Origin of the sequence: Cryobacterium sinapicolor (assembly GCF_004403465.1) — a bacterium.
Lineage (GTDB): Bacteria > Actinomycetota > Actinomycetes > Actinomycetales > Microbacteriaceae > Cryobacterium > Cryobacterium sinapicolor.
This window is the reverse complement of record NZ_SOGQ01000011.1, coordinates 1-57006: the sequence shown is the minus strand read 5'-3', so window position 1 is coordinate 57006 and position 57006 is coordinate 1. Positions and strand designations below refer to the sequence as shown.

49 protein-coding genes (1 of these 49 only partly in view) are annotated in these 57006 nt (G+C 68.7%); 12 read left to right on the top strand and 37 right to left on the bottom strand.

What is annotated here, in order from left to right; genetic code table 11:
• The 6 genes from E3T28_RS01640 to E3T28_RS01615 all read right to left on the bottom strand — a co-directional run.
• Window positions 1–3667 carry the 5' portion of a nitrate reductase subunit alpha gene (locus E3T28_RS01640; protein WP_134427273.1) on the bottom strand. It extends 119 nt beyond the left edge of the window, so the window shows 3667 of its 3786 coding nt (coding positions 1–3667); the start codon lies at window positions 3665–3667; the stop codon falls past the left edge of the window.
• A gap of 79 nt (window positions 3668–3746) precedes the next feature.
• Entirely contained in the window at window positions 3747–4478 is a 732-nt protein-coding gene (locus E3T28_RS01635) for a helix-turn-helix transcriptional regulator (RefSeq protein ID WP_134427271.1), read from the bottom strand.
• Window positions 4475–6394: a heavy metal translocating P-type ATPase gene (locus E3T28_RS01630; protein WP_134427269.1), complete on the bottom strand. Its 1920-nt coding sequence runs from the start codon at window positions 6392–6394 to the stop codon at window positions 4475–4477. The genes E3T28_RS01635 and E3T28_RS01630 overlap by 4 nt, the downstream gene beginning before the upstream one ends.
• A gap of 22 nt (window positions 6395–6416) precedes the next feature.
• The gene (locus E3T28_RS01625) at window positions 6417–6674 is read right to left on the bottom strand and encodes a heavy-metal-associated domain-containing protein (RefSeq protein WP_134427267.1); all 258 of its coding nucleotides are present in this window, start codon (window positions 6672–6674) and stop codon (window positions 6417–6419) included.
• 45 nt (window positions 6675–6719) lie between these two features.
• On the bottom strand, window positions 6720–7466 hold the full coding sequence (locus E3T28_RS01620; RefSeq protein WP_198417133.1) for a Crp/Fnr family transcriptional regulator: 747 nt from the start codon (window positions 7464–7466) through the stop codon (window positions 6720–6722).
• Window positions 7463–8188 (bottom strand): helix-turn-helix transcriptional regulator, encoded by a 726-nt coding sequence (locus E3T28_RS01615; RefSeq protein ID WP_166786894.1) that lies wholly within the window; start codon window positions 8186–8188, stop codon window positions 7463–7465. The genes E3T28_RS01620 and E3T28_RS01615 overlap by 4 nt, the downstream gene beginning before the upstream one ends.
• A 74-nt stretch (window positions 8189–8262) precedes the next feature.
• On the opposite strand from E3T28_RS01615, the gene E3T28_RS01610 reads away from it, so the two are divergent.
• Entirely contained in the window at window positions 8263–9441 is a 1179-nt protein-coding gene (locus E3T28_RS01610) for a TIGR04053 family radical SAM/SPASM domain-containing protein (RefSeq protein WP_134427263.1), read from the top strand.
• 72 nt (window positions 9442–9513) lie between these two features.
• Here the strand turns inward: E3T28_RS01610 and E3T28_RS01605 are convergent, their stop codons facing one another.
• The 13 genes from E3T28_RS01605 to E3T28_RS01550 form a co-directional block, all read right to left on the bottom strand.
• Window positions 9514–9762 carry a hypothetical protein gene (locus tag E3T28_RS01605; RefSeq protein ID WP_134427261.1) on the bottom strand — a complete coding sequence of 83 codons (249 nt, stop codon included), beginning with the start codon at window positions 9760–9762 and terminating at the stop codon, window positions 9514–9516.
• The gene (locus E3T28_RS01600; RefSeq protein ID WP_134427318.1) at window positions 9762–10607 is read right to left on the bottom strand and encodes a slipin family protein; all 846 of its coding nucleotides are present in this window, start codon (window positions 10605–10607) and stop codon (window positions 9762–9764) included. The genes E3T28_RS01605 and E3T28_RS01600 overlap by 1 nt, the downstream gene beginning before the upstream one ends.
• Complete coding sequence (locus E3T28_RS01595) at window positions 10607–11437, bottom strand: hypothetical protein (RefSeq protein ID WP_174776789.1); 831 nt, start codon at window positions 11435–11437, stop codon at window positions 10607–10609. The genes E3T28_RS01600 and E3T28_RS01595 overlap by 1 nt, the downstream gene beginning before the upstream one ends.
• Window positions 11437–13818: a nitric-oxide reductase large subunit gene (locus E3T28_RS01590; RefSeq protein ID WP_134427260.1), complete on the bottom strand. Its 2382-nt coding sequence runs from the start codon at window positions 13816–13818 to the stop codon at window positions 11437–11439. The genes E3T28_RS01595 and E3T28_RS01590 overlap by 1 nt, the downstream gene beginning before the upstream one ends.
• A gap of 341 nt (window positions 13819–14159) precedes the next feature.
• Window positions 14160–16820: a multicopper oxidase domain-containing protein gene (locus E3T28_RS01585; RefSeq protein WP_134427258.1), complete on the bottom strand. Its 2661-nt coding sequence runs from the start codon at window positions 16818–16820 to the stop codon at window positions 14160–14162.
• Entirely contained in the window at window positions 16817–17938 is a 1122-nt protein-coding gene (locus tag E3T28_RS01580) for a hypothetical protein (RefSeq protein WP_134427257.1), read from the bottom strand. Before E3T28_RS01580 ends, E3T28_RS01585 begins: the two co-directional genes overlap by 4 nt.
• A 23-nt stretch (window positions 17939–17961) precedes the next feature.
• Entirely contained in the window at window positions 17962–18252 is a 291-nt protein-coding gene (locus E3T28_RS01575) for a DUF2249 domain-containing protein (protein ID WP_134427255.1), read from the bottom strand.
• Window positions 18253–18352: 100 nt separating this feature from the next.
• A complete protein-coding gene (locus tag E3T28_RS01570; protein ID WP_241979119.1) occupies window positions 18353–18805 on the bottom strand; it encodes a molybdenum cofactor biosynthesis protein MoaE in 453 nt (150 codons plus the stop codon).
• Window positions 18806–18854: 49 nt separating this feature from the next.
• Entirely contained in the window at window positions 18855–20132 is a 1278-nt protein-coding gene (locus E3T28_RS01565; RefSeq protein WP_134427251.1) for a serine hydrolase domain-containing protein, read from the bottom strand.
• Between the two features lie 62 nt (window positions 20133–20194).
• Window positions 20195–20341, bottom strand: coding sequence for a hypothetical protein (locus E3T28_RS16715; protein ID WP_166786890.1), 147 nt, complete (start codon window positions 20339–20341; stop codon window positions 20195–20197).
• Window positions 20338–21051 (bottom strand): CoA transferase subunit B, encoded by a 714-nt coding sequence (locus tag E3T28_RS01560; protein WP_134427249.1) that lies wholly within the window; start codon window positions 21049–21051, stop codon window positions 20338–20340. Before E3T28_RS01560 ends, E3T28_RS16715 begins: the two co-directional genes overlap by 4 nt.
• Window positions 21052–21053: 2 nt before the next feature.
• Window positions 21054–21854, bottom strand: a complete 801-nt coding sequence (locus E3T28_RS01555) for a CoA transferase subunit A (protein WP_134427247.1) — start codon at window positions 21852–21854, stop codon at window positions 21054–21056.
• Between the two features lie 61 nt (window positions 21855–21915).
• The gene (locus E3T28_RS01550) at window positions 21916–22236 is read right to left on the bottom strand and encodes a helix-turn-helix domain-containing protein (RefSeq protein WP_134427245.1); all 321 of its coding nucleotides are present in this window, start codon (window positions 22234–22236) and stop codon (window positions 21916–21918) included.
• A gap of 189 nt (window positions 22237–22425) precedes the next feature.
• Between E3T28_RS01550 and E3T28_RS01545 the strand changes: the two genes are divergently transcribed.
• Window positions 22426–23535 (top strand): enoyl-CoA hydratase/isomerase family protein, encoded by a 1110-nt coding sequence (locus tag E3T28_RS01545; protein ID WP_134427243.1) that lies wholly within the window; start codon window positions 22426–22428, stop codon window positions 23533–23535.
• Window positions 23536–23585: 50 nt separating this feature from the next.
• On the opposite strand, the gene E3T28_RS01540 is transcribed toward E3T28_RS01545, so the two are convergent.
• The gene (locus E3T28_RS01540) at window positions 23586–24725 is read right to left on the bottom strand and encodes an AI-2E family transporter (RefSeq protein WP_134427241.1); all 1140 of its coding nucleotides are present in this window, start codon (window positions 24723–24725) and stop codon (window positions 23586–23588) included.
• Between the two features lie 175 nt (window positions 24726–24900).
• On the opposite strand from E3T28_RS01540, the gene E3T28_RS01535 reads away from it, so the two are divergent.
• Both E3T28_RS01535 and E3T28_RS01530 read left to right on the top strand, forming a co-directional pair.
• Window positions 24901–28290 (top strand): DNA polymerase III subunit alpha, encoded by a 3390-nt coding sequence (locus E3T28_RS01535; protein WP_134427239.1) that lies wholly within the window; start codon window positions 24901–24903, stop codon window positions 28288–28290.
• A gap of 37 nt (window positions 28291–28327) precedes the next feature.
• On the top strand, window positions 28328–28852 hold the full coding sequence (locus tag E3T28_RS01530; protein ID WP_134427237.1) for an SOUL family heme-binding protein: 525 nt from the start codon (window positions 28328–28330) through the stop codon (window positions 28850–28852).
• A gap of 12 nt (window positions 28853–28864) precedes the next feature.
• Here E3T28_RS01530 and E3T28_RS01525 read toward each other — a convergent pair whose 3' ends face one another.
• From E3T28_RS01525 to pflB, 4 genes are all read right to left on the bottom strand, one after another.
• Window positions 28865–31093 (bottom strand): transglycosylase domain-containing protein, encoded by a 2229-nt coding sequence (locus E3T28_RS01525; RefSeq protein WP_166786893.1) that lies wholly within the window; start codon window positions 31091–31093, stop codon window positions 28865–28867.
• Window positions 31094–31242: 149 nt separating this feature from the next.
• Window positions 31243–31710 carry an aromatic ring-opening dioxygenase LigA gene (locus E3T28_RS01520; RefSeq protein ID WP_134427233.1) on the bottom strand — a complete coding sequence of 156 codons (468 nt, stop codon included), beginning with the start codon at window positions 31708–31710 and terminating at the stop codon, window positions 31243–31245.
• Window positions 31711–31889: 179 nt separating this feature from the next.
• Window positions 31890–32747, bottom strand: a complete 858-nt coding sequence (pflA, locus tag E3T28_RS01515; protein WP_104101408.1) for a pyruvate formate-lyase-activating protein — start codon at window positions 32745–32747, stop codon at window positions 31890–31892.
• A gap of 40 nt (window positions 32748–32787) precedes the next feature.
• Window positions 32788–35046, bottom strand: coding sequence for a formate C-acetyltransferase (gene pflB, locus E3T28_RS01510; protein WP_134427231.1), 2259 nt, complete (start codon window positions 35044–35046; stop codon window positions 32788–32790).
• A gap of 222 nt (window positions 35047–35268) precedes the next feature.
• Here pflB and E3T28_RS01505 point away from each other — a divergent pair, with 222 nt between their 5' ends.
• Genes E3T28_RS01505 through E3T28_RS01490 form a run of 4 tightly spaced genes read left to right on the top strand, consistent with a single transcriptional unit; the run spans window position 35269 to window position 39179 of the window.
• A complete protein-coding gene (locus E3T28_RS01505) occupies window positions 35269–35952 on the top strand; it encodes a GntR family transcriptional regulator (protein ID WP_134427229.1) in 684 nt (227 codons plus the stop codon).
• A 42-nt stretch (window positions 35953–35994) separates the two neighbouring features.
• Window positions 35995–37197, top strand: coding sequence for an MFS transporter (locus E3T28_RS01500; protein WP_134427228.1), 1203 nt, complete (start codon window positions 35995–35997; stop codon window positions 37195–37197).
• A gap of 25 nt (window positions 37198–37222) precedes the next feature.
• Window positions 37223–37759, top strand: a complete 537-nt coding sequence (locus E3T28_RS01495; RefSeq protein WP_134427226.1) for a GNAT family N-acetyltransferase — start codon at window positions 37223–37225, stop codon at window positions 37757–37759.
• Window positions 37752–39179: a maltokinase N-terminal cap-like domain-containing protein gene (locus E3T28_RS01490; protein WP_134427224.1), complete on the top strand. Its 1428-nt coding sequence runs from the start codon at window positions 37752–37754 to the stop codon at window positions 39177–39179. The genes E3T28_RS01495 and E3T28_RS01490 overlap by 8 nt, the downstream gene beginning before the upstream one ends.
• A 146-nt stretch (window positions 39180–39325) precedes the next feature.
• On the opposite strand, the gene E3T28_RS01485 is transcribed toward E3T28_RS01490, so the two are convergent.
• The 5 genes from E3T28_RS01485 to E3T28_RS01465 all read right to left on the bottom strand — a co-directional run bounded on the left by E3T28_RS01485 (window position 39326) and on the right by E3T28_RS01465 (window position 45512).
• The gene (locus E3T28_RS01485) at window positions 39326–41029 is read right to left on the bottom strand and encodes an AMP-binding protein (protein ID WP_134427222.1); all 1704 of its coding nucleotides are present in this window, start codon (window positions 41027–41029) and stop codon (window positions 39326–39328) included.
• Between the two features lie 92 nt (window positions 41030–41121).
• Entirely contained in the window at window positions 41122–43269 is a 2148-nt protein-coding gene (gene malQ / locus E3T28_RS01480) for a 4-alpha-glucanotransferase (RefSeq protein WP_134427220.1), read from the bottom strand.
• A 55-nt stretch (window positions 43270–43324) separates the two neighbouring features.
• Window positions 43325–44056 carry a glutamine amidotransferase gene (locus E3T28_RS01475; protein WP_134427218.1) on the bottom strand — a complete coding sequence of 244 codons (732 nt, stop codon included), beginning with the start codon at window positions 44054–44056 and terminating at the stop codon, window positions 43325–43327.
• 32 nt (window positions 44057–44088) lie between these two features.
• On the bottom strand, window positions 44089–45084 hold the full coding sequence (locus E3T28_RS01470) for a DUF389 domain-containing protein (RefSeq protein ID WP_174843985.1): 996 nt from the start codon (window positions 45082–45084) through the stop codon (window positions 44089–44091).
• Window positions 45085–45095: 11 nt separating this feature from the next.
• Window positions 45096–45512, bottom strand: coding sequence for a VOC family protein (locus tag E3T28_RS01465; protein WP_134427216.1), 417 nt, complete (start codon window positions 45510–45512; stop codon window positions 45096–45098).
• Between the two features lie 96 nt (window positions 45513–45608).
• Here E3T28_RS01465 and E3T28_RS01460 point away from each other — a divergent pair, with 96 nt between their 5' ends.
• The 3 genes from E3T28_RS01460 to E3T28_RS16710 all read left to right on the top strand — a co-directional run bounded on the left by E3T28_RS01460 (window position 45609) and on the right by E3T28_RS16710 (window position 47080).
• Complete coding sequence (locus E3T28_RS01460; protein ID WP_134427214.1) at window positions 45609–46568, top strand: 1-phosphofructokinase family hexose kinase; 960 nt, start codon at window positions 45609–45611, stop codon at window positions 46566–46568.
• Window positions 46565–46873, top strand: coding sequence for a hypothetical protein (locus E3T28_RS01455; RefSeq protein ID WP_134427212.1), 309 nt, complete (start codon window positions 46565–46567; stop codon window positions 46871–46873). Before E3T28_RS01460 ends, E3T28_RS01455 begins: the two co-directional genes overlap by 4 nt.
• Window positions 46874–46939: 66 nt before the next feature.
• Window positions 46940–47080 carry a DoxX family protein gene (locus E3T28_RS16710; RefSeq protein ID WP_166786892.1) on the top strand — a complete coding sequence of 47 codons (141 nt, stop codon included), beginning with the start codon at window positions 46940–46942 and terminating at the stop codon, window positions 47078–47080.
• Between the two features lie 274 nt (window positions 47081–47354).
• Here the strand turns inward: E3T28_RS16710 and E3T28_RS01450 are convergent, their stop codons facing one another.
• The 5 genes from E3T28_RS01450 to E3T28_RS01430 all read right to left on the bottom strand — a co-directional run bounded on the left by E3T28_RS01450 (window position 47355) and on the right by E3T28_RS01430 (window position 54156).
• The gene (locus tag E3T28_RS01450; protein WP_134427210.1) at window positions 47355–47912 is read right to left on the bottom strand and encodes a hypothetical protein; all 558 of its coding nucleotides are present in this window, start codon (window positions 47910–47912) and stop codon (window positions 47355–47357) included.
• Between the two features lie 74 nt (window positions 47913–47986).
• Window positions 47987–48436 carry a DUF4383 domain-containing protein gene (locus E3T28_RS01445; protein WP_134427208.1) on the bottom strand — a complete coding sequence of 150 codons (450 nt, stop codon included), beginning with the start codon at window positions 48434–48436 and terminating at the stop codon, window positions 47987–47989.
• 143 nt (window positions 48437–48579) lie between these two features.
• Entirely contained in the window at window positions 48580–51960 is a 3381-nt protein-coding gene (locus E3T28_RS01440; protein ID WP_134427206.1) for an ATP-binding protein, read from the bottom strand.
• Window positions 51957–52661, bottom strand: coding sequence for a DUF4194 domain-containing protein (locus E3T28_RS01435; protein WP_134427204.1), 705 nt, complete (start codon window positions 52659–52661; stop codon window positions 51957–51959). Before E3T28_RS01435 ends, E3T28_RS01440 begins: the two co-directional genes overlap by 4 nt.
• Complete coding sequence (locus tag E3T28_RS01430; RefSeq protein ID WP_134427202.1) at window positions 52654–54156, bottom strand: DUF3375 domain-containing protein; 1503 nt, start codon at window positions 54154–54156, stop codon at window positions 52654–52656. Before E3T28_RS01430 ends, E3T28_RS01435 begins: the two co-directional genes overlap by 8 nt.
• Window positions 54157–54273: 117 nt before the next feature.
• Here E3T28_RS01430 and E3T28_RS01425 point away from each other — a divergent pair, with 117 nt between their 5' ends.
• Window positions 54274–54579: a hypothetical protein gene (locus E3T28_RS01425; protein ID WP_134427200.1), complete on the top strand. Its 306-nt coding sequence runs from the start codon at window positions 54274–54276 to the stop codon at window positions 54577–54579.
• 178 nt (window positions 54580–54757) lie between these two features.
• Here the strand turns inward: E3T28_RS01425 and E3T28_RS01420 are convergent, their stop codons facing one another.
• The 3 genes from E3T28_RS01420 to E3T28_RS01410 form a co-directional block, all read right to left on the bottom strand.
• Complete coding sequence (locus E3T28_RS01420) at window positions 54758–55021, bottom strand: hypothetical protein (RefSeq protein ID WP_134427198.1); 264 nt, start codon at window positions 55019–55021, stop codon at window positions 54758–54760.
• 47 nt (window positions 55022–55068) lie between these two features.
• Entirely contained in the window at window positions 55069–56523 is a 1455-nt protein-coding gene (locus tag E3T28_RS01415) for an HNH endonuclease signature motif containing protein (protein WP_134427196.1), read from the bottom strand.
• A 78-nt stretch (window positions 56524–56601) separates the two neighbouring features.
• Window positions 56602–57006, bottom strand: a 405-nt coding sequence (locus E3T28_RS01410) for an aggregation-promoting factor C-terminal-like domain-containing protein (protein WP_166786891.1), incomplete at its 5' end; no start/stop codon positions are given.

The window sequence follows — 57006 nt, the reverse complement described above, 5'->3', positions numbered from 1 at the left end:
TCGGCTTCAGCAGGATCCGGGTGAGCGAGTTGTTCGTACCGCCGCGCATGCCGCTGGTCTCGGCGATCGGCACGTTGATGGTGCGGTCCTTCGCGTGGTACATGTACACGGTGCCCTCGGGCATCCGGTGCGAGACGACCGCACGGGCCACGACGACGCCGTTGCGGTTGTAGGACTCGATCCACTCGTTGTCGCGCACGCCGATCTTGTCGGCGTCGAGCGGTGACATCCAGATGGTGGGTCCGCCGCGGGACAGCGACAGCATCATCAGGTTGTCCTGGTACTCGGAGTGGATCGACCACTTCGAGTGCGGGGTGAGGTAGCGCACGGCCACCTCGGCCCGGCCCTTCGAGCCGGCCGCGCCCGTGGACGACGTCGACCCGACGATGGAGTCGTCGAAGAGGCGGTGCATGTCCAGCGGCGGCCGGAAGATCGGCAGGGTCTCCCCCAGTTCGATCATCCAGTCGTGGTCGAGGTAGAAGTGCTGCCGCCCGGTGAGAGTGTGCCAGGGCTTGAGGTGCTCCACGTTGATCGTGAACGCGCTGTAGCGTCGGCCGCCGTGCTCGCTGCCGGACCACTCCGGGGAGGTGAGCACCGGCACCGGGGCACCCTGCACATCCGGGTAGGAGAAGCGTCGGCCCTCGTTGTCGCTGGCCAGGTGCGCCAGCTTCTGACCGGTGCGCTCCTCCATGCGGCGGAAGCCCTGCGTGCCGAGCCGGCCGTTGGTGGTGCCGGACAGAGCCAGCACCATTTCACAGGCCTGGATGGCGGTCTTCAGCTGGGGCCGGCCGGCCGCGGGGCCGCTCGTGACGAGACCGTTCTTCTTGGCCAGGTAGGCCACCTCGACGTCGGGGTTGAACTTGACGCCCTTGGTCATCATGCCGAACTTCTCGGTCAGCGGCCCGAGGGCGCCGAGGCGGGCGGCGAAGGCCGGGTAGTCGCGTTCGACGACGACCAGTTTGGGCATGGTCACGCCGGGCACCAGAACCTGGTCGTACTCGACGATGCCATGCGGGGCGCTCATCGCATCCGGGGTGTCGTGCAGCAGCGGAACCGCGACGAGGTCCTTGCGCACCCCGAGGTGCTCCACGCTCATCTCCGAGATCTTCTCGGCGAGGATGTGGAAGATGTCGAAGTCGGTCTTCGCCTGCCACGGCGGGGCGATCGCCGGGTTGAACGAGTGGATGAACGGGTGCATGTCGGTGGTCGACAGGTCGTTCTTCTCGTACCAGGTGGCCGGGGGCAGCACCACGTCGCTGAAGATGGTCGTGCTCGTCATACGGAAGTCGCTGGTGACCATCAGGTCGAGCTTGCCCTCGGGCGCGGTCTCGTGCCACTTCATGGTCTTCGGGCGCTTCTCGGGCGGCGATTCGGGGGCGCGCACGGCGTTCTTGGTGCCGAGCAGGTGCTTGAGGAAATACTCGTTTCCCTTGCCGGAGGAGCCGATCACATTGGCCCGCCAGACGTCGAGGATGCGCGGGAAGTTCTCCGGCGCGTCCGGGTCCTCGATCGCGTACTCGAGGGTGCCGTCGCCGAGTGACTCGACGACGTACTGGGCCGGGTCGACGCCCGCGGCGACCGCGTCGTCGACGAGGTCGAGCGAGTTGCGGTTGAAGGTGGGGTAACCGGGCATCCAGCCGCGCTTGGTCGACTCGACCAGGCAGTCGGCGGTGGTGCGGTCCTTGAAGGTGCCGGTGCCGAGCGGGCTGGAGAGGGTGTCGGCGGAGAGGCCGTCGTAGCGCCACTGGTCGGTGGCGAGGTAGAAGAAGCCGGTGCCGATCATCTGGCGGGGCGGGCGCACCCAGTCCAGGCCGAACGCGTACTGGCCGTAGCCGGTGAGCGGGCGCACCTTCTCCTGGCCGACGTAGTGAGCCCAGCCGCCGCCGTTGACGCCCTGGCAGCCGGTCATGGTGGTCAGCGCGAGGAAGGCGCGGTAGATGGTGTCGGAGTGGAACCAGTGGTTGGTTCCGGCGCCCATCAGAATCATCGATCGGCCGTTGGAGTCTTCGGCGTTCTGCGCGAACTCGCGGCCGATACGCTCGGCGGCCTGCATCGGCACCGAGGTGATGCCCTCCTGCCAGGCCGGGGTGCCGGGCGAGGTGGCGTCGTCGTAGCCGGTGGGCCAGACGCCGGGCAGTCCGGGGCGGCCGACGCCGTACTGCGCGAGCAGCAGGTCGAACACGGTGGTGACCAGTTGGCCGGCGACCATCCGCACAGGCACGCCGCGACGGATGACGCCCGCGCCTCCCGCGTGCTGCTCGCCGATCTCATCGGTCTCCGGGGCGACGTCGAACCGGGGCATGTCGATGGCGACGGACGCCTGGTCGTAGTCGGGCGCGTCCGCGATGGACAGGAGCGGGTCGACACCTTCGAGGTCGAGGTTCCACTTGCCGACATCCGTCTCGGAGAAACGGTGCCCGATCGAACCGTTGGGCACGACGACCTGGCCGTTCTGGTCGAGGAGCACCGGCTTGAACGCGGCGCTGGCGACCGTCGGGTCGAGGCCGGGCAGGGCATCCGCGGTCACGAACTTGCCGGGCACGTACGCGTCGCCGCGCTTGGTGAGGCTGATCAGGTAGGCGGAGTCGCTGTAACGCTTCATGTAGTCGACGAAGCGGGGCGTGCGACGGTCGACCAGGAATTCCTTGAGCACGACGTGGCCCATGGCCAGCGCCAGCGCGCCGTCGGTGCCGGGGTGCACGGCCAGCCACTCGTCGGCGAACTTGGAATTGTCGGCGTAGTCGGGCGAGACGGTGATGACCTTCTGGCCCTTGTAGCGGGCCTCGACCATGAAGTGCGCGTCGGGCGTGCGGGTGACCGGCACGTTGGAGCCCCACATGATCAGGTAGGACGAGTTCCACCAGTCGGCCGATTCCGGCACGTCGGTCTGGTCGCCGAACACCTGCGGGGACGCGACCGGAAGGTCGGCGTACCAGTCGTAGAACGAGAGCATGGTGCCGCCGAGCATGGAGATGAACCGGTTTCCCACCCCCTGCGAGACGATCGACATGGCGGGGATCGGCGAGAAGCCGGCGATGCGGTCGGGGCCGTACTTCTTGATGGTGTGAACGTGGGCGGCGGCGACGATCTCGGACGCCTCGTCCCAGCTGGTGCGGACCAGGCCGCCCTTGCCGCGGGCGCTCTTGTAGGCGCGGGCGCTCTCGGGGTCACCGGTGACCTCGGCCCAGGCGAGCACCGGGTCGCCGGTGCGGGCCTTCGCCGCGCGGAAGAGGTCGAGCAGCACACCGCGCACATAGGGGTACTTGACCCGGGTCGGCGAGTAGGTGTACCAGCTGAAGGCGGCGCCGCGGGGGCAGCCGCGGGGCTCGTATTCGGGTGAGTCCGGGCCGACGGAGGGGTAGTCGGTCTGCTGGGTCTCCCAGGTGATGATGCCGTCCTTGACGTACACCTTCCAGGAGCAGGAGCCGGTGCAATTCACGCCGTGGGTGGACCGGACCTCCTTGTCATGGGTCCAGCGGTCGCGGTAGAACGAGTCGGCGTCGCGGCCGCCCTCGAGGAACACTGACCGCAGGTCGGGGGACGCCTTGCCTCGGCGCAGGAAGCGCCCGAGCTTCAGGATCGTGTCGTCGATCGGGCCGTCGAGGCCGGGCTTGCCCGGCTGGGTCTTGGCCGGCTTGACGAAGGCCGAATTCTTGAGTGATTTCACAACGTACCCCTTGCACTGCCCGGGGTCGCCATGGACGGCAACCACCCTCGGAGTCCAGTCTCAGGGGTGGTGAAATTCGCTACAAGCCGGAAACACCGTGACAAATGATTGCCGGCTTGGACTGTTCTTCGACGGCGGGTTCGGCGGTCGGCCCGAGCGTGGGTTCGGCGTCGGTGCCAGATTTTGCGTCGGACCGGTGCAGGTCGAGGGTGCAGGTGTCGGGTGCGACCAGCGGATGCAGCGCGTCGGCGCTCAGGGGACCCTCTGTCACCTCGAGCAGGGTTTTCAGCAGTCCGAAGTGCACCCGGCAGACCTCGGGGTGCGCCTTGACCATCTCGCTGTACGGGCACTCGTGCAGGTGCACCCGGTTGCCGTCGGTGCCGTCGATCTCGAGCCGCGCGTCGAAGCCGGACTGGTCGAGGTGGTCGTCGAGGGCGTCCAGTTGCCGTTGCAGCGGCGAGTGGATCACGGCCTCGACCCGCAGCATCCGCCGCACCTGATCACCGTTGCGCTCCGCGGCCTCCACCTTCGCCGCCCGGATGGAACCGTCGGCGCGGTCCGGACCGGCGGCGGTGGCGCTGTACAGCATCCGGGGCCGACCCTTGGAGTCCTTGCTCTCCGGCTGGCAGGTGACGAAACCGTCACCGATCAGGCGCTGCAGGTGCTCGCGGGCCGTGTTGTGGTGCAGGCCGGTGGCCTCGGCCAGGTCGCCCACCGTCATCGTTCCGCGCTGCTGCAGGAAGAAAAGCAGCTGGATCCTGCTGAAGGACGCGAGGGTGCGGTAGCTCGAGGAGGGGGTGGACGGCGTCACCTGTTCATCATCTCTGTATTCTCCGATTTCTCAGATTCTTCGACAGACTTCACATGCGATTCGGACGAAGCACGGCGCAGCAGGCGCATCGCATTCACGATCACGATCAGCACGGATGCCTCGTGCACGAGCATGCCGACGGCCATCGTCACGCCGCCGAACAGCACCCCGGCCAGCAGCAGGGCCACCGTGACCAGGGCGAGGGCCACGTTCTGGTGCATGACGCGCACGGTGCGGCGAGCGAGGTCGATGGCGGCGGGGAGCATCAGCAGGTTGTCGCCCATCAGGGCGATGTCGGCGGTCTCGACCGCGACGGCGGAACCGGCAGCGCCCATCGCGATGCCGATATCCGCCGTGGCCAGGGCCGGAGCGTCGTTGACGCCGTCTCCCACCATCGCCACCACGTGGCCGTCCCGCCGGAGCCCGGCGACGACGTCGAGCTTGTCTTCGGGCAGCACGGACGACCACACCTCGTCGATCCCGACCTCGGCGCCCACGGCCTGCGCCACGACCGGGCCGTCGCCGGTGAGCATGACGACCCGGGCGACGCCGGCCGCGTGCAGTGCGGCCACCATGTCGGGGGCGTCGGCACGCACCTCGTCGGCAACGGCCAGGACCCCGGCGATGACGCCGTCGAGCACGACGATCAGCGGGGTGCGCCCGCGCGCAGCGAGTTCGTCGGCCACCGTCGTGGCGGCATCCGTGCCCGCGATCGTGTGGGTTCGGAGCAGGGCCGGGTTGCCGATCAGCACGCTGCGGCCGGCCACACTGGCGACGATGCCGTGTCCGGGCACCGAGGTGATGTGCTCGGGCAGGGTGACCGGCCCCGAGGATCCCTCCCTCGCGGCCGCCTGCACGATCGCTCCTGCCAGCGGATGCTCGGAGCCGGCCTCCGCCCTCGCTGCCCAGTCGAGCACCTCGGAACGGGTCAGGTCGGGGTTCAACACCACGACATCCGTCACAGCCGGCCGGCCTCGGGTGAGGGTGCCGGTCTTGTCGACGGCGACGACCGTGATCCTCGCGGATGTCTCGAGGAACTCGCCGCCCTTGATCAGGATTCCCAGCTGCGCGGCGCGGCCGATCCCGGCGACGATCGCGACCGGGATGGAGATGACCAGGGCGCCGGGGCAGCCGATCACGAGCAGGGTCAGCGCCAGGAACACGTCGCCAGTCACCAGCCCGACCACGATGAAGAGCACCAGGATGCCGGGGGTGTACCAGGCCGAGAACCGGTCCATGAAGACCTGGGTCGGGGCGGTGGCCTCCTGGGCCTCCTCGACCCGGTGCACGATGTGGGCCAGGGTGGTGGCCGCGCCGACCTCGGTGGCCAGCACCTGCAGGAAGCCGCCGGTCGAGATCGTGCCGGCGAAGACGCGGTCGCCGGCGCCCTTCTCGGCCGGGCGGGACTCCCCCGTGATGGAGGCCTCGTCGAGCGTGCCGGTGCCCTGCTGCACAGTGCCGTCGACGGGCACCCGCGCGCCGTTCTTGACCAGAACGGTCTCCCCGGTCTGCACGGACCCGGCCGGGACCTCGAGCTGCTCATTGTTCCGCAGTACGAGGGCGACGTCCGGGGCGAGGGCCACGAGCGCGGTCAGGGCGGAGCGGGTGCGGTTGAGGGTGGCCGTTTCGAGAGCGTGCCCGATCGCGAACAGGAAGGTCACGGCGGCGGCCTCCCAGTATTCGCCGAGCACGAGGGCTCCGACGGCGGCGACGGTGACGAGCAGGTCGATGCCGACGACCCGGCCACGCAGCGCCCGCCCGGCGGTTCTCGCGATCGGGAAGCCGGCGACCGCCGCGGCCGCCACCATCGCCGCGCTGGCGACGAGGGGCGGGTACGGCAGGAGGCCGAGCAGCCAGGATAGGGCGATCAAGCCGCCGGAGACGATGGGGATCAGGTAGCGGCGCACGATGGTCATGTCACTCCCCCCAATCCATCGGTCAGAACGCAGCCAGGCGGGCGGTGTAGCCGGCCTTGCCGACGGTGGCGATGAGGGCATCCGTGCTGACGACGGCCGGGTCGTGGTCGATCTCGATCCGCGCGGTGGCGAAGAACACGGTCACGGCGCTGACTCCGGCGAGGCGGCCGATCTGCTTCTCGATCTTGGCGACGCAGGATGGGCAGGAGAAGCCGTCGGCCCGCAGGATGGTGTGCACGGTGGACGGGGTGGAGGTCGGGGTTGCAGTGTGTGTTGTCATGACTACGACGTTACGAACCCGGGGCGGCGGCAACCATGACGGTCGTCACTTTGACGCAACCAGTCCGGCACGGTCGATCACGGCGGTCCACCGCCGCCCGGAATCGATGAGACCGTGCCGGCGCAGGCCGCTCATGGCCCGGGACACCGACTCGGCGCTCGTGCCGGTCATGGCGGCCAGGTCGGCACGGGTCAGCGGCAACTGGATCAGGGTCGTTCCGGCGCCCTCCCCCGGCACGCCGAAGGTGTCGGCGAGTCGCAGCAGGGTCGCTGCCACCCGTGCGGTGACGGTGGCGGAGGCCTGCTCGGCCTCCATCGACCTGGCTCGGTGCAGGCGGTCGACGATGACGTCGAGCACGCGCAGCGCCACCGATGGGTGTGTCAGCAGCAGCTGCCGGAAGGCGCCGGATTCGAGGCGCAGGGCGCAGGTGGTGACCAGCGCCACGGCCGTTTCGGGGTACCGGCCCGCGTCCAGCGCGGTCAGGCTGCCCAGCAGGTCGCCCGGGCCGAGGAAGTCGAGGCTCGTGGACTGCCCGGACGCGGTCGAGCGGAACGCCTTCGCCTGGCCGGCCGCGAGCAGGTACACGTGCTCGGACGGCTCGCCCGCGGTGAACAGCGTGTCTCCGGGACCCCAGGAGAGCGACAGCATCCGGTCGGCCAGGTCGGCCAGCTCGCCGGCCGACAGGTCCTGGAAGATCGGGATCTGGCCGAGAATCGTGTTCCGTATGCCGGAGGAGCACGGATGCGGCTGCGCACAGGTGCTGCGGAGCGGCGTGCGCCGGGCCTCGCTCACGGCTTCATCGCCGGGAGGGCGAGGTGGGCGAGGCAGACGCCCGGGCGGGCGAACGGTTCGAGGGTGACGGTGACTCCCGGTGCCTGCAGGCGTTCGAGGGCGCCCTCCATCAGGCCGCGGTGCACCGCGCAGACGACGTCGCTGTGGTCCTTGGCCACATCGAGGAACGGGCAGCGGTGCAGTTCGATCACGACGTCGTCCGGGCCGGCGTCGTCCGGGCCGGCGGCGGCAGCGTCGACACCGGCAGCTCCGGCAGCTCCGGCAGAACCGAGGCGCGGCTCGAAGCCGACCTCGTCGAGGATCTGCACGATGCGCCCGACCGATTCGCCGGGCCCGGACTCCGACGCGGTCAGCTGCCGGCCCCAGCGCCGACCGGCCTCCGCGGCCGCGTCCGAGGGAGCGTCCCTGCCCAACCCGCCGGCCAGGAGGCCGGCGAGAAGGCGGTAGGAGTCGTCGGGCACTTGGGCAACGGGGGCCGTGGCCAGAAAGAGCAGCCGGGGACGCCCGGGGCGCACGCGAGCCTCGACGGTCCCGGTTGCCAGGCCGACCTCGACCAGGCGATCGAGGTGGGACCGGACCGTGTTGGTGTGCAGCCCCACCGCCTCGGCGATGGCGGGCACGTCCAGCGGCGCATCGGCCGCGCGCAGGATCTCGAGGATGGCCACCCGGCTGATGCCGGAGAGCACGCGGTGGGTGCGGGCGTCAAGCGGTGGGATAGGCACAGAATGAGTTTTCCCTATATGTATGGTAAAAACAAATGAGGGCCGAAATTCGGCGCTGAGCTAGGACTTCCCTCATGACTGATACCCACGTGCGCCCCATCCGGCTGCTGCACCACGACACCGCCGAACGGCCCTTCATCGTCATCTGGGAGGTGACGCGTGCCTGTCAGCTGGTGTGCACCCACTGCCGGGCGGACGCCATCCGCACCCGCAATCCGTTCGAGTTGAGCACGGACCAGGGTCGCAAGCTGCTGGACGACCTCGCCGCCTTCGGCACGCCGCGTCCCCTGGTCGTTCTCACCGGCGGCGACCCGTTCGAGCGCCCCGACCTGCCGGAGCTCGTCGCCCACGGCACCGGCCTCGGCCTGAGCATGGCCCTCTCCCCCTCGGTCACCCCGCGCCTCACCCGCGAAGTCCTGGTCGAGCTCCACGACGCCGGAGCCAAGGCCATCTCGCTCTCGTTGGACGGCGCCTCGGCGGCCACCCATGACGCCTTCCGCGGAGTCGACGGCGTCTTCGACGACACCATGATCGCCGCCAAGATGGTGCGCGAGGTCGGTTACCGGCTGCAGATCAACACGACCGTCACCCGCGACACCGTGCACGAGCTGCCCGGCATCCTGAAGACCGTCCTCGAGCTCGGCACCACCCTCTGGAGCGTCTTCTTCCTCGTGCCCACGGGCCGCGGCAAGCTTCTCAATGCCCTGACCGCAGACGAGGAGGAGGAGGTGCTGCACTGGCTGCACGACGTCTCCGACCTGGTCGCCATCAAGGCGACCGAGGCCGCCCACTACCGGCGCATCGCCATTCAGCGGGCCGACGTGGACGACAGCACGGACCTCGACACCGCGTTCCCGGTCGGACCCCTGCGGGCCTCACTGCGGGAGGCCACGGATGAGGTGCTCACGGGCGAGGAGCCGAGACGGCGGCGGCCGCGGGCACCCCTCGACGTCAATTCCGGGCGCGGGTTCGCCTTCGTCGACCATGTCGGTCTCGTGTACCCGAGCGGTTTCCTGCCCGTGTCCGTGGGGTCGGTGCACGAGCAGCCCTTCTCCGAGATCTACCGGGAGGCGCAGCTACTCCAGGAGCTGCGCACCCCGGACCTCTTCGGCGGCCGGTGTGGTCACTGCGAATTCCGCGCGGTCTGCGGCGGCTCCCGCTCGCACGCCTACGCGGTGACCGGAGACCCTCTGGCCGAGGATCCCAGCTGCGCCTACCAGCCCAGCAGCGACAGTGTGCTCGCGGTCCAGTAGCGCATCAGACGCAGAAGCGCCCGGCCGAGAATTCGGCCGGGCGCTTCTGCGTGCGGGAGGGACGTGGGTCGCTCAGTCCAGGTGGTGCTTGCCCTTGACCCAGCGCAGGGCGCCGAGGATCCCGACGGCCACTCCGAGCATCCCGACGATCATGCCCACAAAGAGCCAAACGAAGAGCGGCTCCAGGCCGCCGACCGTCTGGTCGACCCCGACCATCGTGCCGCCGAGGAACCCGAAGATGGGTGCGAAGATGCCGACGAAGCCTCCGATCAGCATCAGACGGATGCTGAGGGTGCGGTCGGTCGAGTCGGTGTCGGCCATCAGGCGGGAACCTCCGTTGTCGGTGATGCGACGGCCGCGACCGCGGTTGCGACGGCGGCGGCGAATGCCGCGGCGGTCTCCGCCGGGTCCGGCAGGGCCTTGTTGTTGAGGAACGGGCCGAGGATGTCCATCGGCAGCGGGAAGACCACGGTCGACTTCTGGTCGGCGCCCAGCTCGAGCAGGGTCTGCAGGTAGCGCAGCTGAAGCGACGCGGGATTGCGGCTCAGGATTTCCGCCGCCTGCCCCAGCTCCTCCGACGCCTGCAGTTCACCGTGGGCGTTGATGATCTTCGCCCGGCGATCCCGCTCGGCTTCGGCCTCACGGGCCATGGCGCGCTGCATCGCCTGCGGAATCTCGACATCCTTGATCTCGACGACCTTCACCTGCACACCCCAGGGTTCGGTCTGCGCGTTGATGTTGCGGGCGAGGTCCTCGTTCAGGTCCGCGCGATGCGCCAGCAGCGTGTCCAGATCGGACCGGCCGACGACCGAGCGCAGGGTCGTCTGGGCCATCTGCGAGGTGGCGATGGCGTGGTTCTCGACCGCCATCACCGACCGGACCGGGTCGGTGACTTGGAACAGGACGACGGCGTTGACCCGGGCCGGAACGTTGTCCTTGGTGATGACTTCCTGCGGCGGGATCGTCAGGGTCACGATCCGGAGGTCGACCCGCACCATCTTGTCCAGCCCGGGGAAGACCATCTGAACACCCGGCGCCCGCACCGCGCGCAGCCGGCCGAAACGAAACGCCACGCCCCGCTCGTACTCCTGGAGAACCTTGAAGGATGCCGCCAGCCAGACGAGCAGGAGCGCCACCACGATCAGGGCCGCGATCTGCCAGGCCATCACGAGTTGCCCCTCCGGCTCCAGCCCGCGGCGGGGCCGGCCCGGCCCGGGTCGGCCCGGCCCGGGTCGGCCTCCGTCTCCAGTTCAGCCCAACGGGCCGCGAATGAGGCGTTCACTGTGTTTCCTTCCATCGTTTCCGAATCGGCGCCGGTCTGCTCCGACGCCCTGACGCTCGCGTACGGTTCGATCCGAACCGGCCGCGGGCCCGTCTTTCTGATGCTGCCGTAGCCGCTGCGCCGTGCTGCCTCGAGGGCCGCCGTGGCCGCACGGGCCTCGACGTTCTCGTCGAGGCCCACGATCTTGAGATGCTCGGGGAAGCGAGCGGGGGTGCGGCGCAGGTGTGACCACAACGGCCAGCTGCCGGCCGCGATGAGCGCCGAGGCCGCACCGAGGATCACCAGTTCCACACCCGTGCGGTTCTGGAACATGGACGCGAGCGGCCAGATGAGCCCGAGCACCACGACGGAGCAGGCGATCCCGCGATGGAACCGCTCCGCCTCCGAACTGGGCCAGGGGTCGATGTTGCGTGCCAGCTGCCGACCGGCGTCCGAGGTGGTGCAGGTGTGCTTGACCGGGCAGGGGTTGCAGACCGTGGGGCTGGCCTGATACCGCGTCACCCGGTTGTCCGGATCGAAGGAGATCGGCCAGAGCCACTGATCCTCCTGGCACTTCCAGGCGTCGTGGTTTGCCTGGTACTCGAACCCGCTGGAACTCATGGCGGTGGTTTTCGCCCCGGTGCGCCGCGCCAGGAGGTCCAGCACGTGTGCCACGGCCAGCAGGAAGCCGCCGTAGACAAGCGCGAACCAGACCTCCGGGTTGATGGCTGCCATCACGCGCCGCCGCCCGGGCGGTCCCCACCGTCCTCTCCGATGCCGGTACCGGTGCCGGTGCCGGTGGAACGGTGGTCGGAGGAGTATCCGGATGTGGGCTCCGCGCCGCCGGTGAACGTCGCGCCGGTGGGGACAGCCTCGACGAACAGGGCCTCCATCGGCACGTCGTGCGTGGTGGCCTTGATGCGGTAGCGCACCCCGAGCCAGGTGATCCAGACGAACGGCATCACGCCTCCGACGATGAAGACGATGTCACCGGGCATCCTCAGCCATTCGAGAACGGCGTTGCCGGGCTCGTTGATGAAGTTCAGGCTGCGGGCTTCGAAGTACCCGTCGTTGATGGAGTGCCACAGCTGGATGACGCCGAGCGGCAGCAGCGTGGCGAACGTCATCCAGGCCAGGCCGATGTTCAGGCACCAGAACGAGATCTTCGCGAGCTTGTCCGGCCAGCGCTGGGCCGGGATCAGGTAGCGCAGGGCGAAGAGCGACAGACCGACGCCCATCATTCCGTACACGCCCATCATCGCCGCATGGGCGTGGTTGGCCGTCAGCGCGGTGCCGATCTCGTAGTAGGAGACGATCGGCAGGTTGATCAGGAACCCGAAGACGCCGGCACCGAGGAAGTTCCAGAATCCGACCGCGACGAGGAACATCACGGCCCAGCGGTGCGGGAACGGAGCCGAACTGCGCGACTCCTGCCGGGCACCGAGTTGGAGGAAGCTCCAGGCCTCGATCGTCAGGAAGGTCAACGGGATGACTTCCAGGGCGGAGAAGAAGGCACCCAGAGCCATGTGCTCGACCGGGGTCCCCGAGAAGTACAGGTGGTGCATGGTGCCCAGGATGCCACCGGCGGAATACAGGATGACGTCGAGCAGAATGATCTGCATCGCGATCTTGCGGTTCACGACTCCGAGCATGACGAAGATGTAGGCCACCATCACGGTCGTGAACAGTTCCAGGAAGTCCTCAACCCAGAGGTGAACCACCCAGAAGCGCCAGAACTCGGCGACGCTCAGGTGCACCTCGGTGCCGGCCAGCATGCCGACCGCGTAGAAGGCGGGGATCGCGAGGCCGGCGTAGAAGAAGAGCCACGGCAGGTTGAAGCGGTGCTCCGACTTCAGACGCGCACGGATGCCACGGTAGATGATCGCGATCCAGAGGAAGAGTCCGACGACGAGCATGCCCTGCCACACCTTGGGCAGGTCGATGTACTCCCACTGCATGTCCCAGAACGGCGAGCCCTTGGCGGCCTCGACGCCGAAGATGCTCAGGGCCTCTCCCACGAACGATCCGACGATGACCAGGGCGAGGGCCCCGAGCAGGCCGTAGGCCAGCCAGTGCTGACGCTTGGGTTCACGCCCGGAGATATACGGGGCGAGGAAGATTCCGGCGGCCAGGAACGAGGTGGCCGTCCACAGCAACGAGAGCTGCACGTGCCAGGTTCGGGCGAGGTTGAACGGGAGCAGCTGGGCCAGGTCGATGCCGAAGAAGCTGGACAGGTCCACCCGGTAGTGCTCGATGGCGGCACCCAGGAAGGCCTGGCCCAGAAACATCAAAGCCACCACGAAGAAGAACCAGGCCGTGGCGGACTGGGCCGGTGTCACGGCCACCTCCCCCGGCTGGCGGAAGGACAGGGCGGGCGTTTCTTCCCCGTGCTGCCACCCCATCCTCTTGCTCCAGCGGCCATAGAGGCCGAAGAGGGCGCCGAGGGCGACCATCAGGGCGATCAGCGACAGACCGCTCCACACGATGATGTCGGCGGTCGGCACGTTGTCCACGAGCGGCTCGGCCGGCCAGTTGTTCGTGTAGGAGTAGTTGTGTCCGGGCCGCTCGGCGGACGCCGCCCAGGACGTCCAGGCGAAGAAGGCGGTCAGGTCGTGAATGTCCGCCGAGTCCGTGATGGCATTCGGGATCAGGCCGTACTGCGTGGTCGGGGACCCGAAGAATTCGGCGTAGTGCTGCTTGAGGGTGCCGAAGGCCTGGATCTGCAGATCGGTGAATTCGAGGTCGCCGGTGGCCTTGTCGTAGCGGTTGGTCCGCATCATCTCAACGAGGGCACCCTGCGGGTCCTGAATTCCGGACGCGGTCAGGGCCTCGAGCACCTCGGTCGAGGATCGCCGCAGGTAGTCGGCCGTGTAGTCCGGTCCGAGGTAGCCGCCGTGGCCCAGGATCGAGCCGTACTGCTGCAGACCGCGCCGCACGAAGGTCTGCTGGCCCGCGGTGATGTCCTCCGTTGTGAAGACGACCTCACCCTGCGAGTCGACGACCTGCTTGGGCTGGGGCATCGAGTCCGTATAGGTCCGGAGGGCCAGGAAGCCCATCACGGCGAACCCGAAGACCATCACCATGGCTACGCCCTGCAGCCATCCTTTGGAAACCATCAACTCCGATCGCAGTTTTCCTGCGCCGGCTCTTATTCGGACCACGGTGGGCCCCTTTCCTCGTTGCGTGGTTCAAGGGCGCGGAAGCAGGTACTGCCGCCTGTCGCGTTTCCTCCCCCGGATAGGTCACGCGGGGTGGTTGAAAGCTACCACAGGATAAAAAGTATGAGTGACATTTCAATACATATTTGCGGATCCGCGCACGCTGCAAATCCAAATGGAACCCCTGGCCAGTCGTTTTATCTACAGGAGTGTGATGCCAGCACGACAGGTCACCTATCGATTTGACCTGAAACGCGACACGCCGCACACATCTATTTTTCGGGAAACTCAGACGAAGATCACGGACTGACCAGGACGACGCCGCGGGCGCCCTTCTCGGCGTCGGACATGACGTGGCTGACGAAGGGGTAGCTGCCGGCCTCGGGGAAAGTCATCTCGACGAAGCCACCCTGGGCCACGGCCAGGTCGAGCACCTGGGAGCCGCCCGTGCCGGTGCTGCCGCCGTCCCGCAGCAGGTAGTCGCCCTCCTTGAAGACGGTGTCGAACTGGCCGCCCACGACGTGGAAGGAGCTGCCCACGTTCGGGCCGGCGTCCAGCACCCAGATGCGCACCTTCTCGCCCACCTTCGCCGTCAGCGGGCGGGCGCCGTACTGGTTGGCGATGCCGTTGAAGACCACCAGGTCGGGGAACTGCGCCGTCACCTTGTCGGCGTCGGCCTCCCCGCCCTGTGGACCGAGGTAGAGCTCGGACTGCACCAGGACGTATTCTCGGTCGACCTGGGTCAATCCGGCCGGATCGATGATCACGGCGCCGAACATGCCGTTCGCGATATGCACCGACATGGGCATGGTGCTGCAGTGGTAGAGCCAGATCCCGGAGCGGGTCGCGGTGAAGCGATAGGTCAGACTCTCCCCGGGATTGATGCTGCGCATGGGTCGGTCGGGTGCCAGGGCGCCCGCGTGGAAGTCGATGGAGTGCTGGATCGAGCCGTCGTTGACGAACGTGATGTCGAAGACGTCGCCGACCGTGCCGTGCAGGGTCGGACCGGGGGCGGTGCCGTTGAACGTCCACAGGGTCTGGGTGACGCCGGGCGACACCTCGGTCTCCACGTTCTCGACCCGCATGGTCAGAGTATGCACGGTCGCCGCGTCCGCCGCCCCCAGCGCCGGGTCCCGGGCGACGAAGTCGGCGTCGGGCTCCCGCATCAGGTCGAGGTCGTCGGCCGCGCTGGGTGCGCCACCGGCGGACCCGGAGCCGTGGTCCATCGCCGTGGCCCCGTCGCCGGCCACCGGCTCCGCACCGACGGCCACGACCGTGAGCACCATGCCCAGGACCTTGTGGCCGGCAATGGAGCACCAGCCCTCGACGTCGGCCCCCACGATTCCGGCGTCGACCTGCCGGCTGGTGCCGGGGGCGACGGAACCGGAGACCACCCCGGTGGCGAGCACGAGGTTGTGCACCATATCGTCGTCGTTGGTCAGGTTGATCACCAAGGTGTCGCCGACGGGCACCTCGATGGTGTCCGGGCTGAAGCGGGTGTCTTTCATGACGACGTCGACCGTGGTCGTATGGCCGGTCGAGGCCGTCTCGACCGATGCCGCGCCGCGGGCGATGCCGGCGGCGGCCGGGTCCATGGCGATCCCCAGGGTCACGGCCAGGAGCAGGGCGCCGACGGCCGTGACGATCGGCCCGGTGCGGCGTGGCGGTGACGAGGCGACCGACGGTGACGAGGCGACCGACGGAGCCGAGGCGACCGACGGAGCGGGCCGGGCCGGCGGAACCGGCGGAGTGGTCGCATCCGTCGCCCCGCGCAGCCGGCGGTTCAGCCGCAGCGCCCGGGGCATCAGCACCAGGAAGGAGGCGAGCGTGCCGACGACGAGCAACGAGACGGTGACCTTGACCAGGCTGGGCACCGGCAGCAGGTAGAGCACCAGGCCGACGTTGACGACGATGACCCGGAACAGGGCGCCACGATCGAGCATGGCGGCCGTGGCCTTCGAGACCGAGGGTCCACCGCCGAGCACGACCGGCAGCAGGTAGCTGAGGGCTCCGAGCAGGATCTGCGCGGCGAAACCGACCGCGAACACAGGCACGAGTTGCCCGAGCCGGTCGGTCGCGGCTACCCAGCTCGGTGCGAACGTCACGATCAGGCCGAACCCGAGCACGCAGGCGAAGAACCAGGCGAGGGCGGCACCGAGGCTCCAACCGGCGAAGGTGAGGGCCGGGGACCGCCGGGCCAGGCGCACGGCCTCCACCAGCACCATTCCGAGACCCACCAGGTAGAGCAGAACACCCGCGGCGGCGACCAGACGCGCATCGATCAGCAGGCCGGTCCCGAGCACGGTGAGGCCGGCCAGGAACAGCGGCAGGGTTCCACGATTGGAGGCGCGCGTCGTCTGCACCCGGGCGTGCAGCACCGTCGGCCAGAGCAGGGCCACCGTGCTGATCACGGTCAGGCCGACCCAGCCGAGGAGGTTGAATCCGACATGGGCGATGTACATCCGCTCCGCGGGCCCACCGTCGATGTCGGTCCGCGCCATCAGCACGCCCAGGGTCACGCCGATGGCCAGCGCGATGCCGGCGGCCATGTAGTAGCGCACGAGCGGCGCGAACCGACCGGGCAGCGCTCCGCGCGACTGCCGGAACAGCAGCACGGCGTGGGCGAGGCCGTTCGCGCCGACCAGGATGCCGCCGGCCAGCACGAGAGGCCACCAGCCGCCGACGATACCGGTGATCACGAGCACCGCTCCGAGGGTGTGCACGCCGAGCCTCGCCCCGAGCGACACGCGGCCGCCGGGGGCAGGATGCCGCAGCAGGGTGTCGGCGAAGTGCTGGCTCCAGACCAGGATCGCGGTGCTCACGGCGCCCAGGAACAGGAGGTGCACCATGAGCCACGGCGCGACCGGGATGAAGCGGTGGATGAGCACGGCGATAAGGGTGAGGAGGAGCCACACCGGAGTCAGGAGCCCGGTGATGCGATGCCACAGTCGGCGGTTCATGGTGTGACTTTCAGTTGGGGGATTTGCCGGCTAGGCCGGGATGGGCGCTGCGACACGCCGCGCACCACCGAGAACACGGCCAGCAGCACGAACAGGAGCACGGCGACGATGTTGGCCACGCCGCCCCACTGCACGAGTGCGGGCAGGCCGCGCGCGTCACCGAGCAGGATGCGTACCAGCAGGGAGCCGTGCAACAGCAACACCGGCAGGTAGAGCACCGGTCGGTACGGCAGCGGCCGGCGCAGCACGGCCGGCAGGATGGTCGGGGCGTGCGCCATGATCATCGACATCACAAACCCGAGAAAGACGGCGTGCAGCACGGCGTCGTAGCCGGGGCCGGAGAAGCTCGGGCCGACGATGACCCAGCTGGCGGCGACCGAGAGCAGCCAGCCGTAGCCGGCCAGCAGGCACGCGGCCATATACCGGGGCAGACCGGCGCTGCGGATAAGCCGGGTCGCCACGTCGTGCCGGAACAGCCAGGCGACCAGCGTGAGCAGCCCGAGCCCGAGAACGGGGTAGCCCGCAGAAGGCCAGACGAGGGCGAGAACGGTGCCGAGGGTCAGGAACAGGCCGGCGGCCAGCATCCACATCTCGGCCCGGTGATCGACGGATGGCGAGATGCGCGCGAGCTCGAGCCGCTCACCGGCGATCGTGAGCACCAGGTAGAGCGTCATCGCCGGCACCAGCACGGGCACGGGCACGCCGCCGAGCCAGAGCACGGTGGCCGTGAGGCCGAGCAGGGCGCCGAGCGCCTGCACCGCGGCGGACGTCGATGGCTGCCGAAGCCAGATCGCCCGGTAGATGGCCAGCAGCACGGCGGATCCGGCCACGAAGGCGAGCTGGCCGACCACCACGGGAAGCGGCGACATGAGCGCCAGGCCGCCGAGGCCGAGCAGCCCCGGCGACAGGAAGGCCCAAGTCTTGCGCACGGCGACGGCCCGCTCCAGCACGACGACGGTGCCCACGAACCCGAAGACCATCAAAGGTCCGTGCACATCCGCCAGCCGCGCGGTCACCACCGGCGCCGAGAAGCCCAGCAGGAGCAGTGCTCCGTCGAGCCCGGCCAGCAGGGCGAGTCCACCGAGCAGCAGAAACGCGAGTCGCCCGTTGCCGTGCACGGTGGTGGTCGATTCCCGGGAGACTAGGCGGCGCGGGTGAAGCGGATGCGCCAGGCGTCCGGGCCACGCTCGACGTACGACACGGTGAACGCGCCGGGGCGCGCCTTCTCCAACTGCGCCAGCAGGGGCAGCGGGTCGTGCGGGGCGATCAGGTCGAGCGAGAAACCGAGCGCAATGGACTCCAGGGCGCCGAAGATGGCCGCGTGGCGGACCGCGTGCGGGATGGTGCGGCCGTCGAGCACGATGGTCTCGGCGTCGTCATGGTTGCAGTTGCAGGTGTGCGCGCTGCTCAGGGTGATGGGTTCGGCGGTCATGGGATGGATCCTCCTCGGTGACACGACCGAGTCGGCCGCTAATAAACAGGATACACGTCCGGTTTATTAAACCGGTACCGGCGCGGGACCGGCGCTGGGATCAGGTCAGGCCGACCCAGGCGGTGGATCCGTCGACCTCGTACTGCTTCTTCCAGATCGGCACCTCGAGCTTGACGGTCTCCACCAGGCGTTCGCACGCCTCGAAGGCCACCGCGCGGTGTGCGCTGGCCGCGGCCGCGACCAGGGCCAGGTCACCCACGTCGAGGTGGCCGATCCGATGACTGACCGCGAGGTTCACCTCCGGGAACTCCCGGGAGACTCGGGCGACGATCTCGGAGAGGATACGGCCGGCATCCGGATGCGCACTGTAATCGAGGCCGGTCACCGGCCCGGCGGCGTCAGGATCGTGGTCGCGCACCTGGCCGATGAAGGTCACCACGGCCCCGCAGGAGCCGGTGGAGACGGCGACGACGTGCGCGGCCAGGTCGAGCGGCGCCGTCGTCACCTGGTTGATGACGGTGTCGCGGTCGTTGGTCGTTCCTGCTGAATCCACACGTTCAGAGTACGCCCGGGCTCCGGGCCTGCTGACCGGGCTCGCTCCTCTAGCCGACGATCTCCGCCGGGGTCGGGCACGCCGCATCGGCGGCGAGCTCGGCCCGGGTCTGCTCCACCGTCCAGGGCAGCACGACCGACGGTTCGGTGTCACCCTCGGCCGGAGCCTCGGCGACGATGGCCGCCAACTGCCGGGCGAGTGTCAGGGCGAACTGGTCGCCCGCGCTCGAATTGTTCAGCATGACCACCACGGTCAGGGTCTGGTCCGGATCGGCCAGGGTCGCCGAGATGAAGCCAGGGATCGATCCGGTGCGACCGCGCAGCGGCCCGACCTGCTCCGCGCCGAGGCCGTAGCTCTGCCACGCGGGCGCCTCCAGGTCTTCGGTCACGGTGTTCCACTGGGCGCTCGCCGACGTCTCGGACAGCAGACCCCCCGCCGCGAGAGCTCCCGCCCAGATCCTCATGTCGGCCAGCGTGGAGACGACGCCGCCGGCCACGCCGCTCATGGAGTTGGAGAGCAGGGTGATGTCGGCGATGTCCGTGCACACCGGGCCGTCCGCACCCACCTGTGCCGCGTAGCCATGCGCGTGTGGTGCGGGGAGGTCCTCGTCGCCGGCATGCGGATAGGAGGTGTCATGCAAACCGAGCGGATGGAAGATGTACTCGTCGTAGAGCGCCGACCACTCCTGACCGGTGGCCCGCTCGAGGGCCGTCCCGAGCAGCACCATCCCGGTGTTCGAGGGACCCCACACGGTGCCCGGCGCACCGTTTCGAGGTGCGGCCAGCCCCTGGGCGATGAGCTCCATCGCGGGCCAGGTGCGCAGGGGGTTGTGCACGAATTCCCCGGCCAGAACGGAACTGTAGGTCTCGAGGCCCGAGGTGCCCTGGCAGAGCTGGCCGAGCGTGATGCCGGTCACCCCGACCATGCGGGGCAGGTAGGTGGAGACCAGGTCGTCGAGCGAGACCTTTCCCTTGTCGACGAGGCGGAGCAGCACCGTGCAGGTCATGGCCGTGGTGTTGGTGCCGATGCGGAAATGCATCCCGCTGCTCATCGGGGCCGAACCGCCGATTTCCGTCGTGCCGGGCGCGACGGTCCAGTTGCCGGCGGCAGACCAGACGCCGACCAGGGCTCCGGAGGACCCCGACAGCACCATCGCCTCGCCCACGGCCGAGTCCAGCCGACCGGCGATGTCCGCCGCGATCGGAGCATCGTTCGGGTCGGCACGCTCCGGGCCCGCGGTGCAGCCACTCAGAACCATGGCTGCGGCGACACCGAGTGCGACAAGCAGACGACGACGGGTGTTGGGCTTGGTAATGGCATCCCCCAATGCTCCCCGCCATCTTGCCTCATTGCAGCACGGGCACCAAAACGGCTCGCTGCACCCGCTCGCTATACCCGCTCGAAGATGGCGGCGAGTCCCTGGCCGCCGCCGATAGACATGGTCTCGAGCAGATCGCGCCCGCCGGTGCGGTGCGGGTGGCAGGTGCCGGTGCAGGTGCAGGTGCAGGTGCAAGTGCAGGTGACGACGTCTCTCATGGCGCGGCAGCTTCGGATTCGGCGCGATCAGCCGCGTCGTCCACGGCGGAGCGCAGCGTGCGGATGAGTGTCGGCGCTTCCGGCACGAGCAGCGACACCGCGGTGGCGGCCTGCACCTCGGCCACCGTGAGCCCCGGCGCGATCTCGCGCAGCAGGAGACCCTCCGGCGTCACGTCGATCACGGCCAGGTCGGTGATGATGCGGGTGACGACGCGCTTGCCGGTCAGCGGCAGAGAACACTCGTCCACGATCTTGAAGTCGCCGTTCTTCGCGGTGTGCTCCATCACGACGATCACGGTCTCGGCGCCGTGCACAAGGTCCATCGCGCCGCCCATGCCCTTGATCATCTTGCCGGGCACGGCCCAGTTGGCGATGTCGCCGGCCCGGGACACCTGCATGGCGCCGAGCACGGCCACGTCGATCCGGCCGCCGCGGATCATTCCGAAACTCTGCGCAGAGTCGAAATAGCTGGCCCCGGGGTTGACCGTGATGGTCTCCTTGCCGGCGTTGATCAGCTTCGGGTCCTCCTCCCCCTCCCACGGGTACGGGCCCACGCCGAGCACCCCGTTCTCAGAGTGCAGGATGACGTGCACCCCCTCCGGCAGGAAGTTCGGGATCAGCGTGGGCAGCCCGATCCCCAGGTTGACGTAGCTGTCGGGGGTGAGCTCCTGAGCCGCGCGCGCGGCCATTTCATTGCGGGTCAACGGCATGATCAGCGCTCCTCTGCAACGGATGCGGCCGGCCGCGGCCGGGTGGTGGTCTTCTCGATCGGCAGGTCGGCTGCCTCGTCACGGGAAAGCTCGACGATGCGGTGCACGTAGATGCCGGCGAGGTGGATGGCATCCGGGTCGAGTTCGCCGGGTTCGACCAGCTCGTCGACCTCGGCGATGGTGATGCGGCCGGCCATCCCGGCGACCGGGTTGAAGTTGCGGGCGGACTTCTCGAACACGAGGTTGCCGTGCCGGTCACCCTTCGCGGCGCGCACGAGGGCGTAGTCGGTGACGATGGCCTCCTCGAGCACGTACTCCTTCTCCCCGCCACGCAGCGAGGCGAACATGCGGGTCTCCTTGGGCGGTGACGACACCGTCACCGAACCGTCCGGCCCGTAGCGCCAGGGCAACCCACCCTCGGCGACCATGGTGCCGACGCCGCTGGCGGTGAAGAAGCCGGGGATGCCGCTGCCGCCGGCCCGGAGCCGTTCGGCGAGGGTGCCCTGCGGGGTCAGTTCCACCTCGAGTTCGCCGTCGAGGTAGCGGCGGGCGAAGTCCTTGTTCTCACCGATGTAGGACGCGATCACCCGGCTGATCCGCCCTTCCCGGAGCAGCTCGCCGAGCCCCCAGCCGTCGACGCCGCAGTTGTTGGAGACGACGCGGAGGTCAGCGGTGCCCTGGGCGAGGAGCGCCCGGATCAGCACGATCGGCACGCCGACCAGGCCGAAGCCGCCGACGGCGAGGAAGGCGCCGTTCGGGATGTCCGCGACGGCGGCCGCAGCGGAGGAGAACGTCTTGTCCATGGGAGGGTCCTTCGGCTTCAGTTCGTGGTGTCGATGGTCTTGAAGGTACCCCGGACCACCGTCAGCGCGGAATTCGCGGCCGGCTCCCCCGCCTGCTTGCCTGCCTGCCGGCCTGCCTGCCCGGCTGGGCCAGCAACAGCGCGGCCGCCTCCGCGGGCCGCTCCCGCGCGGCCAGGTGGGCCGCTCCTGCGATGGTCTCCAGGCGCACGTGCGCGGGTGGCCCCGTGAGGTCCTCGAGGCGGGGCAGAGCGATGGCGCGCAGAGTCCGGGCCGTGGGCGTCTGCACGCCCAGCTCCCAGAGCCGCATACCGAGGGAGTAACGACCGTCGTCCTGCCGGGCCAGGCCACCCAGGACGACGCACTCGCCGACCAGCCGGTGCACCCTCGGTCACCCTCGCCCTCGCCCCCGCCCCCGCCCCCGCTGGCTTCGCGCTGGCTTCGCGCTGGCTTCCCGCTGGCTTCGCGCTGGCTTCCCGCTGGCTTCGCGCTGGCTTCCCGCTCACGAGCACCACGCTACTGGATACCTCGTTTGTTCCCCGGGATCTGAGTTCGTGGCGGTAGCGTGTGGTCCATGCTCGAGTTCACGGATGACCGGCCGGACCTATTACTGCGCCGCGACGGGCGGCTCGCCCGGATCATCCTGAACCGCCCGGCCGCCCTGAACGCCCTGACCCACGCGATGATCCGACGGATGTCCGCGGTGCTGACCGACTGGGCCACCGACGGGCAGGTCGAGACAGTCCTGCTGACCGGGGGCGGCGAACGGGGCCTCTGCGCCGGGGGCGACATCGTGGCGATCTACCGCGGTGCGGAAGCGGACGCCCACGACCGGGCGGACTTCGACGCAGAGGCCGCCTCGTTCTTCGCCGACGAGTACCAGCTGAACGCGCAGATCCACCGGTATCCCAAACCGTACGTAGCCGTGATGGACGGCGTCGTGCTCGGCGGCGGGGTCGGCGTCTCCGGCCATGCGAACACCCGGATCGTGACCGAGCGCACACGGCTGGGCATGCCGGAGACCGCGATCGGCTTCGTGCCCGACGTCGGTGGAACCTGGCTGTTGTCCCGCGCCCCCGGCGAGCTCGGCACCCACCTCGCCTTGACCGCCGGCCTGGCCTCCGGGGCGGACGCCATCGCGCTGGGTCTGGCGGACCACTTCGTGCCAAGCGACCGGCTCCCGGCCCTGACCCGGGCCCTCGCCTGGAGCGACGCGGCCGAGGCGGTGCGCACCCTGGCCGAGACTCCCCCGCCGTCCCCGCTCCTCGCCCAGCGGCGCTGGATAGACGAGTGCTACGCGTTCGACGACGTGGGCGAGATCGTCGCCGCCCTGCACCGCTCACCGGTGGAGGGCGCACGCGACGCCGCCGCCCTGATCCTCACGAGGTCACCGACCGCCCTCGCGGTCACGCTCGCCTCGCTGCGCCGGGCCCGGCGGCTTCCGAATCTCGACGCGGCGCTCGACCAGGAGTACCGGGTGACGCTGCGCTTCCTGCAGCGGAGCGAGTTGCAGGAGGGTATCCGGGCCCAGGTGATCGACAAGGACCGCGACCCCCGGTGGTCGCCGGCCGGTCTCGGCGCGGTGACGGAGGCATCCGTCGCCGCGTTTTTCGCACCGCTCGGCGGGCAGGAGCTCGGGTTGGCCCAAACGAATTCGACGGAGATTTTGCCCGAAACAGCCTAGAAAACGCCGAAAAAGCGGTTGTGAACGAAAATCTCCGTCGAATTGGTTAGCTAGGCCGCGGCACCGGACGCCCCGATCGACCGGCCGGGTGGCACGGATTCCACCGGCACGGCCGGCTGCTCCGGAACGGGCGGCGGGGTGGACGGCAGGGTGGGCGCGTTCCAGGCTTTGATGACGGCCCAGCCGACGGCGGCGATCGGCACCGAGATGATCGCGCCGACGATGCCGCCCAGGATCGTGCCGGCCGTCAGGGCCAGCAGGATCACGAGACCGTGCAGGCGCAGCGACTTGCCGAGCACCACCGGGGACAGGAAGTTGCCCTCGAGCTGGTTGACCGCGACCACGATCGCCACCACGATGATGGCGGTGGTCAGGTCGTTCGTGACCAGGGCCACCAATGCGGCCAGGATGCCGGCCGCCGTCGCCCCGACGATGGGGATGAACGCGCCCACGAAGACGATGACGGCGAGCGGCAGTGCCAGCGGCACCTGCAGGATCCACAGCCCGATTCCGATGAACAGGGCGTCGACGAACGCGACGATTGCCGTGCCCCGCACGTAGTTGCCGAACACGTCGACGCTGCTCAGGCCGATGCGCACGGCCCGTGCGTGGCGCTTGCCGGCGAGAGGCTGGATGAGGAAGCTCCAGATGTGGGGGCCGTCCTTGAGGAAGTAGAAGAGCACGACGAGGCCGAGCACCACGCCGGCCACGATCTCGGCCGCGACGGAGACCCCAGCCAAAGCTCCAGACCCGAACTGGCTGCTGGTCGCGAAGTCGATGACCGACTCGCGCACCGAATCGATCTGGGCGGAATCGATCGGCAGCGTACCGCTGGTGAGAAGCTCCTGCAGGGTGTCCAGGCCGTCGTTGGCCGAGGTGAACAGGGTGTCCCACTCACCACGGATGCCGAACACCACGAGGGTGACGATGCCGCCGAAGACCGCGACGCTCGAGATCAGGGTGATCGCCGCGGCGAGGGACTCGTTCGCACCGCGGGCCAGCAGGAATCTCATCACGGGGCGCAGCGCCGACGCCACGATCAGGGCGAGCAGGAGCGGGATGAAGACCAGCTTGAGCTGCGTGATCCCGTAGACGGCCACCACCAGCAGGGCGAGGACCAGCAGGGCCTGGCCGGAGCGGACGGCGGCCCGGCCGAGGTAGTCCGTCCAGGACGAAGTGGGCGTGGTCATGGGGATCTCCAAACGAGGCTAACGGCGACTGAGCCACCTAGCCTAGTCAGGCTGCCCGGCCGGACCGTCTGACCGGACTGCCACTGGCGCGTGTCGGCCGACTGACGTACACTCCCTACATCGAACATTTGTTCGATCCATCACCCGTCAACCTGCCTGCCAGAGGAGTACACACATGTTCGCACACCTCCACGTCGCAAGCGCCTACTCCACGCACTTCGGGGTCACCCTCCCCGAATCACTGGTCGAGCAGACGCAGGCTCAGGGTGGTTCCTTCCTGGCGCTCACCGACCGAGACGGTCTCTACGGCGCGGTCAAGCACGTGCGCGCCTGCGCGGCCGCGGGCATCCGGCCGGGGCTGGGCGCAGACCTCGCGGTGCACGACGACGACGGGCATCCGCTGGGCCGGGTCGTGGTGCTCGCCCACGGCGATCTGAACGGGCGCGGCTACGCGGCCCTCTGCCGCGCGGTCAGTTCCGCGCACAGCGGCGCCGCCCACGACGCCGGCCGGACCCCCAGCATCGCGCGCTCGCACCTCGCCGAGCTGGCCGGGCTCCGCTGCCTCACCGTGCTGCTCGGCCCCGCCTCCGATGTGGGCCAATCGGTCGAGCGCCGCGACACCGACGCGGCCGGCGCCTGCCTCACCGCGTGGCTGCGCGCCCTGCCGCCGCAGTCGGTGGTGGGTGAGATCGTGTGCCACCTGGCGGCGCCGGGCAGTCCCGGCAGCGTGACGCCGGCCACCCGCATGCTCGCCCTCTTCGAGCACGCCGCACTGCCCGCGGTGCTCACCAACGCCGTGCGCTACGGCACCCCCGACGAGGCCGTCACCGCCGACCTGGCCGACGCGGCCCGCACCCTGACGGCGCTGGCGAACCTGGAACAGCTGCAGACCAACGGGCAGGCCTGGCTGAAACCCGAGGGCGCCATGAGGCAGGTGGCGCGCATGGTCGTCGACGCCGGGCTGCACGACGACGGCGCCGTCGACCGGCTCTTCCGCGACACCGAGCAGCTCGCCGAGCGGTGCAGCCTCGACCCGGACACCGACATCGGCCTGGGCCGTCCACGAATGCCGGAGGCGCGCATCATCGGTGTCAGCGGCGACCCGCTCACCGAGCTGCACGCCCGGGCCAGGGCCGGCATCGACTCCCGGTATCCCGTCACGTCGCCGGCCGGCAGAAAGCTGGCGGAGGCGGCCCACGCCCGTCTCGTGCACGAGCTGAAGACGGTGGAGCACCTCGGCTTCGCCGGCTATTTCCTCACCGTCGCCCGGGTGGCGGACATCATCCGGGAGATGGGCATCCGAATCCAGGCACGCGGATCCGGGGTGGGCTCGGTACTCAACTACGCCCTGCACACCTCCTCCGTCGAACCCATCTCCAACGGGCTGCTCTGGGAGCGGTTCCTCTCCCCCGAGCGGCAGACCCTGCCCGACATCGACCTCGACGTCGAGTCGGCCAGAAGGCACGACATCTACCGCAAGCTCTTCGACACCTTCGGCAGCAATCGGGTGTCGCTGATGTCGATGACGAACGCCTACCGGGGCCGCGGGGCCGTGCGCGACGCCGGGCTGGCCCTCGGCATGAACCATGAGCAGGTCGCGGCCGTGGCCAAGCAGATCTGGCGCTTCAACGCGCGCGACTTCCGCCGCGCCCTGGCCGAGAAGCCCGAGCTCGAGCCACTGGCCGCCGAGGTACGCGCCTCCTCGCAGCTCGACCTGCTGGTCGACCTGACCATCAAGCTCGACCGGCTCCCCCGGCACATCTCGGTGCACCCCTGCGGCGTGATCCTCTCCGACGCCTCCCTGCTCGACCGCACCCCGGTGCAGGCGTCCGGCATGGGGCTGCCGATGTCCCAGTTCGACAAACACGACATGGACCCGATGGGCCTGATCAAGCTCGATATCCTCGGGGTGCGCATGCAGTCGGCCATGGCCCACGCCGTCGAGGAACACCACCGCCTGTCGGGCGAGACCATCGACCTGGACCGCATCCCGCTTGACGACCCGGCCACCTTCGAACTGATCCGCTCCACCCGCACCCTCGGCATCTTCCAGATCGAATCGCCGGGCCAGATGGAACTGGTCGGCAAGCTGCAGCCCAAGGTCTTCAACGACCTCACCGTGGAGATCTCCCTGTTCCGGCCCGGGCCCATGCAGAACAACATGCCCCTGAAATACCTGCAGGCCCGGCACGGGGAGGTGCTGCCCGACTACATCCATCCCCGGTTCGAGGCGTTCCTGCGGGAGACCGAGGGCGTGGTCATCTTCCACGAGCAGGTCATGCGCCTATTCGACGAACTCACCGGCTGCGGGCTCGGCCGAGCGGATGTCTTCCGCCGCCACCTCGGCAAACCGGAGCACCTCCCCCGGATCGAGGCGTACGTGCGGGAGCACGCCCGCGAGCGCGGGTTCACGCCCGCCGTGATCGACCGCACCTGGACGGTGCTCGCCGGGTTCGGCAGTTTCGGTTTCGCCAAGGCGCACGGGGCCGCGTTCGCCCTACCCACCTACCAGTCCGCCTGGCTGAAGACCCACCACCCCGCCGTGTTCCTGGCCGGACTCCTCACCCACGCCCCTGGCATGTGGCCGAAGGACCTGATCGTGGCCGAGGCGCGGCTGCTCGGCGTGCCGGTACTGGGCCTGGACGTGCAATACAGCGCCCTCGACTACCGGGTGGAGCAGATCGACAGCGGCCGGCGCGGGATCCGTCTGGCCCTGCCGGAACTCTCCGGCTGCACGGCCGCCGAACGCGCCCGCATCGTGCGCCACCAGCCGTTCACCTCGCTGCAGGATTTCCGCGACCGGGTGCGCCCGCGGCGCAGCACCTTCGAGGCGCTCGCCCGGGTCGGGGCGCTCGACAGTTTCATCGGCTATGACCGCGCCCGCCGACACGAGCTGCTCGCCCACATCCAGTCGCTGCGCGGCACCGCGGTCACCATCCACGACGACCAGCTCGCCTTCGACGTGCCGCTGCCGGTGCTCGAATACGAGGGGTCCCGGTTCAACGCGGTGACCTCGCTCGAGCTGCGCGGCCGCAGCCAGACCGACCTCGAGCTCAGGGACCTGGGGCTGGCGGTGTCCGGGCACCAGATGGCCCGGTACTACCCGCTGTTCACCGAGCTGGGCGTCACGCCGGCCTCCGAGCTGATCAACCTGCCCGGCGGCACCGAGGTGCTTCTGGCCGGAGTGCGCCGGGCCACGCACACGCCGCCGATGCGGAGTGGGCGCCGAGTGGTCTTCGTCAGCCTCGACGACGGCACCGGCCCGGTCTCGAACGTCGTGTTCTTCCACGACGCCCAGGAGCGCATCGGCGGTCCCGTGTTCCACACCAACCGGATGCTGGTGCGCGGCCGCACCCGTCGGTCCGGCGCCAAGGGCGTGTCCGTCACGGGCGAGAACCTGTGGGACCTCACGGATGTCGCCCGCCGGGTCACTCTGCGCCACGCCGACGAGGCTTCCGCCCGGCGCGCCGACCGCACCCCTGACCTGGACGAGGAACTCGCCGCCGAATTCGCCGCCCTGGCGACCACGAAGGTGCGCCATCTGTGGCCCCGACGCACCGCCTGATGCGCGCCTGGCCTGCCTCGCGCCTAAAATACCTGTCATGACCGAGAAACAGCGCTACGACGTGCTCCGTCAGTACACCGACTTCGAACTGCGTCACTATCCCCGCGCCGTGCTGGTGCAGGTGGAGGTGGCCGGGGATTTCGCCGCGGCCGGAAACCGCGGTTTCGGACCGCTCTTCCAGTACATCAGCGGTAATAACCAGACCTCGACGCGCATCGCGATGACCGCGCCGGTGATCCAGGAGACCACGGCCCCGCAGAGCCACACCGTCAGCTTCGTGCTCCCCGACGGCATGCCGCCCGCGGACGTACCCGTGCCCCGCAACGCGCAGGTGCGCAGGCGCGAGGTTCCCGAGCGCACGGTCGCCGCCCGCCGGTTCAGCGGCAGCTGGAGCGAAGACAGGTTTGCGCAGAACGGCGCCCTGCTCGTCGACGCCGTGCACCGCGAGGGACTCCGGCCCGACGGCCGGCCCTACTTCGCCCGTTTCGACCCACCCTGGAAGCCGGGGTTCCTCAAGCACAACGAGGCGCTCGTCACCGTCTCCGGTTCCCCCAATCCCTGATCATCGGAATAGTCAATCATCGGAGTCGTCCGTCGAGTTGTTTGTCGAGTTGTCTGTCGAGTCGTCCGGATTCCCGGAGTCCGTGGCGGGAACGATCACCGGGGCCGGCCCGAGTTCGGGCAGCTCGTCTCCCCCGTACTTGGCGTTCGCAACGGACATGACGGCCGGCCACATCCGGTGCCTGGCCGTGGCGGCCGGACCGCTGGCAAAGCTGATGGAACGCTGACGGGCCTCCCCGGTGACGCTGACGACGGCGGCGACGGTCGCCACCTTCGAGCTGGCCCCCACCATCCAGGTGTCCTTGCCGCCGTCCGTGGTGCCGGTCTTGCCGATCAGTGGCACCCGGGGAGCGGTGGCGCCCCAGGACTGCTGCGCCGTGCCATCGGTCATCACCCGGCGCATCGCGAAGACCACGCCGGCGGCCACCGTCGGGTTCACCGAGGCGACGCAGTTCGACGTCGGCACGGGCACCTCGTCCCCGTCCGCGGCCACGATGCGGTCGATCGCGATCGGTGAGCAGGTCACCCCGCGGTTAGCGATGCCCGCGAAGGCGACGGCCATGGTCAGCGGCGCCACCTCATTCGTGCCGATCACGGCCGCCGCGGTCTGCATGAGCGGGTCACCGTCGGCGCGATGCACGCCGAAAGCCTCCGCGGTCTGACGGATGCCGCACAGGTCCAGTTTCTTCGCCATCCCGATGAAGCCCGTATTGATCGAGCCGAGCGTGGACTCGAGCGCGCTATAGTTGCCGCCGCTCTCCCCGGCGTCGTTCCGCGGGTTCCAGTTCTGGGAATCGTAGTTCTGCGGCCCTCGGCAACTGTCGTTGAACGTGCCCCAGTTGGCCTTCCGTGCCGAGTCGACGCGCTCATCCAGCCGGTGGCCCGTCTTCAGCCATTCCGCCAGGGTGAAGACCTTGTAGGTCGACCCGGGCTGGAATCCGCTCGAGCCACCCTCGGCATAGTCGGTGTTGTAGTTGACCCCCGTGTAGCTGGCGCTGGTGGCCTGAACCGTCGGGTCCTGGCTGTACCGCTTGTTCTGAGTCATCGCCAGCACCCGCCCGGTGCCGACCTGCACGCTCGTGATGACGCTGCCCACGTCCCAACCGGGATACTCCATGGGCACATTGACCGCCATGGTCGCCTCCGCCGCCAGCTGCAGGTCGAGGTCCAGGCTGGTGTACACGTCGTAGCCGCCGCGCCGGAAGTTCTGCAGACGGGTTTGGTCGTCCTCTCCGAAGACCGGGTCGTTCCGGAGCAGGTATGTCACGTAGTCGCAGAAATAGGCGCTGCCGCCGGCGGTCTGGCAGCCGGTGCTCGGCTCCTGGATGGCCGGCTGGATCGGGCTGTCCACGGCGGCCCGGTATTCCGCCGCGGTGATCTTCTCGTACCTCACCATCTCGCGCAGGATATAGTCCCGGCGCGCCTTGTTCACGGCGTAGCCGCCGGCCTCCCCATTGGTCGCGCTGCCGGGGTTGTCGAGGCGGAACTTGGCCGGGTTGTTCAGGATCGCGACCAGACTTGCGGCCTGCGGCAGGGTGAGCGCTGCGGCCGTCGTTCCGTAATAGTAGTTCGCCGCGGCCTCGATGCCGTAGACGGTGCCGCCGAAACCGGTGATGTTCAGGTACTGGCGCAGGATGGCGTTCTTGGGGAACTTCTTCTCCACCCCGATCGCGAGGCGCATTTCCTTGATCTTGCGGTCAGGGGTGGTTGCGGTGACGGCGTTGTAGCACTGCCTGCGCAGCCGTTCGTCCGACTCGAGCTCGCACTTCTGCACGCGCACGTTCTTGACGTATTGCTGGGTGATCGACGACCCTCCTTGCGTGACACCCCCGACCGCGGTCGTCACCGCCGCGCGAAGGGTGCCCTGGGCGTCGACCCCGCCGTGCTCGTAGAAGCGCGGGTCCTCGCTGGCGACGACGGCATCCCGGGCGTAGGGGCTGATCTCGTCCCAGCCGACCTCGATGCGGTTCTGATCGTAGAACGACGCCAGCAGCACGGGTGTGCCGTCGTTCTGCGTCGCGTAGATGTCGCTCTTCTGGGAAAGCGGTTCGATGTCCAGGTAGCCCGGCAGGTTCTCGAACACGGTGATCGTATTGGCGGCTCCGAGACCGGAGAGCGCGACGACCGGGGTGACCGCGGCGGTGACGAGAAGGCCGGCCACGACGCTCACGGCCACGAGGCCCAGCAGGCCGCCCACGACTCCCACCGCGGTTCTGTGCTCGGTGAATCCCGACGTACCCATTGCACCACCCCACGCGTCCACGAACCCGATCGGGTCCCATGGCATGCAAACCTGAGGAGGACTCAGGGGATAGGGGGTTGCGCAAAGTAGAAGAGCCCGGCAGCGAATGCTGCCGGGCTCTCGGAGCGCAACGCTCCGGGGATCAGATGCTAGACCGTGGCGTTCTTGCCCGGGACGAGGGTCAGAATGGCCCAGCCGAACAGGGCGACCAGGACGCCGACGCCCATCGCGAAGGCGGAGACGCCGAAGGCGAGGATCGAGGTGAAGAGTGACGCGCGCAGGAGCGAGGCGGTCATGACGGTGGGGCGAGTCGGGTCATCCTGCTCGAGCTGCGCGTAGGTCTTGCCGCCACTGGCCTCCATGGCGTGGTGGTTGATGATGTCCGCCTGCGCGTAGGCGGAGAACGGGCCGACGACCGGCGCGCCGCCGAGGAACGACGCGTCTTCGGCAACCGTGATGTCCTCATCGCTCAGCTGGCTGCTGACCGTGGTCCAGCCGAGTCCGCCGACGAGCAGGAAGGCGAGTCCGCCGACGAGCCCGAGAATGCCGATAAGTCGGACCACTCCGGCTTTTCTGCTGCTGAGGATGACGGACGGGGTTGCCATTGCGGCTGTCATTGTGTTGCCTCTCATTGTGACATGATGCATGCCTTTGTATGTACCCGAGTTTAGTTGTCTTGTAAGCGCTTTCACAGGTTGGCAGGAGGCATCCTCTGCTTTACTGCGCAGAAAAGGCGTGGCATCTGTAGAGATGCCACGCCTCGTCTGATCCGGGTGGGTCGAGCGGTGATTACTGTTTAGAAGACTGTCAGGCCCCGTGCCTCGAACTGGGCCCGGACCCGCACCAGCAGTGCCTCATCCGGGGGGTGAGAGCCGTGCAGCGGATACGGGATGTTCAGCCGGTCCCATTTGTCTTCACCCATCTGGTGGAAGGGCAGGACCTCGACGCGCTGCACGTTCGGCCAGCGCGACACGATCTCGGCGACGGCGTCGACGTTGTCGACGGCATCGGTGAGCCCCGGTACGAGAACGAAACGCGCCCAGACGGGAATGTTCCGTTCGCTCAGGCGATCACCGAACGCGATCGTCGGTGCGAGGTCTCGGCCGGTCACCTCCTTGTAAGTCTCGGGGATGCCCGACTTGACGTCGAGCAGCACGAGGTCGAGATTGTCCAGCAAGGTGTCCGACGCGCTCTTACCCAGGAACCCGGAGGTGTCCAGGGTGGTGTGCACGCCGAGCTTGTGGCACTCCTCGAAGAGCCGCGTCACGAAGGCCGGCTGCATGAGTGGTTCCCCACCGGAGATGGTCAAACCCCCGCCGGTCGAGTCGAAGACGCCCTTATAGCGCTTGACCCGGGCGACGAGGTCGTCCAGCGTGGTGAGGAGCCCGTCCTTCATCTTCCAGGTGTCCGGATTGTGGCAGTACTGGCAGCGCAGCAGACACCCGGAAAGAAAGAGTGTCATTCGCGTGCCCGGACCGTCAACGGCGGTGACCAGTTCCCACGAGTGGACGCTGGCCACCGACCCGTTGTGGATCGCTTCCATTTCAAGGTGGTGGAGTTCAGCCAGTTCGGCTTGTTCACTGCTGACGGATGAACCGTCCACCAAGGCGATGGCCGCGCCGGCGCTGGGCAGACCGAGGTTTACTGCTGGCATTGTCTCGTCCTACTCAGCGTCGCCGCGTCGATATCAGTGGTCAGTGCGAGTGGAACGTGCGGCTGATGACATCCATCTGCTGCTCGCGGGTCAGGCGAACGAAGTTCACCGCGTAGCCGGAGACGCGAATCGTCAGCTGTGGGTAGTTCTCCGGGTGCGCCATGGCGTCCTCGAGGGTGTCGCGGTTGAGCACGTTCACGTTGATGTGGTAGCCGGTCGCCGACGTGAACGCGTCGATGAGGCCAACCAGGCTCGTGATCTGCTCGTCCTTGGTGTGGCCGAGACCGCTGGGGACGACCGTGTTGGTCAGCGAGATGCCGTCCTGCGCTTCACTGTAAGGAAGCTTGGCGACGCTGAGTGCCGACGCGAGCATGCCGTGGGTGTCGCGGCCGTTCATCGGGTTGGCACCCGGAGCGAACGACTCGCCCTTGCGGCGGCCGTCCGGCGTGTTGCCGGTGGCCTTGCCGTAGACCACGTTGGACGTGATCGTCAGGATCGACTGGGTGTGGATGGCGCCGCGGTAGGTCGGGTGCTTGCGGATCATTGTCATGAACCGTTCCATCACGTCGACGGCGATGGTGTCGACGCGGTCGTCGTCGTTACCGAACTGGGGGAACTCGCCCTCGATCGTGTAGTCGATGACCAGACCGGTCTCGTCGCGCACCGGACGGACCGTGGCGTACTTGATGGCCGACAGGGAGTCGGCAACCACACTGAGGCCGGCAATGCCGCAGGCCAGCGTGCGGATGATGTCCTTGTCGTGCAGCGCCATTTCGAGGCGCTCGTAGGCGTACTTGTCGTGCATGTAGTGGATGCAGTTCAGGGCCGTGACGTAGGTCTCGGCGAGCCATTCGAGCGTTTCCAGGTAGGCCGGGAAGACGGTCTCGTAGGTGAGCACCTCTTCGGCATTCGGAAGGGTTGACGGGGCAACCTGCTTGCCGGATACCTCGTCCTTGCCGCCGTTGATCGAGTACAGCAGCGCCTTGACGGCGTTGACCCGTGCACCGAAGAACTGCATCTGCTTGCCGACCCGCATGGGCGAGACGCAGCAGGCGATCGCGGCGTCGTCACCCATCTCGGCGCGGATGATCTCGTCGGACTCGAACTGGATGGCGGAGGTGTCGATCGACACCTGGGCGCAGAAACGCTTGAAGCCCTCCGGCAGAGCGTCACTCCAGAGAACGGTGAGGTTCGGCTCGGGTGCTGCGCCGATGTTGTACAACGTCTGCAGGAATCGGAACGTGGTCTTGGTGACGAGCGGGCGGCCGTCTTCGCCGATGCCGGCGAGCGACTCGGTGACCCAGGTCGGGTCTCCGGCGAAGATCTCGTCGTATTCCGGGGTGCGCAGGAAGCGCACGATGCGGAGCTTGATGACGAGATCGTCGATCAGCTCCTGGGCGCCCTCTTCGGTCAGGGTGCCGGCGACGAGTTCGCGCTCGATGAACGTGTCGAGGAAGGCCGCGTTGCGGCCGAACGACATTGCCGCACCGTTCTGCTCCTTGACGGCGCCAAGGTAGGCGAAGTAGAGCCACTGTACGGCTTCGCGCGCGGTGGTGGCCGGCTTGGAGATGTCGGAGCCGTAGGAGGCCGCCATCTGAACGAGTTCCTTGAGAGCCCGAATCTGCTCCGAGTTCTCTTCGCGGGCGCGGATGATGTCCTCGGTCGAGGGCTCCATGTCGAGCTCGGCGCGGTCGTTCTTCTTGACGGCGATGAGGGCGTCGACGCCGTAAAGGGCGACGCGGCGGTAGTCGCCGATGATGCGGCCACGGCCGTAGGCATCGGGCAGACCCGTGATCAGGTGGCTGTTGCGCGCACGACGAACCGCGGGGGTGTACGCGTCGAAGACGGCGGTGTTGTGGGTCTTGCGGTAATCGGTGAAGATCTTTTCGAGCTCAGGCGACACGGGGTAGCCATAGGTCTCGAGGGAGGTGGCGACCATGCGCCATCCACCGAACGGCATGATGGCGCGCTTGAGCGGGGCATCCGTCTGCAGCCCGACGATTACCTCGTTGGCCTGGTCGATGTAGCCCGGAGCGTGGGCCGTAATGGACGACGGCGTGGTGGCGTCGACGTCGTAGACACCTTTACGGCGTTCCTCGGGGAACATCTCGGACAGCTTGGCCCAGATCCCCGTGGTGCGTGCGGTGGCTCCGGCGAGGAAGCTCGAGTCGCCCAGGTAGGGCGTGTAATTGCGCTGGATGAAATCGCGCAGATTGATCGAATCCTGCCAGGGGCCGGCGACGAAGTCAGCGCGACCCGTGTCATCCGTTCCGCTACGAACACCTTCAGTGATTGTCATGTAGTTTGCTCTCCTCGTGGGATCGAGACACCCTCTGCGAAAGTGTCTCTCCCACAGTCGGGCCGCGAGAGCAGACCACGAGGCTGCGGCTAATGCGACGATGCACCGTGACTTGCCCTCGCTGTCAACACTACTCCGTCGGACCTCCCCAGACGCGATATTTTGGAAATTGCATGCATTGATGCATTTATCAATAGGTGCATTCGTGACTAGGGTTGAAGGATGAGTTTCTTACAGGCGTCCGGCGGGGCCGTCAGGCCACCCGCGGCGGCACCCTCCGCCGTCGAACGGGTCTATACGACCGTCGCCGACGCCATCATCACCGGAACCCTGGCCGCGAGCTCGCTGATCACCGAGGGTGAGGTCGCCGAGGCCCTGTCCATCAGCCGCACCCCCGTGCGCGAGGCCTTTCTCGCACTCGAGGCCCACGGACTCCTGACACTTTTCCCCAAGAAGGGCGCGGTCGTCACGGCCCTGGGTGACCGGGAGACGGCCGAGCTGCTGCAGGTGCGCGTCATGCTGGAGAACACGGCGGTGACCCTGCTCAGCGAACGGCCGGCCGACATCCCGGGCGTCGACGCCGAACTACAGCACCTGATCCGGGTCCAGTCCGATGCAGCCCAGGCCGGTGACCTGCTCACGTTCGCCCGCGCCGACCACCGGTTCCACGCCCGGATTGTCGACGAGACCCACAACCGGGTCATCGACGGGATCTACACCCGGCTCGGCCCCCGGCTCGAGCGCCTCGTGCACCGGGCCGCCCTGCGCGACCCGCGCAACCTCGACCGTCTCCTGGCCGAGCACCGCCTCCTCGCACACCATCTGCGTGGCGGTGACACCCTCGCCTACGAGGTTGCCCTGCGCGAGCACGTCGAAGACGGTCATCACGCGCAGCTGGCGCCCTGACGCTCCCCCACCCGCACCTCCCCGCATTCTCAGAAAAGAACCATGACTTTCCGCCGTACCGTTCCCGCCTGGCAGCTTGCCGCTCCCGCCCTGTTCGTCATGGCCTGGGGTGGCAACCACTTCACGCCGCTCCTGCACATGTATGAATCGCTCGGCAACTATTCCGTGTTCATGGCCGACCTCTTCCTGGGCTTCTACGTGGTCGGCCTGGTGCCCGGTCTGCTACTGGCCGGCGCCCTCTCGGACCGCTACGGGCGCAAGCCCCTGACCCTGGCGGGCGTCATTCTGGGAATTCTTGCCAGCGTCCTGCTGGGCCTCGGATTCACGAGTGGGATCATGCTCTCCGCCGGGCGTCTGCTGGCCGGTCTGAGCGTCGGCGTGGCGATGGCGGTGGGAACGGCGTGGCTCAAGGAGCTGTCCGGCCCGCCGTTCGACAACCAGGCCGGCAAGACGGCAGGAGCCCGGCGGCCGGCCCTGACCCTCACCGTCGGGTTCGGCCTCGGAGCCGGCGTGGCCGGCGTGCTCGCGCAGTGGGGGCCGATGCCGACCCTCTCCCCCTACGTCGTGCACATCGTGCTCAGCCTGCTGGTGCTCCCCCGGCTGCTCAGGGCCCCGGAGACCGTGCCGCGTTACCGGTCCCACCGGCCGTTCTGGCAGGACCTGGCCGTTCCGCTGGCCGGGCACCGCCGCTTCGTTCGCGTGGTCATTCCGTCCGCTCCCTGGGTCTTCGGCGCCGCCGGAATCGCCTACGCGATCATGCCTACCCTGGTCGAGGACCAGCTGGGCACCCTCAACCTCGCCTTCGCGACCCTGCTCACGGTCGTGACCCTCGGCACCGGCGCGCTCGTGCAACCACAGGTCGCGCGGATCAACCGGGTCACCGATGGGCGGGCGCTCACGGTCGGGATGTCCATGATGCTGCTGGGGGTGGGCCTCAGCGTGGCGACGGCGATCGTGCTGTCCCCGGTGCTCGCGTTGCTCACGGGCGTCGTGCTCGGCGCCGCCTACGGGGTCTGCATCGTGGCCGGGCTCGTGGAGATCCAGAAGATCTCCACTCCGGCCGACCTGGCGGGCCTCACCGGGGTCTACTACAGCCTCACCTACATCGGTTTTCTGCTGCCGGTCGCCTTCGCCTGGCTCAACGCCGTGGCCGGATACACGGTGCTTCTGGGCATTCTGTTCGTGGTGTGCGCGCTCTGCCTGGCTCTGGTGACGAACGGGATGCGCCGGAGCGTCACGGAGTAGGCGGCACCTGGATTATCGTCATCCCATGTCCTATTCGCTTCGCCCTCTCCTCCCCTCCGACGCCGCACCGGTGCTCGGGCTCAACAACGCCGCCGTTCCTGCCGTCAACGCCCACGACGAGACCAGCCTCTCCGCCCTGCTCACGGCCTCCAGCCACGCCATCGCGATCGTTCACGACGAGGCACCGGGTGACGTGCTCGGCTTCGCGGTGCTGTTCGGGGTCGACGCCGACTATGCGAGCGAGAACTACCGGTGGTTCTCCGCCCGGTCGGACTCCTTCCTCTACGTGGACCGCATCGTGGTGTCGGACACGGCTCGAAACCAGGGTCTCGGCGCCCTGCTCTATACCGCGATCTTCGCGGCGGCCGGAGCGGCCGAGGTCCGCGAGGTCTTCTGCGAGGTGAACGTCGTACCGCCGAACCCCCGGTCGCTGGCATTCCACTCGCGGCTCGGCTTCGAGCCGATCGGCGAGCAGTCGACGAAGGGCGGCACCGTCGTGGTGTCCCTGCTGTCGGCTCCCGTCGTGCCTGCTGCCGTCGGCCCGGGCGTAGCCCATGACTGATAACGGTCGTGCAATCCCACTCCCGGACTACCTCAACCGCTGGGTGGCGACGCAACGCTGGTTCGCCGACAAGGGTCGTGTGCCGCGACTCGTCAGCATCGGAAGCTGGGTGCTGCCGAGCGAGGAGGTCGGGGTGGACATCCGCACCGAGCTCGCCCTCGATGACGCAGCCCCGGGCCGCACCCTCTACCAGGTGCCCCTGACCCACCGGGCCACTCCCCTGCCCGGAGGCGAGCAGGCCCTCATCGTCACCCTCGCCGACGGCAGCGCGGTCTACGACGGTACCGACGATCCGGCCTATGCCCGCGCACTGCTCGGTTTCATCCTGGGCCAGGCCTTCTCGCCCACGCCCGGCGACATCGGCGCGCGGGCCCGCGGCGAGCTCCGGCCGGGCGCCGATCCCGCGGAGCGGCCGGCCCGGGTCCTCACCAGCCGCGTGCTCCGCGGTGAGCAGTCGAACACCTCGATCATCCTGGACTGCGTGGACGCCGCCGGGCACCCGGCCCGCCCCGTTATTTGCAAGGTGTTCCGGATGCTGCACCCCGGCGAGAATCCGGACGTGTCCGTGCAGTCGGCCCTGGCCCGGGCCGGCTCGCACTACGTGCCGGAACCCGTCGGCTGCGTGGTCGGCGAGTGGACCGCCCCGGAGCGGCCCGGCACCATCCTGACCGGCCACCTCGTCTTCGCTCAGGAGTTCCTGCCGGATGCCCCGGACGCCTGGCGGGCCGCCCTGGCGTCGGCCGCGGCCGGGACGGACTTCAGCGAGCAGGCGCGGGCGCTGGGCCAGGCGACGGCCGCCGTGCACGCGGACCTGGCCGCCGTGATGCCCACCCACGACGCCACCCCCGCGGTCATCGGCGCCGAGCTGCAGCGGATGCGCGAGCGTTACCGCAGCGTCGCCGCCGAGGTGCCGGCCCTGACCGGCTACCATAGCGCCGTCGAGGCGGTCTTCGCGCGCGCGGAGACGGCGCACTGGCCCCGGTTGCAGCGCATCCACGGTGATTTCCACCTCGGCCAGGCGCTCGAGGTTCCCGGCCGCGGCTGGGTCCTGGTGGATTTCGAGGGCGAACCGCTGCGCCCTCTTCTCGACAGAACCCAGCCGGATGTGCCGCTGAAAGACATCGCCGGCATGCTGCGCTCCTTCTCCTACGTGGCCGGCACGGTGGAGCAGTCCTCGCCCGACCACCGGACCGCGCCCGTGGAGGCATGGGCCGCGGCGTGCCGGCAGGCGTTCCTCGACGGCTACGCCGCGCGCTCCGGCCAGAGCCTGGCCGGTCAGGAGCCCCTTCTCGACGCGTTCGAGCTGGACAAGGCCCTGTACGAGGCCGTCTACGAGACCCGCAACCGGCCGTCCTGGCTGCCGATCCCGCTCGCCGCCATCCGCGGTTTGGCTCTGGAGGTCTCCGCCGGCCTACCCTGATTCCGATCGGCCGGGGTCGTCCTAATTCGACGGAGATTCTCGTGTCAAACAGCCTTTTTCAGGGTTTCAGAGGCGTTTTGGGCAAAATCTCCGTCGAATTCGTTCGGGACGGGTCCACTGCTCATCGGAGCCGTTTCGACGGCCGGTCAGCGCTTGAGCTCGGGGAACTGGTCGTCGCGCCACTCATCGGGCAGGGTCTCGCGCCGGGCGGCCGCGGCATCCTCTCGCATGCGCAGTTCGACCCGGCGGATCTTGCCGGAACTGGTCTTGGGCAGCTCGTAAAACTCGACCCGCCGCACCCGCATGTACGGTGGCAGGCCGGTGCGGGCGTGGCGCAGCACGGAGAGCGCCGTCTCACCGTTGGATTCCCAGCCCGCGGCGAGCGCGATGTAGGCCTTGGCGATGTTCAGCCGAGTGTCGTCGGGCGCGGGCACGACGGCCGCCTCGGCGACGGCCGGGTGCTCCAGCAGCACGCTCTCGACCTCGAATGGGGAGACCTTGTAGTCGGAGGACTTGAAGATGTCGTCGGTCCGGCCGATGAAGGTGATGTAGCCCCCGAAGTCGCGATGGGCGACGTCGCCGGTGTGGAAGTAGCCGTCGCGCACGGCCTCCCTGGTGCGTTCGGGATCGCCGTGGTATCCGGCCATCAGGTTCACCGCGGTGCGGGACAGGTCGAGGCAGATCTCACCCTCGTCGCTCTCCTCCCCCGTGATCGGGTCGAGCAGGGTGATCGCGACGCCCGGCAGGGGTAGCCCCATCGACCCGGCCAGGAGGGTGGAACCGGGGGCGTTGCCCACGATCGCCGTGGTCTCGGTCTGGCCGTAGCCGTCCCGGATGGTGAGTCCCCAGGACCGCTGGATCTGGTGGATGACCTCCGGGTTGAGCGGCTCGCCGGCCGAGAGGATCTCGCGCAGGCCCACGGGCCTGGCGCCGACGTCGGACTGGATCAGCATGCGCCACACGGTCGGTGGGGCGCAGAAGGTGGTCACCTTCGCACGGTGCAGCTGCTGGGCGAGGGCGATCGGGTCGAATCGGGCGTAGTTGTAGACGAAGACGGTGGCCTCGGCGATCCACGGGGCGAAGAAGCTGCTCCAGGCGTGCTTGCCCCAGCCGGGCGAGCTGATTGCCAGGTGCACGTCGCCCGGGCGGAGCCCGATCCAGTACATCGTGGTGAGGTGCCCCACCGGGTAGGACGTCTGGGTGTGCACCACCATCTTGGGTTTGCTGGTGGTGCCCGAGGTGAAGTAGATCAGGGACGCGTCGTCGGAGGACACGACAACGGCGGGCTTCTCGGCCGTGACGAGCGCGGCATCCGCGTAATCGGCCCAGCCGGGGGTGGCCGCACCAACGCAGATGCGGGAGAAGTCGCCGGGCACCCCGTCGAACTTGGCCGCGTCGCCGGCGTTGGCGATCACGTGCTGCACGCCGCCGCGATGGACCCGGTCGGCCAGGTCGCCGGACGCGAGCACCGTGGACGTGGGCAGGATGACCGCGCCCACCTTCATGATGGCGAGCATCAGTTCCCAGAGTTCGACCTGGTTGCCCAGCATCAGCATCACGTGGTCGCCATGCCCGACGCCGCACCGGCTCAGCCAGGTGGCCACCTGATCGGAGCGCGCCGACATCTCACTGAAGGTCACCTTCAGTTCGCGGCCGTCCTCCTCCACGATCCACAGGGCGGTCTTGTCGTTGCCAGCGGCCACGACGTCGAACCAGTCGACGGCCCAGTTGAAGTTCGCGCCCACATCCGGCCACACGAACTCGGCCGCGGCGCGCGGGTGATCGTCGCGCAGCTGGAGGAGGTGGTCGCGCGCGCCTCGGAAGGTGGTGGTGCTCGGGGAGGTGGTCATCCGATCCATCTTCCTCGGTTCGAATGCCCGGAACGGAATACGACCCGTTGCAGGTGTGGCGGGAACAGGTTGCATTTCGTGCAGGCCACAGGTCAGGGCCGGGTGCGGATCGCCTCCACCAGGGCGGCGAAGCGGGCGTTGGCGGGCAGGTCGTCGATCAGCACGGACGCACCGTCCGGGCCGGCCAGCGGGATGCGCCAATTCGGGTACTCGTCCGAGGTCCCGGGCTGGTTCTGCGTGCGGCGCTCGCCGACCGCGTCGACCAGGGCCACGCCGAGGAGCGACGAGGGCGTCAACGCGGTGTACGCATAGAGCGCCTCGACCGTCTCCTGCACGGTCGGGGCCGGCTCGGTGCCGACCGGCGGCAGCAGGCCCCGTTCGCGCAGCGCGGCGAGCATGGCGGACTGCTCGGCGAGGTCGGCGGCGCGCTCCACCTCCACCGGGCGCCCGAGCAGGCCGAGCGACTCGCGCAGGGCCACATGGTCGCCGGCGAGGTAGCCCGCCGTCGGCGGCAGGTCGTGGGTGTTCACGCTGGTCAGGCAGGCCTGACGGTACCGGTCGGGGGCCAGCGGCACGTCATTCTCCCGCTCGAACCACAGGATCGAGGTGCCGAAGATGCCGCGTTCGGCCAGGTAGTCGCGCACCCACGGCTCGAAGACGCCGAGGTCCTCGCCGATCACGACCGCACCGGCCCGCTGGGCTTCGAGGGCCAGGATGCCGATCAGCGCCTCGTGGTCGTAGTGCACATAGGTGCCCTCCCCCGGCCCGGCGCCGACCGGGATCCACCAGAGCCGGAACAGTCCCAGGATATGGTCTACCCGGATGCCGCCGGCGTGGTGCAGGATGCTGCGGAGCATGTCCCGGTAGGCGGCGTAGCCCGACTCAGCCAGCCGGCCGGGGTGCCAGGGCGGCTGCGACCAGTTCTGGCCCTGCTGGTTGAACATGTCCGGCGGCGCGCCCACTGTCATGCCCGGGGCGAGCACGTCCCGCAGCGTCCAGGCGTCGGAGCCGGTGAACTGCACCCCGACCGCGAGGTCGTGCACGATACCGATGGCCATCCCGGCGTCCCTCGCCGCGCGCTGCGCGGTCTCCAGCTGCTGGTCACAGAGCCACTGCAACCAGCTGTGGAATTCGATGCGGTCGGCAAGCTGCTCCCGGTGCTCGGCGGCGAAGGGACCGCGAGGGCCACGGGGCTCGACCGACCATTCCGGCGCATCCGTCGGGAACAGTTCGGACAGGGCGCACCAGAGCGCGAAGTCGGCCAGACCCTGACCCTGCTCGGCACGGAATTCGTCGAAGCGGTGGGCGCGGGCGGGGCTGCGCGGCACCTGGTGCACCGCCTCCAGCGCGGTCAGTTTGGCGGAGTAGGCGGAGTCGCGGTCGAGATGGTCCGGCTCCAGGTTGGCCGGATGCTGCCGGAACGCGAGGGACTCGACGACGGCGCGTGCCGCCGGGGCGAGGTAGGCGTACTCGGGGACATCCTCGACCCGGATGTACAGCGGGTGGAAGAAGCGCCGGCTCGACGGCAGGTAGGGGGACGGCTCGACCGGCGGGGCCGGCTCGGACGCGTGCAGCGGATTGACCAGCACGAAGCCGGCGCCGTACTGATCGCCGGAGATGGCGGCCAGGTCGGCCAGGTCGGCGAAGTCGCCGATGCCCCAGCTGCGGGAGGAGCGCACCGAATAGAGCTGGGCCATCAGGCCCCAGTCGCGGCGCCCGGCCAGGTTGCGGGTGGTCTCGAGCACGCGCGGGGTCACGACGAGGGCGCAGTCCGCCGTCCGGTCCCCGCTCGCGGCGTGCAGCCGGTGCCAGCCCAGAGGCAGACCGGCCGGAATCTGGAACGTCGCCCGGCTGGTCGGCCGGCCGTCAACGGTGCGGGGGTTCTCCCAGGGGCTCTGGCGGGACACCTCGTGCCGGGTGCCGTCCTCGGCGATGATCCAGATGAGGACCGACGCACCGGTGCCGGCGTGCACGGGAACCCCGACCTCGCCGCCCTCGCGGAGCACCACGACGGGAGGCAGCAGCCGACGCCAGGGCGCCAGGCCCTGTTCGGTCAGTGCCGCTTCGACCTCGGCGGGCGTGCCGGCGGGAACGCCGAGGGCACCCAGCACCTCACGCAGTGTCCCGGCGTCGACCGCCCGGGAGGTCCCGTCCCAGCCGGTGAAAGAGGTGTCGACCCCGAGTGATCGTGCCAGTTCCAGCAGCGCCGCCGCAGAACGGTCGGTTGGTTCAAGTTCCATGGAACCACTCTAGGTCCGGGACCGGTTCCGGACCCGCGCCTGCCTTGCCCCCGCGCTACCGGCCGAAGCGCAGAACGAAGGCTTTCATCAGGTTGGCCGGCTCGGTGACGACGGAAGCGTCGATCGCCGCGATGACCTCGTCCATACCGTTGGGATTGAAGTAGCCGTATTCGCGGTAGATGCGGATGCGGGTCAGGATGCCGGCGTTGGTCAGTTCCGGATGGAATTGCGTCGCGTAGACGTTCCGGCCGACCCGGAACGCCTGCACGGGACAGTTCTGCCCGGTCGCCAGCAGAACGGCGCCGGGCGGCAGCTGCGAACACGCCTCCTTGTGTCCGACGAAAGCCTGGAAGGTCGGCGCGAGTGCGGCGAACAGCTGGTCGACTGTGCCCTCCTCGGTCAGGGAGATCCAGGTGGGTCCGGCCTCCTCTGACCAAGTGCCGTCGAGCACGCCGCTCAGATGGCCGGTGAGCAGTCCGACGCCGTAACAGGCACCCAGGAAGGGGAAGTCCCGGGCCAGCACCTGGTCGAGGAGGGCAGCCAGCTCGGCCTCGACGCGGAGCTGCACGGGCGACTTGACCGCGGCAGGGTCGCTCGCGTTATACGGGCTGCCGCCCACGATGATGCCCGAGTACTCGTCCAGGTCGATCGACGGCATCGGCGCGGCTTCGAGCCGCACCCGGTGGAGCTGGTCGGGGGTCAGATCGCCGGCCGTGAGGAAACCGGCGTACTCATCGTCGGCGGCCTCGTCCTCGGAACGGGTGGCCAGCAGCAGAAAGGGCTTCACAACATCATCGTAGCGGCGGGCCGGGGCAGCGTTCAGTAGTCGACGGTGTAGGTCGGGGTCAGCACGATCCGCACGGGATTCGGGTCGAGCTCGGCGGCGCGGAGCCTCTCCTCCAGCAGAGTCGTGTCCGGTAGTGGGAGGGCACCCTGAAGGCTCACGATGACCGTGTTGTCGGCGGCGGTCGTGATGCCCGTCAGCATCCAGCCGGCATCCGTCGCCCACCGCTCCGCCACGGCCTGCACGGATGCCTCGAACGCGCTCGACCGGCTCACGTTCACGCTCGACAGCGTCAGAGGCACGAGGATGGTGACGGCCATGGCTGCGGTGACGAGAATGCCGTTGCGCCGGTGCGCACGGCGGGCCCGGGGCGTTGGTGCTGTCTCACCCAGCCGGTTGACGCCGTAGAGCGCCATCACCACGATGCCGGTGCCGAGGATGGCGGCGACATTCGTCAGGAACAGGAGCAGCGCGCCCAGCGACTGCAGGAGCGCCCCGGCCTCGAGCGTGAACCCCACCACCGACAGGGGCGGCACCAGGGAGATCGCGATCGCCACCCCGGGCAGGGCGTCGGCGATGTCCCGGCGGACGAGTGCGATCGAGCCGACCACCCCGGTGCCGAGGGCCGCGAGCAGGTCGATCAGCCGGGGGTGCACCCGCGCGGCGACCTGGGAGTTGTTCTGGGCCACGACGTCGACCGGCAGGAGCAGCCCGACCAGCACGGCGATGCCGACGGCCGCGGCCGCACCGGCCAGCATCAGGCCCATCGACCGGCTGAGATTCTTCGGGTCGCCGAGTACGGTGGCCAGCATGGTGCCTTGGATCGGGACCATCAGTGGCGCGATGATCATCGCGCCGATCACGGTGGCCGTGGAATCGGAGGCGACACCGGCCGCGGCGATGACCGACGCGAGCACGAGCAGAATCCAGAACCGGCTGACCCGCTCGCGAAGACGCTCGCCGTCGAAGAACACGGTCTCCCGCATATAGGCGACGTCGTTCACCGCGAGACGGGTCAGCCGGATGGCCATCTGACGCGGGCCTAAGCGGAGGGGGCAGCGATGTTCACCATCCAGCTCACGCCGAATTTGTCGACGCACATGCCGAAGCTGTCCATCCACGGTGACGGCGCGAGCGGCATGATGACGGTTCCCCCGGCCGCGAGCCCGTCCCAGTAGCCGCGCAGCGCCGGTTCGTCGTCACCGCTCAGCGACACGGAATAGTTCGTGCCCGGTCGGTACTCCATCCGGTTCGGAGTATCGGCGCCCATCAGCACCAGCCCGTCCTCGGTGGTCAGCATGGCGTGCATGATCTTGTCCTGCTCGGCCGGATCGTCGCTGGCCTCGAATTCGGCGAAGGTGCTCATCGTCAGCTCACCGCCGAACACCGAACGGTAGAACTCCATCGCTTCCCGGGTGTTGTCCCTGAACCCCAGGTAGGGATTGAGTTGGGTTGTCATGGTGAAACCTCTCTCGATCGAATGGCGAATGCTTCGATTATCGGCCGAAGGCCGCACCAGCACGAGGCGTGCGGGGAATTCTTCTACGCTGAGACCATGGATTCCCCCCGAGCCGCCGTGCTGCGGCCGATTCTCACCCTGACCGTGAACCCCGCTCTCGACATCAGCACGTCGACCGAGCAGGTGATCAGCGAGCACAAGATGCGCTGCGGCCGGTCACGCCTCGACCCGGGCGGCGGCGGTGTGAACGTGGCCCGGGTGGTGCAACGGCTCGGCGGGCAGGCCCTGGCCGTGTACACCGCGGGCGGCCCGACCGGCGAGTCCTTCCGCCGGTTGATCGAAGCCGAACGCATCCCGACCCTGGCTGTGCCGATCCAGGGCAGCACCCGCGAGAGCTTCACCGTCGACGAGACGGGCACCGGCAAACAATTCCGCTTCGTGCTGGAGGGACCCGAGCTGAGCGAGACCGAGTGGCGGGCCTGCCTCGCTGTCGTGGGAGAGTCCATTCCGGTGGGCGGCTATGTGGTCGCCAGCGGCAGCCTGCCGCCGGGAGTGCCGGACGACTTCTACGCCCGGGTCACGCGTCTGGCGCACGAGCGCGACGCCCGCTGCATCGTGGACACGTCCGGTCCGGCACTGGCCGCAGCGCTCGACGAGGGCGTCTACCTGGTCAAACCGAGTGGGCGCGAGTTGGGCGAACTCGTCGGCGCGAGCCTGGACACCGAACAGAGCAAGATCGACGCGGCCGTCGAACTCGTCGCCCGAGGGTCGGCGGAGGTCGTCGCACTGACGCTCGGCGGAGCGGGAGCCGTGCTCGCCACGAAGAGCGGGATCATTCGTCTGGGCGTGCCGCCGGTCACGGTGCAAAGCACCGTCGGGGCCGGAGACAGCTTCCTCGGTGCCTTCGTTCTGCGGATCGCGCAGGGACACCCGGTAGACCGGGCCTTCCGGGCCGCCGTCGCCGCCGGCAGCGCCACCGCGATGACACCGGCCACGGAACTCTGTCACCGGGCGGATGTCGAACGGCTCGAGGCCGAGCTGGTGGCGCTCGCATGAAGCTCACCGCGATCGACCCACCCAGCCGGAGCTTCTCCCGGTGGCTCACCGACGAGGAAGTCGGGCAGGTGCTCGCCTCGAGCCGCGGCTGGAGGCTCGCGCCGGATGGCGGCGTGATGGCCGGCAAGATTCGCAAGACCCGGATCGCCCCGTCACTGACGGCGCTCGGCGCCACCGCCGCCGCCGCGCGCTGGATCAGCCGGGCTTCGGCGCCCGGCAGCGACGGCAGTGGCCCGACGCACATCATGTGGGGCATCTTCAACGCCCGGACCGACGCCGAGATCGCGGCTAAAGTCGGGGAATGACCGCAGTCGCTGCCACCGGCACCCGCACGAACCGCACCTCGATTCCCCGGCAACATCTCCCAGTTCGTGACGGCGACGGATTCGTTCGGCCTGGATTCGGACCTGTCCCGCGGCATCCGGCTGCTCTTCCAGCCGCTGCTGGCGGCGTGGGCGCTCTGGTCGACCGGTGCGTGGCGGGCCTGGCGGGCGCGCCGGAGTAGCTTCTGACGCCGGGCCGGTTGCGAGGCGATACAGCAAAACCGATACCCCATGGGGTATGTTGGGCAGACGAGTTCAACGAAAGGGATCAGCGGATGTGCCGTCAAGTCACCTGCAAGAAGTGTGGAAAAACGACCTGGGCCGGGTGCGGTCAGCACGTCGACCAGGTGATGCGCGGCGTTCGGAGTTCCGATCGGTGCCGCGGACACGAGAACGACGCCCCCACCCCCGGCTTTTTCGCGCGGCTTTTCTCCCGCAGCTGAGTCAGGATCGATCGTCGCTCTCAGTAGTCGCTGGCGGACGGGTCGGTCGCGGCGTCGTGCTTGAGCTTCAGCAGCGCGAAGTCGATGTGCAGGAACACCTCGGTGCGGGCGGCGCGCCGAGCCTCGTAGTCGGGATCATGCCAGTCGATATTCAGCCTGATCAGGCGTGACGACACCGCGTCACTGACCTCGTCGCTGGCGGCTCGCTGGGCCCGCCGCACCAGACGCGCGACCTTCTCGTCGTCGGCGGCCACGGCCTCGAGGGCGTCGGCGAGCTTCTCGTGCACGCGTCGGCGCAATTTGAGCTGCGCGATGTCGTGGTGTTGGTCTTCCGTGAGGTCGGAGGTCCACCGCGATCGGGTGAGTTCCTTGCGCAGGTCCTTGACCCGGAGGGCGTACTGCTCGTTCTGCCGGGTGAGGAGGTGCAATTCATGCCGGGCGGCGGCCGCGTAGCGTTCCGGATCGTAGTCAGCGTGATCGCCGAGAGCACCCACGATGATGTCGTTCTTGACCGCCATCCGAACGGCGGAAAGCGCGATTCTGAGCCCCTCGTCGACGATCACCTTGATTGCGGCCACGCGAAAAATCTTACTCTGCGAGCACGCCGAAATCAGGGCTCCCGCCGTCGAGGGAGAGCCCTGATGCCGGGTTGTTACTCGGTGTCGCTGGTGTAGAAGCTCGACTTCTGCCCCGCGGTCGTCACTGCCGGGGTCACGTGCCGCTCAGCCGCCAGCGCGACACCGAGCAGTGCGGCGCCGGTCACCAGGTTGAGGACATGGTCGGCCGTGTTCAGAGCGAGGTAGTTGAACTCGGTGCCGACGACGAAGAAGCCGATGATTCCCATCAGCAGCAGGATGCCGCCGACGGTGCCATTGACCATTTTCGCCGCTGCGACACTGGCCACGCCGCCGATCAACAGGGCCGCTCCGAGGAGCATGTAGACCACGTTGAGAAGCGGATTGACCTCGAAGGTGCCCAGGAGCAAACCACCCTCCGTCGCCACGAAGCCGACGTTGCCTGTCGCAGTGAAGCCGAGCAGGCCGAGGAGGAGGAACAGAGCTCCGAGGACAATGCCGAACATCCGGTTGAGGGAACTAGTCATTGCGGACCTCCTTAGGACCACATTGGTTGGTACACAAGGTGTTGGTGGAACATTCCCAGTTTTCGCCCGGTCTTCCCGTCGCGCAAGGCCCCGCGGAACTTAAGCCAAGGCACTGCGGGGATTCAGCCAAGGTGCTGCCGATTTTACGACGAGAACACCGGCGACGAGAGCGGCGTGATGTAGGAGAACCCGGTGGCGTTGTTCTTGGTCATCGAGAGCACCAGCTCCATGTGCGGTTCGAGGGCGGTGACCTTGTCGAGCGGGGAACCGATGATGAGCTGGAAGCCCAGCCCCTTCCAGGCGGCCACAGCCCGTCCTGCGAACTCGGAGTCCGATTTCACGAAACCCTCGTCGAGGAAGACCGGCGCGAAGCGTGGGCGGGTGCGGCTCTCGTCGCCGAGCTGGAACCGCAGGGCGGCTCCCACGACGAACGCCACCAGCTCCTGGGACTCGCCACCGCTCTTGCCGCCGAGCGACGAGTAGGTGCTGACCTCCAGGCCTTCCGGGGTGGTGCGCACGGCGGTGATCTCAACATGCCGGCGCACATCGAGCAGCAGGTCGCGCTGGGATTCCTGGCGAGGTCCATCGGCGGACCGGCGGATCAGGTTCATGAACGCCTGCAACCGGGTGAACCTGGCCTCGGTCTCCTCGTCGGTGAAGGCATCCGTGGAACCGGAAGAGAGCACCTTGAGTTCTTTGCGGAACGCGGTGGCGTCGTCGCGGTGGAGGCGGCGCAACGCGATCTTGAGGCGGTCGCGCCCGGCCCCGAACGGCAGCGTGGTGAGGATCTCGTTGATGGGGCGCAGCCGGTCTTCGATCTCCTCGATGGAGCTGGTGAAGGCCCCGACCAAGGGAACCAGATCCTGGCCGCTCCAGAGCGCCAGCCGGCGCTTCCACTCCTGGCGCCGCTCGTGCAGGCCGAGCGTGTACACGGCGTCGAGGATGTCCCGGTAGCTCGGGTAGGAATCCAGCGAGACGCCGATATTCGGGTCGGGCCAGCGGCTCTGGAAGGTCTCGAAGATGCCGACCAGGGTGTTGCGGGCACCGGCGGCGCTGTCGCGGTCCTGGCTGGACTGCTCGGTGAGGCGCTCACGCAGGCGCCTGACGGCCCCGTCGAACGCGTCGAGATCGTGCCGGTCGGCAACGGCCGCGAACTGGGCGTCGAGGTGGGTGGCGTGCTCCTCCGACAGCGACGGCGCTGCCTCCGGGTCACCATCGATGCGGTCGAGGCGGCTGCTCACGGCATCCTGCCGGTCCACGATGCGGGCCTGTTCGGACACCAGGTCCTGCAGTGCCACCTCGGTGGCGTGCTTCTGCTTCTGGGCGGTCTCCAGCTCGGCGGCCAGCCTCTCCTCCTCGTCCTTCAGCGCGCGCAGCACGTCACTGTCGGCGAGCACACGCTCACGCTCGGCCTGCTTGTCGGTGATGCGGGCATCCGCGGCCTGCACGTCGATGGCCGGCCAGGCCACGTCGACGACGAACTGGTGCGCGGCCCGGCGGGCCCGGAGGCCGGCGAGGCTCGAACCGTGCCCGGAGGCTTCGCGGGCCAGGTTGTCGGCCTCCACCCGCAGTCGGGCGAGTTCCTCGTCGATGTCGTGCAGTCGGGTGCGGCTGGAGAAGCCGATGATCGACTTCTGGTCGCTGTTCCAGCCGTGCGCGCCGCGGGAGCCGTTGCGGGTCTGCCCGCTCGGAGTGACCCTGGGACCGTGCCCGACGAGGTCGGCCGCCGTGGCGACGCACTCCGCGTCGAGGTTGGCGGCCTGCACCCGGTCCTGCACCCAGCCACTGAAGGGTGACTCCTTGAAGACGAGTTTTCCGGACACGAAGCGCGGGTCGCCGGCGCTCTGCCGGTGGGCCCGCAGCGGCACTCCCTCGAAGTGGATGCGCACGGGGATGCGGAGCGGGTCGATGGCCAGGCTCAGCGCGCGCAGTCGGGTCTCGTCGACGAGCATGACGCGCACAACGGAGGCCAGGGTGACCTCGGCCGCCTGCCGCCACGCCTCTTCGCCGGGGGCGAGGTCGATCAGTTCGGCGAGGAAGGGCAGCTCCTCGGCGGGGATGCCCGTCGCCTCGGCGATCATCAGGCGCGCGCTATGCAGATGCTGCGGAACCAGGCTCGCCCGCCCGGACAGGAACTGGCGCTCCTGCTTCAGGGTGCGGAGGCTCTCCTCGACCGGGTAGGCGGTGCGCTGCAGCGCGGTGCGCGTGTTCTCGAGGTCGGCCTCGGCGGCAGGGAAACCAGCCAGGAACCCGTCGGCGGCGACGCGGGCCAGGTCGAAGTCGTCGGCGGAGTCGATGGACAGACCGAGTGGCCGGATGCGCTCGTCGAACTTCGCCCGCTCGGCGGCGATGTCGTCGCGTTTGTCGGTGAGCTGGCCGAGCTCGTTCTGCAGGCTGACGAGCACGTCGCCGCCGTTGTCGCGCTGCTGGCGCTGCAGGTCGGCGACCCGCGCTTTCACTTCGGTCGCGGCATCCCGGGCCGTCGTGGAGAGAAGCCGGGTATCGCGGCGCGCCACCCGGTTGGCGTCGGCAGCCCCCTCGAGCAGGCCCTGCTCCGTGCGGAGCTGCCAGAGCACGAACGGGGTGTCGCCGGAGCGGTGCACGCCGAAGGTGTCGATCAGGTCGGCCTTGTCGGTGGCCGCCTCGTAGTCGCGATGCAGGTCAGGCAGGCGTTCCAGCACCTTGACCTTCTGCGCCTCGGCGACCATGGCGCCGTAGGACCGCTCGAGGTCTTCGAAGTGGGCGACGGCCTTGTCGGCGGCCGCGTAGGTGGCCGGTTCCTCGAGCACCATCGACTTGTAGAGCCCGTCGACCGTCTTGACCTGCTGGCCGGCCTGGATGCGGGCCAGCAGCCGGAGAGCCTTGCCGCCCTCGCCGTTGGCGCCGATGCCCAGGCGGGTGTACAACGTCTGGGCGAACGCCGCATAGGTGTCGAAGACATCCAGTTCGGGGAACCGGGATTTGAGGGCGCGCTTGTCGAACCGGGACTCGGTCACCTCGGCCAGGTCGCGCAGATCGAGATAACCGTCGATCGTGGCCATCTTCATGGTGATGTCGGCGAACCGGGTGCCGCCACGCGGCACGAAGTAGGCCCGCAGCACGGTGAAACGGCGCTGGTTGTCGTCGATGAACGTCATCGACACGGCACCCCAGGTGGACTCGTGGGCTCCGCGGAGCACCTGGTCCTGCAGCTCCCCCGTGCCGGCCTCCCGGTTGGCGTCGGTCTTGCCCTTGAGGTAGGTCATCAGGCTGCGCTGGTCGGCACTGCGCGCCCGCCCGGAGCCCGCGTCGTTGGAGGCGCCGTTGAACGGGGTGTCCGAGGGCATCATCAGGGCGAGGTACGCGTCCAGCAGGCTGCTCTTGCCGGTTCCGGATGCCCCGGACACCAGGGTGGCGCTCGGCGCGAAGGCAACCTCGTGGTGGCCCTGGAAGCCGCCCCAGTTCACCATCTGGAAGGACTCGGCGCGCCACTGGGTGGTGCCCTCGGTGAGGCCGTCGACGAAGAACAGCGGGGAATCGGTCATGAGAGGGCCTCCGGCATGGCCTCGGACAGGAGAGGCAGATCGTCAAGATCGGTGGGTTCCGGATCGGGATCGGCGTTCTGGGTGACCAGCCACTCCAGGAGTTCGCTCAGCCGTTCGACCGGCAGCAGCACCTCGATCACGGCGGAGATGCGGAACCGGTCCGGGTCGCTGGTCTTCAGCAGCACGCGCGCCTTGGCGAGGCTGTCGACCGCGGCCGTGGCCTTGCGGGCGTCGCCCCAGCGATCGGTGGCGTGTTCGGGCCGGAAATGGCCGACGTTCTCGACCAGGTTGTCGCGGTCCACGATGACGATGTCGTGGCCATTCGCGCGCTCGCTGCGGAATCGCTGCCGCAGCAGCACAAGCAGGATGGTCTCCTCCCGGGTGTAGGACACGTCGTGCGGCAGGGTGGGGAACCGGTCGCCGCCCTCGGCGACCGCCTGCCGTTTGAACGCCACCTCGTAGTGCAGGTCGACGTGCAGGTCGAGGAACATGTCGTTGAGGCGCGACTTGAGCAGACCCTGTGAGCGCAGCAGCGTCTGCCACTCGGACGGCTGCAGCGCGGCGGAGATGTAGCGGTGCTTCAGCAGCAGCACCAGGGTGCGGCGCTGCTCCACGGTGAGCCCGCCCTCGTCGCCCTCGAACAGGGAAAAGCTGGGTGAGTCGGTATCCGTGAGGTCGTCAGCGGTGGGCTCGTCAGTCATTGTCGGTTCCGTAGTTCAGGGCGGACAGCGCCGCGGTTTCGTCGTCGTTGAGCATGATTCGGGGCACCTCGAAGCTGCGGGTGGAGCCGTCCGGACGAACGGTTTCGAACCGCTCGAGCGTTTGCGCCCGGCTGACCGCGTCGATCTGGGTGGCGATCTGCAGCATCCCCAGGATCTCGACCGGGCGGCGCAGGGTGGCGTCGAGGTCGTTGAACGCGTCGCCGACGGATGCGGCCTCGCCCTGGCTGAAGGCCGTCACGATCGCGTCGCGCAACTCCCCCAGCAGCGGGCCGCCCTGCTGGCGCATCTCGTCGAGGCTCGGCGGCGCCGGGGCGTCGTCGGAGACATCCTGCAGCTCGGGTGGCGGGCGGTGCGCGCCCGGGTCGTAGAAGCGTTCCCGGAGATGCGGGGCGTCGAGGGTTCCCGGCATGAGTTCGGCGGTGACCATGGAGCGGGGCCCGGCGGTCTGCATCCAGGTGGCGAGTTCCTTGTTGATCTCGCGCAGCAGGCGTTCGAGTTCGCGGTCCTTGACCACGTCGTGGTTGACGATGTGCTCGCGCAGCGTGGTGGTGAGACCGTTGCGCTGGGTGAGCACGTCGTCGATGCCCTTGCGGATCAGGCGCACGGTGCCCATGAAGCTGCGGCGGTCGATGGCGCTGAGTTCGAGGGCGAACGGATGCAGCAGGATCGTCTCCAGATCGTCCTTGAGCTCCTGGAGCAGGTCGTCGTTCCGCAACAGCGTGAAAGCCCCCTCGAAGGCGCGCCCTTCCGGGGTCGAGGTCATCAGGGCATCCGTTTTGGAGAGGTATTCGTCGAGGACCTCGCTGATCGGGCGCTCCTCGCCGCGGAAATCGTTGACGATCTGCCGGTGCATGGCGGCGACGGATTCCTCGACGCGTTTGAAGTCGCTGGGCAGCTGGCTGATCAGATCGATCAGGTTGGCGTAGCCCTCATGCATCTGCGCGTTGGAGACGGGTGCGATCTCGCCGCCCGCCGCGAGACGCTCACGCTCAGCCGTCTTCTCGGCGATCTCCTGGTCGAGGCGACGGATTCGCTCCTCCCGGTCCGGGTTGGCCTGCGTGGCGCGGTGGCGCACCGTGTCGACGATCGTGGTGAGACGGGACTCGCTGATCAGAGCCCGATCGCGGGACAGGCTCTCAACCAGGAGCAGCGCCTCGAGCGCGTGTGAGGTGAGCGAGTAGTGTTCCTCGGCTCCCTCCCCCGTTTCGCGGTAGAGCCACTGGTCGTTCATCCACTGCACGCACAGGGCCCGGCCGGTCTTGCCCGGCACATCGCTGCCGACCGAGCGCAGGTCGGCGAGGTAGGCGTCAACCTGGGTGTGCAGCAGACCGGCCTGCACGCTGCGGCGGTCGCGGCTGAAGGACGACTTGAACACGAAGAGCACGAACGGCGCCCACTTGCGATCCAGCAGGCGCAGGGTCGGTTTGTCGAAGGCTTCGCGCACCCGCGCCAGTTCGCCCGCAAGTTCGCTCATTGTAGAAGTTCCTTTCCGGGCCTTCTCAAGGGTAACCGCCCCCCGCGCGCAAGCAGACACGCGGGCAGGCGCGAACGGCACATGTGAGACTGTCAGGACAAGCCGAAGGAGCACCACATGACCGACCCGCGCGCGAACATGGAGGGCAACAACCTGCTGGGTCTCGGGGCGCCCAACCTGGACTGGTCGAAGTCGCCCGGCCGGGTGCCGGGTTTCTGGGTGTCGGTCGTCAGCGTCGTGCTCGCGGTGGTGCTGCCGTTTCCCGCGCTGTTCGTCGCCCTGATCGGGCTCTCGCTCTCGCTGCGGGCCTTCAGCGTGATCCCGGCCGGCGCGACGGGGCGCGGTCTGGTGCTCGTCTCGCTGGCGCTGTCGGGCGCGGCGATTCTGGCTGTCGTGGTGCGCCTGGTGCTGGTCTTCGTCTAACGGTCGGCCAGGTCAGCGCAGGCTCGACCCGGCCGCTCAGCGAGTCGCGGGTCCCGCCCGCGTGGTGCTCCGCCCCACGGCCCGAACGAATTCGACGGTGATTCTGCCCGGATCGGCCTTGAAATCGGCGAAAGGGCAGTTTCAAGCCAAAATCTCCGTCGAATTGGTTCGGCAACCCTCACGGCTTCAGCCGACCCACCCCTGGGAGGAAGCGGCCGACGCGGGTGCCGTAGGGGGCGTAGTCCGGGTGCTCGGCCACGAGCATCCGTTCTTCCCAGCGCGCCTTGCCCGCCAGCAGCAGCAGGAGGGCGAGCCAGGCCACGAGATGCCAGACCGAACCGCCGAGGTTCACCGGCCACAGTCCGCCGTGGGGCAGGAGGGCCAGCGCCAGAAGAAGCAGAACCTGGGCCGACACCAGGGCAATCGCGAGCGCACGGTTCATGGATCGAGGCTACGCCCCGGACTGCCTGCGGTTTCTCACCGCCGACCCTAGAAGGGCGGTGGATCGTCGATCACGCCTGGAGGCTCGAAGGGCACCGCCGGATCAGACCGGTAGTGCAGCCCACTGGGCGCGGTCCAGGCGAGCACCCCACCCGGAAGCTGGGTCGCCGTCCAGGTGGTCTGGGTTTTCAACCGGTGGTCGGGGGCACAGAGGTTGGCGAGATTGTCGTAGCGGGTGATGCCGTCTTCCTGCCATTCGTGAGTGTGGTCCATCTCGGCGCGGGCCGCCGGCCGGTTGCAGCCGGCGAATCGGCAAGTTTCGTCGCGGATCACGAGCAGCCGCCGGAGGTCTTTGGGCACCCGGTACTGATTTCGGCCCACCGACAGCATCACGCCGGTCTCGGGATGAACGAGAATGCGGGTGAAACTCGGCGCGCCGGCTGCCAGTCCGCGGGCCGTCTCGGGGTCGATCGGCCCGCACCCCTCGAGGTGGCCCGGCTCGTTGCTGCGGCCGAGGAGGGTGAGCACGGGCACCGTGACGTTCACGGTGGCGCGGACGCCCCGGCCGAGGCCTGCGGGAGTGACGCCGTCGACCATGAGGGCCGCGAGGACATCCGCGCGGAGCTGGGCCAGGGTACGCGGTTCATCCGGACCCTGGAGGCTGGCCGCCATGTCGCTGACCCGGTGGAAGATCGCCTGAGCAACCGGCAACTGCTGGTAGGTGTGCAGCCAGCCCATGCCGTCTGCGCCGGGCTCGAACACGAGGGTGCGGTCGGCCTGGCTCTTGGTGCGGCGCAGGGTGATCGATTCCGGATGCGACGTCTCCCGCAGGCGGCGGGCCGTGCGGTCGAATTGCGGGGCAGTGAGTCGCTTCGCCTGGGGCAGCATCTCGGCCTCGAAGGCGGTGCGGGCCGCCTCGGGAAGGGAACTGGCTTGCTCGATCAGAATCCGCGCATGCGCGTAGCTGATCTGGCCGGCCGCGAGGGCATTGCGGCTGGCGGTGAACGTTCCGGTGAGCGCCTCGCTCTGCGCCATCAGGTTGGCGGCCGAAGCCTGAGAGATGTGCAGCGCGCAGGCGAGTTCGGAGATCGCGGTTCGGTAGGCGATCTCGAGGGCGTCCCAGCGGGAACCCGGCACCCCGGCCGACACCGTGCCGCAGCGGGCAGCGCTGTCGGTATCGCCGTCGACGTCCGGCGTGAGACCCAGCGCAACGGCGTCGGCCCGCGCCGCCCGGCGGGCACGATCGCGTTCGGCGGCGAGCTCGTTGGACAGACACCAGGCCCGCACCTCGTCGACGGCCTCGGCCCGCGCCGCCGACGCCGCGGCGAGCAGGCGGTCGGCGGCCGCTGCCGCCGAGACCAGCTCGGCCAGAACTCGCATTCTACGATCCTGGGAAGCCGCGTCACCGGACGTCTCGGCCGTCACGACTCCGAGCGCGCCGCCGTCATCGAGCTCTGTGATATCGAAGTCCTCAACGTCGCTGAAACCCGCCCGGTTTTCCATACTCGAATTTTAGCAGTGATCAAATCTCAGTTCTAGTGCAGGCGACAAAAAATCAAAGTATTTCGAATACTTGCACTATCAGTACCAGCCCGAGGACACCGACTTGTTCCAGGCTGCACAGGGATTGCCGTAGCGCTCCGCGATGTAGCCCAGACCCCAGGAAATCTGAGTGGCCGGGTTGGTCGCCCAGTCTGCGCCGGCCGATGCCATCTTGCTGCCGGGCAGGGCCTGCGGGATGCCGGTGGCACCGCTCGAGGCGTTGTAGGCGTTGACGTTCCAGCCGGACTCCTTGTCCCAGAGGCTGACCAGGCAGCCGAGCTGGTCGGCACCCCAGCCGTACTTGGACGCCATTATGTCGCGGGCGATGGCCTGGGCTCCGCTGGGATTGGTGGGGGCGGCGGGGCGGGCCGGGGCCGGAGCGGCCGGCTTCGGTGCCGGAGCGGCGGGCTGCGGCGCGGCCGCCTTCGCCTGGGCCGCGGCCTG

What these genes read in the sequence shown, in the direction of transcription:
- E3T28_RS01505 (WP_134427229.1), top strand. Translation starts at nt 35,269, where the DNA reads ATGAGTTTCTTACAGGCGTCCGGCGGGGCCGTCAGGCCACCCGCGGCG.
- E3T28_RS01530 (WP_134427237.1), top strand. Translation starts at nt 28,328, where the DNA reads ATGACCGAGAAACAGCGCTACGACGTGCTCCGTCAGTACACCGACTTC.
- E3T28_RS01585 (WP_134427258.1), bottom strand. Translation starts at nt 16,820, where the DNA reads ATGAACCGCCGACTGTGGCATCGCATCACCGGGCTCCTGACTCCGGTG.
- E3T28_RS01575 (WP_134427255.1), bottom strand. Translation starts at nt 18,252, where the DNA reads ATGACCGCCGAACCCATCACCCTGAGCAGCGCGCACACCTGCAACTGC.
- E3T28_RS01605 (WP_134427261.1), bottom strand. Translation starts at nt 9,762, where the DNA reads ATGGCCGACACCGACTCGACCGACCGCACCCTCAGCATCCGTCTGATG.
- E3T28_RS01535 (WP_134427239.1), top strand. Translation starts at nt 24,901, where the DNA reads ATGTTCGCACACCTCCACGTCGCAAGCGCCTACTCCACGCACTTCGGG.
- E3T28_RS01495 (WP_134427226.1), top strand. Translation starts at nt 37,223, where the DNA reads ATGTCCTATTCGCTTCGCCCTCTCCTCCCCTCCGACGCCGCACCGGTG.
- E3T28_RS01555 (WP_134427247.1), bottom strand. Translation starts at nt 21,854, where the DNA reads ATGGACAAGACGTTCTCCTCCGCTGCGGCCGCCGTCGCGGACATCCCG.
- E3T28_RS01525 (WP_166786893.1), bottom strand. Translation starts at nt 31,093, where the DNA reads ATGGGTACGTCGGGATTCACCGAGCACAGAACCGCGGTGGGAGTCGTG.
- E3T28_RS01540 (WP_134427241.1), bottom strand. Translation starts at nt 24,725, where the DNA reads ATGACCACGCCCACTTCGTCCTGGACGGACTACCTCGGCCGGGCCGCC.
- E3T28_RS01600 (WP_134427318.1), bottom strand. Translation starts at nt 10,607, where the DNA reads ATGGCCTGGCAGATCGCGGCCCTGATCGTGGTGGCGCTCCTGCTCGTC.
- E3T28_RS01560 (WP_134427249.1), bottom strand. Translation starts at nt 21,051, where the DNA reads ATGCCGTTGACCCGCAATGAAATGGCCGCGCGCGCGGCTCAGGAGCTC.
- E3T28_RS01455 (WP_134427212.1), top strand. Translation starts at nt 46,565, where the DNA reads ATGAAGCTCACCGCGATCGACCCACCCAGCCGGAGCTTCTCCCGGTGG.
- E3T28_RS01430 (WP_134427202.1), bottom strand. Translation starts at nt 54,156, where the DNA reads ATGAGCGAACTTGCGGGCGAACTGGCGCGGGTGCGCGAAGCCTTCGAC.
- E3T28_RS01465 (WP_134427216.1), bottom strand. Translation starts at nt 45,512, where the DNA reads ATGACAACCCAACTCAATCCCTACCTGGGGTTCAGGGACAACACCCGG.
- pflB (WP_134427231.1), bottom strand. Translation starts at nt 35,046, where the DNA reads ATGACAATCACTGAAGGTGTTCGTAGCGGAACGGATGACACGGGTCGC.
- E3T28_RS01595 (WP_174776789.1), bottom strand. Translation starts at nt 11,437, where the DNA reads ATGGCAGCCATCAACCCGGAGGTCTGGTTCGCGCTTGTCTACGGCGGC.
- E3T28_RS01630 (WP_134427269.1), bottom strand. Translation starts at nt 6,394, where the DNA reads ATGACCATCGTGCGCCGCTACCTGATCCCCATCGTCTCCGGCGGCTTG.
- pflA (WP_104101408.1), bottom strand. Translation starts at nt 32,747, where the DNA reads ATGCCAGCAGTAAACCTCGGTCTGCCCAGCGCCGGCGCGGCCATCGCC.
- malQ (WP_134427220.1), bottom strand. Translation starts at nt 43,269, where the DNA reads ATGGAACTTGAACCAACCGACCGTTCTGCGGCGGCGCTGCTGGAACTG.
- E3T28_RS01435 (WP_134427204.1), bottom strand. Translation starts at nt 52,661, where the DNA reads ATGACTGACGAGCCCACCGCTGACGACCTCACGGATACCGACTCACCC.
- E3T28_RS01460 (WP_134427214.1), top strand. Translation starts at nt 45,609, where the DNA reads ATGGATTCCCCCCGAGCCGCCGTGCTGCGGCCGATTCTCACCCTGACC.
- E3T28_RS01440 (WP_134427206.1), bottom strand. Translation starts at nt 51,960, where the DNA reads ATGACCGATTCCCCGCTGTTCTTCGTCGACGGCCTCACCGAGGGCACC.
- E3T28_RS01610 (WP_134427263.1), top strand. Translation starts at nt 8,263, where the DNA reads ATGACTGATACCCACGTGCGCCCCATCCGGCTGCTGCACCACGACACC.
- E3T28_RS01420 (WP_134427198.1), bottom strand. Translation starts at nt 55,021, where the DNA reads ATGAACCGTGCGCTCGCGATTGCCCTGGTGTCGGCCCAGGTTCTGCTT.
- E3T28_RS01425 (WP_134427200.1), top strand. Translation starts at nt 54,274, where the DNA reads ATGACCGACCCGCGCGCGAACATGGAGGGCAACAACCTGCTGGGTCTC.
- E3T28_RS01470 (WP_174843985.1), bottom strand. Translation starts at nt 45,084, where the DNA reads ATGGCCATCCGGCTGACCCGTCTCGCGGTGAACGACGTCGCCTATATG.
- E3T28_RS01520 (WP_134427233.1), bottom strand. Translation starts at nt 31,710, where the DNA reads ATGACAGCCGCAATGGCAACCCCGTCCGTCATCCTCAGCAGCAGAAAA.
- E3T28_RS01590 (WP_134427260.1), bottom strand. Translation starts at nt 13,818, where the DNA reads ATGGTTTCCAAAGGATGGCTGCAGGGCGTAGCCATGGTGATGGTCTTC.
- E3T28_RS01625 (WP_134427267.1), bottom strand. Translation starts at nt 6,674, where the DNA reads ATGACAACACACACTGCAACCCCGACCTCCACCCCGTCCACCGTGCAC.
- E3T28_RS16715 (WP_166786890.1), bottom strand. Translation starts at nt 20,341, where the DNA reads ATGAGAGACGTCGTCACCTGCACTTGCACCTGCACCTGCACCTGCACC.
- E3T28_RS01415 (WP_134427196.1), bottom strand. Translation starts at nt 56,523, where the DNA reads ATGGAAAACCGGGCGGGTTTCAGCGACGTTGAGGACTTCGATATCACA.
- E3T28_RS01490 (WP_134427224.1), top strand. Translation starts at nt 37,752, where the DNA reads ATGACTGATAACGGTCGTGCAATCCCACTCCCGGACTACCTCAACCGC.
- E3T28_RS01500 (WP_134427228.1), top strand. Translation starts at nt 35,995, where the DNA reads ATGACTTTCCGCCGTACCGTTCCCGCCTGGCAGCTTGCCGCTCCCGCC.
- E3T28_RS01485 (WP_134427222.1), bottom strand. Translation starts at nt 41,029, where the DNA reads ATGACCACCTCCCCGAGCACCACCACCTTCCGAGGCGCGCGCGACCAC.
- E3T28_RS01545 (WP_134427243.1), top strand. Translation starts at nt 22,426, where the DNA reads ATGCTCGAGTTCACGGATGACCGGCCGGACCTATTACTGCGCCGCGAC.
- E3T28_RS01445 (WP_134427208.1), bottom strand. Translation starts at nt 48,436, where the DNA reads ATGACTAGTTCCCTCAACCGGATGTTCGGCATTGTCCTCGGAGCTCTG.